Origin of the sequence: Oryzibacillus soli, assembly GCF_051594765.1 — a bacterium.
GTDB lineage: Bacteria > Bacillota > Bacilli > Paenibacillales > NBRC-103111 > Paenibacillus_AR.
This window is the reverse complement of sequence record NZ_JBPPGJ010000004.1, coordinates 1-56,783: the sequence shown is the minus strand read 5'-3', so window position 1 is coordinate 56,783 and position 56,783 is coordinate 1. Positions and strand designations below refer to the sequence as shown.

The window sequence follows — 56,783 nt, the reverse complement described above, 5'->3', positions numbered from 1 at the left end:
GCTCCACCGTGGAGCGGATCCGCGAAGGCTTCCTTGAACCGACGTTGAAGGAGGCTGTGCCGGGGGACCTGGGCTTGGTCCTTCCGTACAACACCATGAAGAGCCTGGTGGAGATGATCGAGGCGCTGGACAAGGTAACTCCCGGCATCGCTGCCGAGCACACCCTGTTCTACGGGGTGGAGGCCAAGTTCTACTCGGCGCGTCCCAAGCTGACCGAAGCGCTGGAGACCGAGATCTCCGGCCTGTTCTGCGGCGGAGACGGGGCGGGCATTACCCGCGGCCTGGCCCAGGCCGGCGCGGCAGGCGTATGGATCGCCCGGAACGTGGTCGGGCGGATGTAAGTGTCAGAGCGGCCGGCTTCGATAGCCGCAGCGTTTAACCTTCCGGCAGGAATGCCGGAAGGTTATTTTTTTGATAGGGCTATGTTAATAAAGAGGATTTTCTTTCAATCACAGCTAGAATGGTTGAAACACTTTGTTCGGTGGATTGGTTGGTTGTGTCCATAATATGGGATTCATAGGGACCCAAATGGTTGAATTGCTCCCACATTTTCTCTACCAATTCTGTGTTGGCGTCTTTATCCAATTTGGAACGGTTGATAGCTCGGTTCATGGTTTCTTCTTTAGTCGCTCTTAAGATAATGTAATGGACTTCATAATGATCCTGTACGGCTTTTTGCCAAGGCTCTAAGAACCAGGGACCGACAATGCCATCTATAATCACATCGAACCCGCCACGTGCAAACCGTTTTGCAGCTTCCAAAAAGGCTTCCATAACAATGACGTTCTGTTCTTGTGATTCCGGTAAAAATGGAGGAATGGCCCCCTTACGAATATAGCCGTAGAAATCATCCGTGTGCATATGTACCGACTTTGAGAAATGAGACTTTTTAGCAACAAGGGAGGCCGTTGTACTTTTCCCAGTCCCTGGCGAGCCGGTTATAATTATCATTCTGCCTTGATTCATACATACTCTCCTTCGATGAGAATTCTCCTATTCCTTACTAACGTATGGCGTCTTCCTTGATATTACCCTAAATGCTTATCGAAGAGCAGTCTATCCTTCCTACGATGTACCCCTCTGTAGATGCGGCGGGGATGCCGGATGTTCATAGGAATGAAGGCCGCTCGTGGCCTTCGATCGCAGGACTGCTATAAAGACATCCGTAAACACGAAAAAATCAACAAAACAACACAAAAGTGAAAATAAAACGAAAATAAACGAAAACATATTGATAATCGACCGATTGTATATGATACTGTATTTATCGAATATGAAATCAAACGGGAGTGGTTAAGCGTGAAGGATTGGTCTCCGATTCCGAATTGTTATGATCCGATGAAGCTGTTGGGCCTGGAGCTTGTAGAGGTATGCGAGGCGGCGGCGGTTGCATCGGCCCGTTGGATCGGGCGCGGCAACAAGCTGGAAGCGGACGGAGCGGCTACGGCCGCCATGCGGATGCTGCTGAACCGGCTGCCGATGAAGGGGACCGTGGTGATCGGCGAAGGGGAGCTGGACGAAGCCCCGATGCTGTACATCGGCGAAGAGCTGGGTACCGGAACCGGGCCATCGGTGGACATTGCGGTGGACCCGCTGGAGGGAACCAGCCTGGTGGCCGACGGACGGGAGAATGCCATCTCGGTTATTGCCATGGCTCCTAAGGGGACCCTCCTTCACGCTCCCGACATGTATATGGAGAAGATCGCCGTCGGTCCCGAAGCCCGCGGCTGCATCGATTTGAATCGCAGCGTTCTGGAGAACGCCATGGCAGTGGCTGCCGCTCTTCGCAAGCCGCTGGAAGACATGACGGTGGCGATTCAGAAGCGGGAGCGCCACGATGCCGCTGTCGCCGCGCTGCGGGAAGCCGGCATCAAAGTAATGACCTTCCAGGAGGGGGATGTGTCTGCAGCGGTAGCGCCTTCCATTCCCGGCTCCGAGGTGGACCTGTTCTACGGCATCGGCGGCGCGCCGGAGGGCGTGGTATCGGCGGTGGCCGTCCGTTGCCTGGGCGGAGATATGCAGGCCAGGCTTCTGCCGCGGGACCGCGTGGAGGCAGACCGCTGCCGCCGGATGGGCCTGGAGGATTACCGCCGCATCCTGCTGCTGGACGATCTGGTGAAGTCCGACGATTGTGTCTTCGCTGCCACGGGCATTACCGACAGTCCCATGCTGCAGGGCGCCCGCAAGCAGGGCGACCAGTGGCTGACCCATTCCATTCTGGCCCTGGGACGCAAGAAGCAGATGTATGTCTTGAAGAACCTGAAGGCGCAGGAAGCGGATGCGGGCGAAGAGGCACCCAAGGCCGTCCGCGAGCCGGCCTATGTTTGATGGACGGCGGTTTTCGTGATATGGTGGAGGATGGAATCTTCCAATCATGACGGAATGCACAGGTGAAGCGAATTGTCCAAAAATATGATGGCCGACGAACGCCGATCGCTATTAATTGAATATTTAACCAAGCACCAGCGCGCTACGGTGAAGGAGCTCTCCGTGGAACTGCAGGTCTCGGAGGCAACCCTTCGGACCGATCTGAACCTGCTGGAGGAGGAAGGCATTCTCCGCCGGATCCATGGCGGAGCCGTCCTTACTGGACAGCCCGTGCCTACGGGCTCCTCCTTCAGCTTCTCGTCGCGGGAGAAGCTCAACATCCGGGAGAAGGCTGCCATCGGCCTGAAGGCCATGGACTATCTTCAGGAGGGCCAGTGCATCTTCATCGACGCCAGCACCACCGCTCTGGAGCTGGCCAAGAGTCTGAAGCGGACCCAGATCAAGCTGACTGTGGTCACCAGCGGGATCTATACGGCTCTGGAGCTGAAGGACAACCCCTATCTGCACGTGATCCTGATCGGCGGCGTGCTCCGCATGGGCTCCGGCGCCGTGGAAGGGCTATTGGGAGGCGAGCTGCTGGAGAAGATCCGGGCCGACATTCTGTTCACCTCTCCCGCCGGATTCAAGCCGGAGAGCGGGCTGATGGATTTTAACATCTACGAGGTGGATCTGAAGCGCCGGATGGTGGAATCGGCCAGCCGGGTCGTGGCTCTGGTGGACAGCACCAAGTTCGGCGTCGGCTCCATTGCCAGCTATGCCGCCACCGACCGGGTGCATGACGTCATTACGGACACGGGGGCTCCCGAGGACATTCTCCGGGAATTGAGAGAACGCGGCATCCGTGTCTGCACGGTTGACCGATGAGGGACAGGGTATGAGAATCGGACTAGGCAGCGATCATTTGGGATATGGACTGAAGGAAGAGCTCCGGGTGTATCTGACGGAGCGGGGATACGAGGTTGTAGATTTCGGCTGCACCGGCACGGACCCGGTGGATTATCCGGATATCGCCTTCCGAGTGGCGGACGGCATCCTGGAGGGGCAATATCCGAGGGCCGTGCTGGTTTGCGGCACGGGCAACGGGATGACCATCGCCGCCAACAAAGTATGCGGGATCCGGGCGGCTCTCTGTCACGATCCCGTCTCGGCGGAGCGGGCGGGGAAGAGCAACGACGCTCACATTCTGACTATGGGCGCGTTGATCATCGAGCCGGAGCGGGCCAAGCAGGTGCTGGACGTCTGGCTGGCGTCCGAGTTCCAGGGCGGTCCTTCCGCCCGCAAGATCGGCAAGATCGCCGAACGTGACGAGAGGCGGCAGGAACGACGGCAGCAGCCTGAATGATTGTAGGATCTGTGAACCCAAGGGAGGGTAGCCCTTGGGTTTTTTGGGCTGGATTGGGGCCGGCGGACATGGCAATCCTTTCTATAGAACTGCAATGGAATAGAGGCCGCCGGGAGGGGAATCCTCCACGGCGGCCTCTTCATGCCCGAGCTTACCGCTCTTCAAGCCTCTGTACGCGGCGCTCCAGACGGTCCACCCGGTTGTCAAGCTGACGCAGCTGACGCTCCTGCTCCCGGTTGGTCCGCTCCAGCTCCCGAACCTCTCGTTCCAGCCGGTTCAGACGCTGATCGAAGTTGCCGACCGGAGGAACCGGCGGGAATGGCGGGAACGGAGACACCGGGGGAACCGGAGGTCTCGGAGGCAAGGCGGCGCCGGTGGGCACCGTTATGATCTGACCGGTTATGAGAGTCCCGGCTTGAAGACCGGGGTTGGCGGCGACAAGAGCCTGCATGGAGATGCCGAAGCGATTGGCGATGGAGAACAAGGTGTCTCCGGGCTGAACGATATAAGTCATGAAAGGGAAAACCTCCTGTAAAGGGTTGGTAAAAAACTCTTCCCGATACTGTATGCAGGAGGGCGGGCTAAGGTCTACGGGCATCCGCCCAAAACAAAAGCCTCCCGGCTCGAAAAGAGCGGGAGGCTGTCTGATCTATCGGTCCAGCTTGACGGTCTTGGTCTGGGCGATGACGCTGTCCTTATTGTCCTTCACGTGTACGGCGATGTCCCAGGTTCCAGGCTTGCTCTGGTCCGCCGGTACAATGGCGGTCAGCTTCTCGTGGGACACGAACTTGGTCTTCAGCGGCTTGCCGTTCAGGGTCACCTCCGACAGCTCCGGCAGGTTGGCGCCATCCAAGGTCAGGGTAACCTCCTTGCCGTTGTCGCCGGAAGGAGTGACGGCCGTCAAGTCCATGACGCCTAGGCCGAGCACGAAGCTCTTGGGCATGATCTGATCCTTGAACTCCGAATATCCGTGCTGATCTCCGAACAGGATGTCATACTGGAGCTTCTCGTAGTTCTGCAAGTCCGGGTCCTGTTCGTTGATGTTCAGCTTGGCGTATTGATCCTTCGGCGGCAGAACGGGAATCTTCTTGTACAGCTGCTTCAGGTAGTCCGTGTAATAGGTGCCCTTCAGGTTGGCCTTCTCCACGATGTACGGCTCGAGGAAGGCGGGGCTCAGGTACATGTCTTCCTTCTGTTCGGGCAAGTAGTTATTCCAGATGACGAATGGAGTCCGGTACATCTTGGTCCAGAAATCGGGGTCATCCTTGCCGGAGATGTATTTGGCATCGATATAGCCCTTGTAATCGTCCCCTAGCGCCGGCATATGGTCGCCGAAGAAGAGGATGATGGTCGGCTCGCCGCTCTGGCTGTAGTGATCCACCAGCTTCAGAAGCATGCGGTCCGCATCGATCAGGCCTTGGGCCAGCGTCTCCAGGAAGCCCTTGGCTTGCCCGTCCACGCCCTCGGCCTTGATGGTGTTCTCCTTAAACTTGCCCGGCCAGAAGTGGAAGTGGTTCTGCATCGTGTTGGCGAAGATCATATCCGGGCCCGGGGTTTGCTTGCTCTCGTTAATGATATTGTTGGCGACCTCATCATCGGCGATGTACGGGCCTTCGAAGACCTGATTGAAGAATTCGATGCTGATGAACTTGGAGAAGCCTAAGTATTCATACACCTTGCGGCTGTTGAAGTACCAGTTGTGGAACGGGCTGATGGCAGTGGAGGTGTAGCCCTGCCGCGCGGCGATGGAAGCGAGAGAATCCACCGGCCGGTTCACGAACTGGTTATAAGCGGTGGAGCCTTGGGGCAGGAAACGCATGGTGTTCCCCGTCAGGACCTCGAATTCCACGTTGGCCGTGCCGCCGCCATATTGCGGGGACAGGATCCATCCGCTGGGGAACTTCTCGGCCAGCTTATGAAAACCGGGGATCGGATCCCGGCTGAACTTGACGCCCGGGATGATGGTCGGATCCCAGAAGGCTTCACTAAGTACGACAATCACATTGGGCTTGACGGCCGGCTCGTTTTCTCCGGCTTTGACGGCATCCGAGGGGCGGTTGACCAGAGCCTCGATGGCTTCCGCATCGTAGCCGGCCACCTTGCTGACCCCGAATTCGTCCAGATTCAAGAGGGTGCTGAGCAGGAGGCCATTGGAGAGAATGTTATCCTTCTGGTTCCACGTCTTCTCCTCGATGCCGAAGACCCCATGCATCATGGCCTTGGGCTGGAAGTAGACGACGGCCACAATCAAGAGGGCGGCCGCTGCGTAGGCAATTCGCTCCCACCCGCGGATGCGCTTGATCATGCCGGGGACCAGGTAGAGCAGGCCAACACTGGTTCCGATGTAGACCAACAGGCCCACAATGGTGCCGACGTCCATGATGTTATTGATATATTGGGTCATGTCGGAGGTTTCTCCGGTTAAGACCAGGTCCCAGGGCAGGAACGGAACGCCGAGAATCTTCATCTTCACCCCGCTGATCAGGGAGAGGATGAAGGCGAGCGTGAATACGATCCAGTATGCCCAGCGCGTACGGCCGGTGACGGCGGTAAAGAGCATCAGGAGTCCCGTCAATAAGACGGTATTGAAGAGATAAGCAGGAATGTGACCGTAGGACCAATGCATCGTCGCGCTGGCCGAGGTGCGGCTTAAAAATTCCATCAGGAATGTCAGCCACGCACCCAGAATAAAAAGGACGTATCTGCCCCGCAAATAACGTCCCGCCGTCTTTGCCCAATTTTTCATTTGTGCCTGCTCTCCCAATTGTTAACGAAGTGTTAATGCATAGTTTCGTTGGTATTATATCATGGGAGATCAGGATGGAAAACGGGAAATTCCACCGTGTGATAGAGAGTTTAAGAGAAATTTAAGGATTGCTGTCCGTTCGTCGGAGATTACCAGGATTGACGTCTTCGAAGCTCCAGAATCTGTGCGGTATGGTGCTCTCCGTGCCAAGCGTAATTCGCAAGAGCGCGGCGCAGGGAGACGTCGGCTTGGGACTCGGGATGGAAGAAGGTGCGGAGGTAATCCTCCTCGGTCATGGTACGGAGCAGCGCCGTCCACCGGTCATGGATCCCCTCCAGCATACGGAGAGAGGCTGCAACCGGGTACGAGCGGGCGTCCGCAAGCTCCGCCCACAGATCCTCGCGGTAAGGCTTGATTACCGGATGGTCCTCGGTCAGCGCCAGCTTGAAGCGAGTCACACTGTTCAGATGGGAATCGGCAAGATGATGCACCACCTGGCGTACGGTCCAGCCTTCGGGACGATAGGGGGTATCCAACTGAGCTTCACCCAGACCGTCCAGCGCTTTGGCAAGGGCCTCCGGAGCGCCTTGGATCGACGCGATCCATTCGTTCTTCCGTTCCTCGCTCCATTCTCCCTCCCAAGTAAAACGTCCCAGCGGAAACTTCAGCTTCTCCAGTTCTTCCGGTTCCATCGTCATCGTTTCTTCCACCCTTTCGCTTTTTGGTATGGAATATCGTACCATAGAAGGTAGCATCAAGGGTAACGATAAAAGCAGATGGCATCCATCGGATATGCCTATGCGGTCTCCCCGGACAAGGTCGGCGAGGGCCGTCAAGGGCACAGACCGGGCACCCGGCGGCAGAGCTTCCGGCAGGACGCGGAGCTGCCGCTGCACAAGGCCTGGGCATAGGCCGCCATGCTGTGGTTGGAAAAGGGATTCGGCCGATTAAAGGGGAGGGGCACGGGACGCCCTCCGTGCTCGTACCGGTAGAACAGCAGGAGGGCGGGGGGCAGTACCGTTACAAGGTCCTTCGGATTGAAGATGCGGAGATGGCTCTTGACCCTGGCATCCAAGGCGGAGGCAAAGTCCGCATTGCCGGGCTTGGGCGAGCCGAAGGTATAGAGATATACGGGAATCCGCCGGGAAGTGGCGGCATCCAGGGCGCACAGGGCCGCTATAGCGCCACCCAGACTGTGGCCCGTCACGTAGAGCGGCTTGCCCGCAGGAATACGCCGGATCAGCTGCTGCACCTGTTCGCGGACGGATGCATACAGCTCCGTGAACCCCCTGTGGGTGAAGCCCGCACCGTTGACATAGGGATAAGCGGTCTGGGCAAAGCTGGCGTCCCGCCGCAGATCCTCCCAGTCCTCGGTTCCCCGGAAGGCCAGGACGTACCGGGCGGCGGATTCCGCGGCGAAGCCCAGACGGGGGGCGCCGGGGCCGTCCAACAGGGCCACCGGGCGGTACCCGGCCGGCAGCCGGATGGCGCCGGACCGGTATTGCTGAATCGCCTGATAGGCGAATACGGACATGAGAAGGCATCTTTCCCGTCCCATGGTGAAGGGCCCCCTTTGCATCAAGTCTCAGAATAATCGAGGACGCTGCTAGACTTCTTGCCGAACGCCTGGCATATGAGCGCTCCGGCAGTCGTAGATCCTCGGGTTTCTCTACCTTATGCAAGGGCAAGGCTCCGTGCTATAATGTCCCATAGATCTTACATAAGGACGGAGGATGCAACAGTGAAAGGAATTTACCGCGCAGCCGCCCCGGCTGCAGCCGCAGCTCTCGCGGGAGGAGGCACCGCTTATGCCAACGGGGAGGACTCTACGGCCGCGTCTGCCGGAATCGCTTGGTACATATGGGTCGTAGCCGTTCTATGCGCGGTGACGGTCATCCTGACGGCGGTGTATTGGATCCGCCGCCACCGGCCGGAAGGGCGCTGGCTGAAGGGCTTGTCCTTATTGGCCGGAACGGGAGCCGTTCTGATGGGCGCTTTTGTCTCCTCGGGCATGTGGCAGGAGGACCACGGAAGCGCTCCGATGAATCTCATCCATATCCATGGGCTGACCTATGACGGAAGCGGAAGCCGGATCATGCTGGCTACCCACGACGGAATCAAATATTATTCGGACGGAGAATGGACATCCGGTGACGGAGAACGGCACGATTACATGGGTTTCGCGCCTTATGACGGCGGCTTCTATAGCAGCGGCCACCCGGTGTCCGGCTCGAAGCTCCAGAATCCGCTGGGTCTCGTGAAGAGCACGGACGAAGGAAAATCGATCCAGATCTTAGCCCTGCACGGACAGGTGGACTTCCATCTGCTTGGGGTTTCATACCGCAATCCGGTAATCTATGCTTATAATCCGGCCCCCAATGAGACGCTGAAGCAGCCCGGCCTGTATGTGACGAAGGATGACGGCAAGTCATGGACCCTCTGTCCGATGACAGGGTTCGCCGGCGAACCGACGGCTCTTGCCGTCCATCCGGAGAATGGCGATATCATTGCCGTGGGCAGCCGGGACGGCTTGTTCCTATCGAAGGATCAGGGCAAGAGCTTCGAGAAGCTGTTGAAGGATACGGGGATCTCCGCTCTGGGCTTCGACCGGGACGGACAGCTGACCGTCGGCGGCTTCAAAGAGAAGCCATCCCTCCTGCAGCTGGACCCCACCACCCGCAAGCTTCAGGAGGTTCCCCTTCCGGAGCTGAAGGAGGATGCCGTGGCGTATACCGGCCACCATCCCTCGAATCCGAAGGAACGCATCATCACCACCTACGATCAGGACGTCTATCTGACGACGGACGGGGGAGAGACATGGATGCGGCTGGCGGATAACGGGAAGACCAAGCCGGAGCCGGAGCTTCTGCCCAAAGCGGAGAAAAAAACCTCTTAGCCCAGCCGAATCCTGCTATAATAGCGGTATTGGAAAAATGTCGAACAATCGGGCGGCATTGGTTCCGCATTGGACCGTTGGAACGGAGGATTGGACGCTATGAGTAAGAATCCGGCCGCAATCACATGGCTGAGACGCGCAGCGCTGCTCGCGCTTCCTGCTTCCGTCCTGCTGGCTGCGCCCTATGGGGCTGCCGGCCAATCTGCGGCCCGCGAGGCGCGGGTTGTGGTGGACGGAAACGTGGAGAGGCTGGAGCAGCCTGCTTTTGTGGAGGATGGCATCTATTACATGCCCGTACGGGCTCTCCTGACCCGGCTGGGCTTCGGGATCAGATACGACGAGTCACGCGGGGTGATCCTGGCCGACCAAGCGGGAAGGCATCTGGAACTGACCCCGGATAGCAGCATCGCCTTGCTGGATGGAGGTCCAATCCATCTGGATTATCCCGTCCGGATGGTCGAAGGAAGCGCCTATTTCCCCTCGGAATCCGTCTTGGAGCTCTTAGGCTTCATCACCGAAACGGATATTCTGCGGGCGAACTATTATGTGAAGTCCACCGTCTGGCAGCGGATCGACGCCGCGCTTGCGGCCGGGCCGGAGGCTTACCGGCTGGAGGGCGAGCGCTCCCTCATGGGCGGACAGGCCCAAGTTTCTCTGTACCTGAAGGACGAGCTGATCTACACGGGCGGCTGGAAGGACGGCGGGCTGAACGGTGCGGGCAAGGTATATGACAAGGGCAGACTCGTCTATGAAGGCGGCTTGAAGGCGAACCGTCCCGAGGGCTGGGGGATCCGCTACGATACGGCCGGCGTCCGGTACGAAGGAGAGTTCCGGTCGGGCCTTCCCCAGGGAAGCGGCCGGCTGATCTCCGGAAGTAAGGTCATCTACGACGGGAACTGGAAGTCGGGCCGGATGGATGGCAGCGGCAAGCAGTACAACGCCACAGGCAAGACCGTCTACGAAGGCGGTATCGTCCGGGGGCTGCGGGAGGGCTACGGCGTAGCCTTTGACGATTCCGGCAAGATGGTCTACGAAGGGAACTGGGCCGCCGGCGTCCGAGCCGGCGAGGGCAAATCCTACGGAACCGACGGGAAAGTGGATTACTCCGGCTTCTGGTATAAGGATGTCCGGCACGGCAGCGGAACGGTGTACCGGTACGGGAAGATCAAGTCCTACGGCCTGGACGGCACCAGCGTAACCAGCGTCAAGGAAATCGAAGCGGTCTACATGACGGAAGCGGAATATGATAGGGGCTTGCGGATCGGCTCAGGCGGTAAGACGTGGGTTTACAGCGGCGAATTCTCCGACAAGGGAGAACCCAGCGGCCAAGGGGAGCTGGGAATCGTGACCGGCACCGTGTTGAGCCAAGCCGGAGTTCTGAGCGACTGGGCCCCGTTCTACAAAGGGGAATTCAAGTACGGGAAAATGTCGGGCACCGGGCAGCTGTACGACACCTCCGGCAAGATCGTCTACAAGGGTCAGGTCTCAGACGGCAAGCGGGAGGGCACCGGTTCTTCGTATAAGGATTATCGGCTCGAATATACCGGCTCCTGGAAGAGCGACAAGAAGCACGGAAGCGGCTGGAGCTTCGTTCCGGATACGGGAAGCACGGCCCAGGACAGCAAGACCTCCTACAAGATGACCGAGGTCGAGTACGTGATGGATCAATTGGCCCGCAGCGGCAACGTATACAAGGTCTATCCGTCCGCCGACAGCACGGGCTTGACCGGTACCGGGACCCAGACCTGGATTACGGATGCCGGGACGGGCGCAGCCCCCACAGGTACGTTCCCCTCCCAGTCGTTCGCGGCGCTGGTCTACAGCGGTGATCTGGTGAACGGACTTCGAGAGGGACAGGGGACCGAATATACGGCTGATGGAGGGACCTACAAGGGGAGCTTCAAGGCCAACATGCGGGAAGGCGCCGGCGTGCTGGCCGGTCCCGAGTATAAGTATGAGGGCCAGTTCAAGAACAACCGGAAGAACGGAACCGGCAAGCTGTATCATAACGGCACGCTGGAATATGCCGGGGAGTTCGAGAACGACCGCAAGCACGGTTCGGGCGTCAGCTATTGGAACAACGGCTCGAAGGAATATGAAGGGGAGTTCAAGTACGGCCTGCGCGACGGGTACGGCATCTTGTATGCCACCGACGGAATCACAGTCCAATACCGGGGGCTCTTCAAGGACGGCGAGAAGGTCGTCTCCAATTAGCTCCGGCGTCGGAGGAGCAGCTTAAGGGCCGGACGGGCTTGCGGGAACGCAGGCGCCGTCCGGCCTTTGTCGAAGAAACGGGTCGCGCCGCGGGCTGGAGGTTATGCTAAGATAGATATCATAGGATGAAAAAGGGGGACTCCGATTGGCCGCCATATGGATCGTCGGGCTTGTTCTGGCGGGTGCTGCCGCCGGATTCGGGCTTCTCCTCTATGTTCAAGCCCGCAAGCTGAAGTCCGGCCAGGACCGGCTGGCCGCCGTATTCGAGCACATTCAGGACGGGATGCTGATCCTCGATGCGGATCTGAACATCCTGGAATCGAACCCGGCCGCGAAACGGATGATGGGCCGCAGGGCGGAATCGGGGCGGTTTCACTTCTGTACGGTCTGCACCGACGAGTCGGGAATGGGGAAGCGCTGCGACTATGATGCCTGCTTCCTGCTCCCTAGCGACGGCCAGTCCCGGGAGATTGCCATTCGAACGCCGGAAGGAGGCATGCGGAGCGTCTCCTTGACGGTGTCCTCCTACCAGGAGCCGGACGGGGGGCTCCGGTATATTTTCCGGCTGGGAGAGCTGGACCGGGAACGCCGCGATGAGCGGGAGCGGATCTCGAAGATGATGACGCACAGCATTCTGCTGGCCCAGGAGCGGGAACGCAAGCGCCTGAGCCGGGAGCTGCATGACGGGATCGGGCAATCGCTCTATGGGGCGCTGATCCAACTGGACGTCCTGACCTCCTCCCTGGAGGAGGGCGAGGAGCATCCTGCGTACGGGCGGATTGAGAAGCTGCAGACGTCTCTGCGCCAAACGATCGAGGATATCCGGCACCTATCGGCCGAGCTCCGGCCTTCCGTTCTGGACGATATGGGGCTCTTGGCGGCACTTCGCCACCATATCCAATCCTTCGGGGAGAAGTTCGGCATCCAGGTCAATTTCACCTATGAAGGCGACAAGCGCCGGCTCCCCGCAGCCTATGAGACGGCGCTGTACCGGATCGCCCAGGAGGCGCTGACGAATGCGGCCAAGTATGCCCAGACGGGGCGAATCGACGTTGCGCTGAAGCAGGGGAACGGTGAGGCGGTGCTGACCGTCCGGGATTACGGCGTTGGCTTCGCCCTGCCGTCGCTTACGGAAAAGCGGGGCGTCGGCCTCTACAGCATGGAAGAAAGGGCGGAGGCGCTGAACGGCGTCTTCCGCTTGGAATCGGAGCCAGGGGCAGGAACGGTGGCAACCGTTGTGCTGCCGCTGCCGGAAGGAGGGGAAGAAGCGTGAAGATACGGATTCTGTTGGTGGACGACCATGCGGTGGTCCGCAGCGGGCTGCAGCTCCTGATCGACGCCCAGCCGGATATGCTGGTGGCGGGAGAGGCGGCGGACGGACTGGAGGCGGTGGCCAAGGCGCTGGAGCTGAAGCCGGATGTGGTGCTGATGGACCTCTCCATGCCGGGAGGGCGGGATGGTCTCCATACCACCGCGGAGCTGATGGGGACGCTGCCGGAGGCCAAGGTGCTGATCCTGACCATGCACGATGATGATCAATATCTGTTCCGGGCGCTCAAGGCCGGAGCCAGCGGATACATTCTGAAGTCCTCCCCGGGTGCGGAGCTTCTGAAGGCGATCCGGCAGGTTCACCAGGGGCAGGCTTACCTGCATCCGGCTGCGGCCAAGAAGGTGATCCAGGGCTATCTGCAGAGCACGACGCCGGGGGAGAAGGAGCCTGCGGACAGCTACGAGCTGCTCTCCGAGCGGGAGAAGGAGATATTGGGGCTGACCGCCAAGGGATACACGAACAAGGAGATGGCCGACATGCTGGCCATCAGCTCCAAGACGGTGGAGAACCACAAGGCTCATATCATGGATAAGCTCGGGCTGTCGACCCGCCGGGATCTCATGCGGTTTGCGATCAAGAGGGGACTGCTGGATTTCGAGGATTAGGGCCGGGGGCCGCTCCCGCCGTCTATAGGGGAAATGCCTTTCCCCATACGAGGGTTCTGCCGGGTGGCGCGGGCTGCCGGCGGACGATACAATGGGAGCAGAATGGAAGAGGAGGATGGCGGGGATGAGCCTACAGATACCGGGCAAGGGTCCTGATGCGGAGCCGCAGGCGACCGTCAGGACGGCGCTCAGCCTATTGAAGGACAAACTGGATGCGGATTACGTGGCGTTGGCCCTGTATGACCGCGAGCAGGAGGAGATCCGCTGGCGGGTGGCCTTCGGCGCGCTTAGCGAACGGTATAAGGCCATCGCCATCCGGATGGGCAAGGGAATAGCCGGTGACGTGCTTCTGACGGGCCGGCCGCTTGCCGTCCATGATTTTCCGGAGGACGTGGCCTCCGATCCGCTGGAGTATCCGATCATGATCATCGAGAAGCTGATCTCCTGCTATGCCGCTCCCGTCGGGGACGGAGGCACCGTATTCGGCACCTTGATGGCGGCAGACCGCAAAGGCAGGATCTTCAGCAAGTCGGACCGGGATACGGTCGATCAGGCGGCCCGAAGCATCGGGAAGCTGTACGCGGCCTCCTACGATCCTGCCGAGATCCGCCGGGAGAAGCCGGCGCCGGATGCTTCGCCGCTCATGAAGTACCTGCACCGGCACGTAAGCCAGCCGGCAGTCTTCTCCGGGGCGGAGATTCTGGACCAGCGCATCACCCGGATTCCGGCGGAGCTGCAGCAGGAGATGACGGAATGGCTGGACCGGCTCCGGGATACGCTTGTCCGCGGAGGAGAGCAGCTTCGGATCAGCGTGGAGCGCAAGGACAGCTCCCGCATGACGCTGGAGGCGGAAGCTCCCGGCAATCTGGGCGGGCCGGAGAACGAGCTGGGCTGGCTGATCGGCCGAGTCGGTGAGCTGCAGGGCAACGTAGAGATGTATAACGAGCCAGGCCGTTTCCGGGTAAGGATCAATCTGCCCGTTGGGCTTATGGCCGTAAATGCGCCTTGGGTGTTTTAACATATAGCTGTTACGCATGTGGTATCCTCCATAACACATCCCCGCTCCCAAACGTGATGCATATCACAAGGAGGGCATCAGGGATGTGTTATTTTTTGTGTATCGAAGTCATTGTGACATCTGTCACTCTCGCGAAGGCGAGCACTATAAGGAGGAGTATGAAGATGACGAACCGTATGTATACAGGCGAAGAAACCGTAGGAGCTCTGGTGGCGGCATTCCCAGGAGCGGCCAATGTATTCAAGAAGCATGCCATTGACTTCTGCTGCGGCGGCAACCGGGCGCTTAACACGGTGATCCGCCAGCAGGGCTTGGACAAGGAGACCGTTCTCGGGGAGCTGAACGAGGCCTGGACCGCCGCTGGAGAGCGCATCGACGGTACGGACTGGCGCGCTGCGCCGTCCCGCGCCATCATCGCCGAGATCGTTACGAAGCACCACGATTATCTGCGTTCGGAGCTGCCGCTGTTGGCTGACTTCACCGCCAAAATTCTTCGGGTCCATGGTCCGCACCATGCGGATTCGCTGGAGCCCCTCTACCGGTACTTCCAAGAGTTCAAGCGGGAGCTGGAGACGCACATGGTCAAGGAGGAGCAGGAGCTGTTCCCGTTGATCCTGGCCCACGAGGAGAACCCGACGGACGAGCTCTACCATCAGGCGGAGAGCAAGCTGGAGGAGCTGGAGCGGGAGCATGAGCACGCGGGCGATCTGCTGAAGAGGATGCGCGAAGTAACCGGTGGCTATACGCTGCCGGAGGGAGCCTGCCGCACCTACCAGCTGACCTTCACCAAGCTGGAGGAGCTGGAGTCGGATATGTTCCGCCATATTCATCTGGAGAATAATATTCTGTTCCTGCGCTACACGGGCCACTGCGGCTGCCACGACTAAGCCGGGGAGCAAGCCGACACCCTTGTCTTCGGAAAAAATGTTAATTGTGACCAAATCGTGAATGCTTTCACAATGGGGAAAATCCTTACGCAATAATGAGGGTTTTCCCCTCTGTCTTTATCGGGCCGGATTTCGGACAATAGAGGCAAAGAGAACGATGCAAAGGGGAATGTACATGGATCGGGCCTTCGCTTCCAGATATGCCAAGATGTACTTTATGTCGGTTATCGTGCTGCTTGCACTCATTTATGTCGGATCCCGTTTCTTCACCCACGTGGACCTGGGACTGTACGGCTATATGGTCGGCACCTTCGTCTTCATCGGAGGCTTTCTCTACCGCTTCATCAGCTGGGCGGAGCGTCCGCCGGCCAAGATTATCATCAAGAAGGGCATCAAGCTCCTGTTCCGCAAGAGCACGCCCAAGACCACCGCGGAGCATATGGTGACCTACCGCTTCATCTGGAACCGGGGCATCTACCGCTGGACGCAGCATATCCTGCTGGGCTGGGGCTGCATCCTGTCGGCCTTCGTCACCTTCCCGCTGGTGTTCAGCTGGATGTACTTTACGATGGACGACAACGGCCGGTACAACGTGATTTTCATGGGCCTGCGGATCATGCAGATGGACGCCGACGGCGTGCTGGCCTATCTCTTCTACAATGCGCTGAACATTACCGCCTTCATGGTCATCGCCGGCTGCTCCATGGCGCTCTACCGCCGGATCAAGAACATGCAGGCCAAGGCGGAGCAAAATTTCATCTATGATTTCATGCCTCTCTATATGCTGCTCTTCATCAGCTTGACGGGTCTGCAGCTGACCTTCCACAACATGGTGCTGCACGGCTGGGGCCATCCGGTGGTGTCCTTGATCCACCAATGGTCGGTTATCATCACGCTCCTGTACCTGCCCTTCGGCAAGCTGGCGCATATCCCGTTCCGTCCGGTCAGCATCCTGGCCCGGAATTACCGGGAGCACTATGCCGAGCAGGCGACGCTGGCCTGCAAGGTATGCGGCACCGGCTTCGTCTCCGCGGAGCAGTCCGCCGACGTGGCGGCCGTTCTCCAGCTGAACGGGATGGAATTCCGGACGCCCGAGGGCCATCATCTCGCCGAGCTGTGCCTGCCCTGCCGCCGGAAGTACCGCATCGCCCGCTTCTCCGGCGTATCGACCCACATGATCCCGCACAAGGAGGCCAACCAGAATGCCAAAGGATAAAGTCTTGGACAAATTCACGAACGACTTCCAGAACAAGCACCATCCGGACGAGAAGCTGGTGCCGACCCACTGCAGCTACTGCGGCATGCAGTGCGGGATGTTCCTGCGGGTGGACACGAAGAAGAATCAGATCATCGGGGTGGAGCCCCGCTACGATTGGCCCGTTACCCGGGGCAAGATGTGTCCGAAGGGAGTTACGGCGTACCAGCAGGTCAACCACAAGGACCGGCTGCTGCAGCCGCTGATCCGGACCAATCCGGCGCTTAAAGGGACGAAGGACGGCTTCCGCACCGCCACCTGGGATGAGGCGCTGGACCTGATTGCGAAGCGCTTCACGGAGCTGCAGGCGGACCATGGCAACAACACCCTGTCCGTCTACAGCGGCGTCTCCATGACCACGGAGAAATGCTACCTGACCGGCAAATTCGCCCGCGTGGCACTGCGCACCAAATACATGGATTACAACGGACGCTTCTGTATGTCCAGCGCGGCAGGAGGCTTCCTGCGGACCTTCGGCGTCGACCGGGGCTCAACCCTGCCCTGGACGGACATCCAGGAGACGGACTGCCTCTTCATTGCGGGAAGCAACACGGCTGAGTGCCATCCGACCTCCATGTTCCGGGTGTGGGAGGTGCAGAACCGGGGCGGTTATCTGATCGTCGTGGACCCTCGCGAGACTCCGCTGGCCCGTCGGGCGGACGTCCATCTGGACCTGAGGCCGGGTACGGACCTGGCCATCGCCAACTGCATGGTGAACCTGCTGGTGCAGAACGGCCATGCGGATCTGGACTTCATCGAGCAGCATACCAACGGCTTCGCGGATACCCTGGAGATCGTGAAGCAGTTCACCCCCGAATATACCAGCGAGATTACCGGCGTGGCGACGGAGAAGCTGATCCGTGCGGCGGAGCTGTACGGCAAGGCTCCCAATGCCATCGTCCTGTTCGCGCGCGGCATCGAGCAGCAGCATAAGGGCGTGGATAACGTATCGGGCTATTGCAACATGGCACTGGTCACCGGCAAAATAGGGCGTCCCAAGTCCGGCGTGGCGACCCTGACAGGCCAGGCCAACGGCCAAGGCGGCCGGGAGCACGGACAGAAGTGCGACCAGCTTCCGGGCTACCGCAAAATCGACAATCCGGCCCACGTAGAGGCCGTCTCCAAGATCTGGGGCATCCAGCCGGGCGAGATGCCGGGCGTTGGCGTATCCGCCCACGAAATGTTCGCGCTGATGAAGGAGAAGACCATCCGCGGCTTATACCTCTTGTGCTCCAACCCGGCGGTATCGGCGCCGAACCAGAACCATGTCCGGGCCTCGCTGAAAGCGCTGGACTTCATGGTCTGCTGCGACTTCTACCTGTCTGAGTCGGCGGAATTCGCCGACGTGGTCCTGCCCGCCACCACCTGGGCGGAGGACGAGGGCACCGTCACCAATCTGGAGGGACGGATCATTAAGATCAACAAGGCACAGGAGCCTCTGGGCCAGTCCAAGCCGGACTGGCAGATTCAGATCGAGCTGGCGGAGCGGATGGGCCGTGGCGATCAGTTCCGCCATCTGAAGACCGCCCGGGACATCAACGATGAGTTCCGCGCGGCCACCAAGGGCGGCTACGCCGACTACTCCGGCGCCACCTGGGAGAAGATCGAAGCCCAGAACGGCGTGTTCTGGCCCTGCCGGAGCGAGGAGGACCAAGGAACGCCGTACATGTTCCTGGAGGGCAAGTTCGGCCACGCCGACGGCCGCGCCAAGATCTTCGCCCTGCCGTACCGTCCCCCGGCGGAGGAGCCCTGCAAGGACTATCCGCTCCGGTTAACCACCGGACGCGTGGTGTACCATTATCTGTCGGGCAACCAGACCCGGCGCATTCCTTTTCTGAAGGATATGTGCCCGGAGGCGTTCGTGGAGGTTCATCCGAATACGGCGGCCCGCTACGGCATCGCCCACGATGAAGTGGTCCGGCTGTATACGCGCCGCGGCGAAGCCCATTACAAGGTGAAAGTCATCGAGGCGATCCGGGAGGATACGGTCTTCGTGCCCTACCACTTCGGACACGAGGATTCCATCAACCTGCTGACCATCGACGCCCTCGACCCCATATCGCGCATGCCGGAGTTCAAAGCCTGCGCCGCGCAGATTGAGAAGGTGAGCCGCTGATGAAGATGAAGCATATTCTCTATATCGAGATGGACAACTGCATCGGCTGCCGCAGCTGCCTGGCGGCGTGCACCCAATGCGGCGGCCACGAGGAGCGGAACCGGAATTACGTGTATGACGTGAACCCGTTCGTCAACCGGCAGACCATTCCGATGATGTGCCTGCACTGCGTCAATCCGCCGTGCGCCCGGAGCTGTCCGGCCCAGGCCATCCAGATCACGCCCGAAGGGGCGGTGCTGTCCGCCCTGGTCGAGAAGTGCGTCGGCTGCCAGAATTGTACGATCGCATGTCCTTATGGGATACCGAAGTTCGATGAAGAGCAGAATTTGATGTATAAATGCGATCTGTGCTACGACCGCACCAAGGAGGATATTCCTCCGATGTGCGCCAGCGTCTGCCCGACCAACACGCTCCAGTGGATCACCGAAGACGAGCTGGCGGCGAAGAAGGCGGACCATCAGCTGGGCCAGTGGCACGCCAGCAAGCCGTACGATCCCTTGGAGACGGAAACCCGGGTTCAGATCAGCCTGCCGGGTATCCTGCAGGGCAAGCAAAAGCTGTATTGATACTCCCAACCCGAGGAGGAATGAGAGATGAGCGGCCAAGAGGAACGGCAGCCGGTCCGGGTGGACCCGAAGGACGACAACTATACCCACAATATTCATAAGCAAAATGAACGAAGCCTCGACCGCCGGGGCTTCATGAAGACGATGGTGGGAGCGGCAGGAGTATTCGCCGTCTCCACTCTGCCCTGGGGCGTCATCGCCGGCAAGGAGCTGGCGGGCCTAGGCGGCAAGAGCCACGCCCGCAAGAAGATCGCCGACGCGGCGGCGCTGAAGGTGGGCGACACGGTGGAGTTCGCCTATCCGGGCGAGCACGAGTCCGCGCTCTTGATCAAGCTGGGCGACAACAAATACGTCGCGTACCAGAATGCCTGCACCCACCTGCGGTGCCCCGTGTTCTATCAGAAGGACAGCAACGAAATGATCTGTCCCTGCCACCACGGCAAGTTCGATCCGTCGAACGGCAAGCCGCTGGCGGGACCGCCGCGCCGGCCGCTTCCGGAGATTGTACTGGCGGTGGAGAGCGGCTCGATCTATGCGACGGGAGTGAAGAAGTATGAAGCGTAGCTGGAGGGGCGTCATCCTCTTGTCCTGCGTGCTGTTCCTGAACATTGTCTGCACGCAGCTGACGGTGAACAATTTTTTCTACGAGCGGTATGAGAATGTGCTGGTGTTCGCAGCGGCGAATCTGCTGCTGTTCCCCGTAGCTTGGTGGATCTATAAGAAAGAGGCGAAACGCTAAGATGAGAACCCAACGCGTACAATTGCCCCTTCAGACGGTCAGCTTGGTGCTCGGTTTTATGGTATGGGTCATGCTGTCTTCCTTGATGCCGTTCATCAAGGAGGACATTGTCATGAACCCCACGCGGATCGCATGGGTGACGGCGGTGCCCGTCCTGTGCGGCTCGCTGCTGCGCATTCTATTCGGCTATTGGACCAACCGCATCGGCGCGCGCATCATGTTCGGCGTGAGCTTCGTGCTGCTGCTGGGTCCGGTGTATTTCTTAAGCCGGGCGGATTCCTTCTGGGATCTGATCGCCGGGGGATTGTGCCTCGGCTTGGCGGGCGGCGTCTTCTCCGTCGGCGTCACCTCTCTGCCGAAGTATTACCCCAAGGAGCGCCATGGCTTCGTCAACGGCATCTACGGCGTAGGCAATCTGGGGACCGCCTTCAGCACCTTCGGCGCACCGGTCCTGGCCGAGCGAATCGGCTGGCAGACCACCGTGGCCTGCTATATGATTCTCTTAGCCGTGATGGCCGGGGCCAATTTCCTGCTGGGTGACCGGGCGGAGCCCAAGGTGGCGACGTCCCTGACCGCCCAGATCAAGGGCGTCTACAAGAATCAGAAGCTGTGGTTCCTGTGCTTGTTCTACTTCATCACCTTCGGCTCCTTCGTGGCCTTCTCCGTCTATCTGCCCAACTTCCTGGTGACCCACTTCGGCTTGACCAAGGTGGATGCGGGACTGCGGACGGCGGGCTTCATCGTTCTGGCCACCTTCATGAGGCCGGTAGGCGGCTGGCTGGCGGACCGGTACGATCCGTTCCGGATCCTGATGCTGGTGTTCACGGGCTTGGCTGCGGCAGCTGTCGTTCTGTCGTTCGCGCCTTCCATGGCGGTCTATTCCGCAGGCTGTCTGACGATAGCCTTGTGCGCCGGGACGGGAAATGGTACGATTTTCAAGTTGGTACCCTTGTATTTTACGAAGCAGGCGGGTATCGCCAACGGCTTGATCTCCGCCCTCGGCGGACTGGGCGGCTTCTTCCCGCCCCTCATGCTGGCCATGCTCTATAACCTGACGGGGCATTATGCCATCGGATTCATGGCCTTGTCCCAGGTAGCCCTGGCCAGCCTCCTGATCGTCGTGTACCTGTATTATCAAGACCGGGTCCGCATGGCGGAAGCGATTATCCGGAGCACCGGGCAGGCAGTCATGGTGACCAGCCGCCAAGGGGTGGTATTAAGCGTCAACCCGGCCTTCACGGAAGTAACCGGCTACAGTGCGGAAGAGATGATCGGCCGGAAGCCCAGCGTGCTGAAGTCCGGCAGGCAGAGCAAGCAGTTCTATGAGGCCATGTGGCGCGATCTCACGCAAGAGGGCTGCTGGCAAGGGGAGATCTGGAACCGGCGGGCCAACGGCGAGATTTACCCGGAATGGCTCACGGTCAGCTCCATCAAGAGCGATACGGGGGAAACCGCCTATTATGTGGCGGTGTTCAGCGATATATCGGAGAAGTACCAGGAGCATGCGGCTGCCGCCCATGACCCGGCCCGAGGGGGGAGCTCCCATGCCGGCGCTTAGCGAATTCGAGCTGGAGATGGTCTTCATCCGGGAAGCCGGAGTAACGGCGGAGTCGCCGGGATTCCCGGCAGAGGTGGAGCGGGAGCTGGACCGGTTGTTCCGGCCGTACGGCCAATGGGGGATGAACCGGAAGGAACAAGGCCCGCTGGAGATGGTCGTCGTCGAGATGAAGGGCATCGGTCCCTGGTGTACGGAGGACGAGATGCTGGACTATATGGAATCGAAGTCGCAGGCTCCCGTATGGGAGAATCTGCAGGGCTACCGGCTCCGTGTGGAGCCCAAGGAGGATGCCGGCTGCTGCAAATGCAAGAGCTGACCGCCCAGAGGCGGTGGAAGGAGGGCGGAGCATGGCTGAACCGGCTGGAATCGATTGGGAACGGGTGCTATTCCGCTACAAGGGGTGGAAAATGAAGCTCCAGATCGAGGACGCCTCTGGAGCCCATCAGACGCAGGTCCGCTACCACACGCTGGAGCGAGTGCTGCTGACGGAGCCCGGCGAGCTCCGGCTGTACCTGAACGAGGTGCAATTTCTGGCCGTTCCCCTCTTCGAAGGGGAGCTGACCGGGCACCGGAGCACGCCGGAGGGCGGGCAGTTCTATTCTAAGGATATGAGCCGGGACCTGGTGTACCGGATCGACTTTTACCCCTGAACGGGGGATTAACGGCAAAGGACGGGATGGCATGGCGCAGGGGCTGACGGACGGCTACGGGAGGACACACGATTATTTGAGGATCTCGGTGACGGACCGCTGCAACCTTCGCTGCGTCTATTGCATGCCGGCCGAAGGAATGGAATTCGAGCCGGACGAGAAGCTCCTGACCTTCGACGAGATGGAAGCGGCCGTGCGGGTCATGGCGGGTATGGGGATCCGGAAGCTCCGTCTGACGGGCGGGGAGCCCTTGACCCGCAAGGGCTTGGAGGAGCTGGTGGCCCGTCTGGCGGCGGTGCCCGGTATTGAGGACATCGCCCTGACCACCAACGGTATCTTCCTGGCCCGCAAGGCCGAGGCGTTGAAGGCGGCCGGGCTGAACCGCGTTAACATCAGCCTGGATTCCCTTCAGGCCGACAGGTTCCGCCAGATCACTCGGGGCGGAGATGTCCGCCGGGTGCTGGAGGCGGTGGAGGAATCGCTCCGCGTCGGATTGGAGCCGGTTAAGTTGAACGTGGTCCTGATGAAGGGGTACAATGAGGAGGAAATCGCCGACTTCCTGCGCTTGACCCTGGATAACCGGGTGACGGTACGCTTCATCGAATATATGCCGATCGGCGGCAGCGGCGACACCTGGCGGAGCCGCTACCTGCCTCTGTCTACCGTGCTGAAGCGCTGTAAGCAGGCCGGATGGATCGCCGAGGCGGAGGGGCAGCCGGGCGGCAACGGGCCTGCGGAGTATTACCGGATCCGGGGAGCCGCCGGCGTCTTCGGTCTGATCCATCCGGTCAGCGACCACTTCTGCAGCTCCTGCAACCGGCTGCGCCTGACGGCGGACGGCTATCTGAAGACCTGTCTGTACTGGTCCGACGAACAGCAGATCCGGCGGTATGCCGGTGACCCGGAGGGCTTGGAGCGGATGATCCGCCGCGCCGTGGCCTTGAAGCCGAAGAACCACGAGATGGCGCTTGATCTGCAGAGCAGGCTGGAGAACGGCGGGACTCCTACGGCGCGCACCATGTCCCAGATCGGCGGATGATGCCGGCTTCCGGTCGGGAGGATCCTTAAAGCGTGGCGCCAGGTGACGCGGGAAGAGAGAGGCGGGGAAGGGAGAACCAAGAGCATGAAGTTCAATCGTGAGATCATCCCGGCGGGCGAGGCCCAGAGCCGGGTTATGCAGCATGTACGGCCCGGAGCGGCGGAGCTGGTGCGCTTGGAGGATGCCTGGGGAAGGCGTCTGGCGGAGGACTTGACAGCCGCCCATCCGGTGCCCCATTTCCGCCGTTCCGGCATGGACGGATTCGCTCTGCGCTCCGTTGAGACGGCGGGAGCGTCTGTGGAGACGCCGGTCCGCTTGAAGGTCGCCGCCACCATTCCGTGCGGCGAGGTTATGCGGGAGCCGCTGCTTCCGGGCCAAGCCGCGCGTATTATGACCGGCGCGGCCGTGCCGGACGAAGCGGATGCCGTCATTATGTTCGAGCAGACGGATAGCGTGGTGGAAGACGGAGTTGCTTATGTAAGCGTACATAAAGAAATGCGCCCGGGTGCCAATGTGTCCGAGGTCGGCTTGGAGATGCGGCAGGGTGAGCTCCTGTTGGAGGCCGGGCGGATTATCGGAGCCGGCGAATCCGCACTCCTGGCCATGTTCGGGCATTCGCAGGTCCGGGTAGCCGTCCGCCCCCGGGTGGCCGTATTCGCCACTGGAACCGAGCTGCTCCGTGTCGACGAGCCTCTGGTTCCCGGGCGGATCCGCAACAGCAACGGCTACATGCTGGCGGCCCAGGTCCGGGAGGCGGGAGCCGTTCCGTTCATCATGGAAGCCATACCCGATGATGTGGAGCTGGCTAAGAAAGCCATTCTCCGCGCCATGGACGAGTACGATGCGGTGGTCACCACCGGCGGGGTATCCGTCGGGGATTACGATATCTTGTACGACCTGACCCAGCAATGGGACGGGGAGCTCTTATTCAACAAGGTGGCTATGAGACCCGGCAGCCCGACCACGGCAGGGGTCCGTAACGGCAAGCTGCTCTTTGCGCTGTCCGGCAATCCGGGAGCCTGCTTCGTGGGCTTCGAGCTGTTCGTCCGGCCTGCACTCTATGCGATGCAGGGAGTCCGGCAGCCCTTGCCGGCGGAGCATCAAGCCGTATTGTCGGTGGATTATGCCAAGGGGGACAAATTCACGAAGTATCTGCGCGGCGTCCGGACGGTAGCGGAGGATGGCACCGTATACGTCGCTCCGGTGGGAATTGACGCCTCCAGCATCACCGTATCCATCCGGGATTCCGATTGCCTGATCGTCATTCCCTTCGGAGAGAACGGAGTCCAAAAGGGTGAGACGGTCCGGGTAATCCCCTTGGGAGCATGGGGAGGGACCGGAGCATGAGAACGAACGGCCCCGTAGTCGTCCAAGTCGTCGGCTGGAAGAACGCCGGCAAGACGACCCTGGTCTGCAAGCTGGTGGAGGCTTTGTCAGCCCAAGCGCTGGAGGTAGGCACCGTCAAGCACGACGCCCATCGGTTCGAGATCGATCACGAGGGCAAGGATACCTGGCGCCACCGTCAGGCGGGAGCACGCCGGGTCGCCATCTCCTCCGAACAGGAGGGGCGCACCTGCTATATCGAAGAGCGCTACACGCCGCTGCCGGACATGCTGGAGCGGATGCAGGATATGGATTATGTCGTGGTGGAGGGCTTCAAGTCAGAGGGCTACCCGAAGATCGTCATCATCAGGTCCCAGGAGCAGCTGGAGCTGTTGGACCGGGTGGCGCCGGTCTGGGCGGTAGCCAGCTGGCTGCCGCCGGGCTCCATCTCGCCGGAGGCGTCCTACGGGGCGCCGGTATTCGATGTGAACGATCTGGACGGGCTTCTCGGCCGGGTCTTGGAATTGTGGAGTTAATGCGGTCGGATCGGGGGTGCCCGGTCCGGCTTTTTTTGTTGGGGGAGAAAAATCTCAAAGGGCCTATTGCGCAATCCAGTACTTCGTGTTACTATGTAGTAGTAGTCAGTGATGCTTCATACCAGTCGTACAGAATAGCGAGGGGTGATCCTGTTGGAGAATCTGACGGAAATGCTCAAAGGGGTCCTGGAAGGCTGCGTCCTCGAAATCATCAGCGGCCAAGAAACGTACGGCTATGAAATCACGCGGCAGCTGAATGCTCTTGGCTTCCCGGATGTGGTGGAGGGTACGGTGTATACGATCCTGATCCGGCTTGAAAAAAGCAAGCTGGTCGAGATCACCAAAAAGCCCTCCGACATGGGGCCGCCGCGAAAGTTCTTCGCTCTCAATGACGCAGGACGCGAGGAGCTCAGAAGGTTCTGGGAAAAGTGGGAATTCGTCTCGTCGAAAATCAATCAATTAAAGGAGGAGCGCTAACGATGCTGGATGCGATTATGAAACGGATCATCGGCGATCTGGAAGAGAAGCGGGCTTATAAACAATTGATGAAGAGGGTTGACGCCCTGCCGAAGGACTACCGCTATGCCTTCCGCAAGATTCAGCATTACATGTACAGCGTCGGTCCCGTTGGCGGTGACCTTACGGTATTTACCGATCTGACGATGTTTACGAGCTTGGTGGAATGGTTCGAAGCAAGCGCCGCAGAGGGCCGGCAGGTTCTGGATGTCATCGGGCAGGACGTCGGCAAGTTCAGCGATGAATTCATGCGCGCATCGGTCTTCCATCCGGATACACGGCGAGAGCAGCTTAATCAAGAGATCATGAACAGATTCAATAAGGAGGATCACTAATATGATGGAGCTTATCAAAAAACTGATCGGGGATAAGAAAGAGTACAAGGAGCAGATGGCAAGGGCCGAAGCGCTGCCGAAGGACTATCGGTTCGTCTTTGAGAAGATCCACGGCTACATCTGGAGCTTCGCAAGCGGAGACGGCTCCGACATGCTGAAGACCCAGAATGAATTGATCGAGCTGTTCGAAGCCAACGCGGCGGTAGGCAAGCACGTTCTCGATGTGACGGGCGAGGATGTTGCCGGGTTCTGTGACGAGTTTATGCGCGATACGAGAAAGTGGACCGACAGCTATCGCCAGAAATTAAACCGCAGCTTGAAGGACAAATTCGGAGGGGGGCGTGATTCAAAATGAAAGAACTTGCCATTCGGGTGAAGGACTTGAAAAAAAACTACAAAGACGCTGAAGTTCTGAAGGGTGTCCATTTCGAGGTGGAAAAGGGAAGCATCTTCGCCCTGCTCGGCTCCAACGGTGCAGGCAAGACCACAACGGTCAAGATCTTAACCACGCTGCTCCGACCGGACAGCGGATCGGCCGTCGTCAACGGCTTCGACGTCGCGGCTAAGCCTGATGCGGTCCGGCAGTCCATCAGTCTAACCGGGCAGTTTGCCGCCGTGGACGAAATTTTGACCGGCCGGGAAAACCTGATCCTGATTGCCAAGCTGCGGCACCTCTCGAATCCGCGTCAGGCTGCGGACGATCTGTTGAAACGCTTCAGCTTAACCGACGCCGCTGACCGCAGGGTGTCCACTTATTCGGGCGGCATGCGCCGCAGGCTGGACATTGCCATGAGTTTAGTCGGCAAGCCGCAGCTTATCTTCCTCGACGAGCCGACCACCGGGCTTGATCCCGAAGGACGCATCGAGGTGTGGAAGACGGTGAAGGAGCTGGTTAAGGGCGGCACGACCGTATTCCTGACCACTCAGTATCTGGAGGAAGCGGAGCAGTTGGCCGACCGGATCGCCATCCTGCACGAGGGCCGGATCATTGCAGGGGGTACCCTCGAAGACCTGAAGAAGCGTTTCCCGCCGGCTAAGGTAGAGTATGTTGAAAAACAGCCGACCCTAGAGGATATCTTCCTTGCTATCGTCGGTAAAAAGGAGGATAACTAATATGGAAACGACAGGAAAACATTTCTTCAGCGATATGGCCGTTATGCTCGGACGTTCCATGCGCCATATCTTCCGCAGTATGGACACCATCATTTCCGTCACCATCACCCCTATCGCCATGATGCTGCTGTTCGTGTATGTGCTCGGCGGCGCGATTCAGACCGGCACGGATCATTATGTAAATTATCTCTTGCCCGGCATTCTGCTGATTGCGATCGCAAGCGGCATATCCTACACGGCCTACCGTCTGTTCATGGATATGCAGCGCGGAATCTTCGAACGGTTTCACTCCATGCCGATAGCCCGCTCGGCCCCGTTGTGGGGCCATGTGATGACCTCGCTGGTGTCCAACGCCATATCCCTTGTTGTCATTATTCTGGTGGCACTAATCATGGGCTTCCGCTCATCGGCCGGTGTGCTGTCTTGGCTAGCAGTCGCCGGAATCCTCGCCCTGTTCACGCTGGCCCTGACCTGGATCGCCGTCATTGCCGGGTTGTCCGCCAAATCGGTGGACGGCGCAGGGGCCTTCTCCTACGCGCTGATCTTCCTTCCCTTCATCAGCTCTGCGTTCGTGCCGACCGAATCGATGCCGTCCGTCGTCCGTGCTTTTGCCAATAACCAGCCGGTGACTTCCATCGTGGAAGCGATCCGAGCACTGCTGGCGGAGCAGCCTGTCGGTAATGATATCTGGATTGCGCTGGCTTGGTGCATAGGGATCCTGATCATCGCTTATGGGTTTGCGATGCGCGTTTACAAGAGAAGAGCGGCTTGATGGGAACCCGGATGACGATAAGCGTGCCCGACATTACTGTGATGGCCATATGAGCCGATAACCGTGAGGAAACTCACCGTTGTCGGCTCTTTTTTTTGTGAACGCTCTATGGCGCAGCCGAAAAAGGATGGCGGGTTGAATCAACTGTTGGTAAAATAAGGGATGCGAAAAGCGGGAAAGGGAGGAATCGTATGGAATCGGCCGAGCTGAGCTACAGGGTCAAGCACCCCAGAGCGGTCTTCAATTTAGTCCTGTTTGGATTTTGGGTGATAATATGGAGCTTCAAGGTTGCGGACTGGGCGGGCGAGGGCGGCATGAACGGGTTTTTCACGGCAGGGGCCGCCTTGTTGGACCTCCTGCTGGTGATCTCCATGATATTGATCGTACGGCGGATGACGAAACCGTTGACCTTGAAGCTGGAGCCGGACGCCATCGTAGGCACGGACGGCCGCCGATATGCCGCGGATGTGCTGGATCGGATTATCGTTCATGGTTCGCGAATCGGATGCAGGGTCAAGGGGAGACGGACCATTCCGACGGCTTTGTATTTTCGATTTTTGCCGGACGAAGAGCCTGCCGCGCTGCGGGATTTGACCGATTGGGCGGAACGGAACGGATTCAAGCTGGAGCGGCGGTTTTTCCAATCCTGGTATTGACACCAACAGATCAGTAGGGCAAGGAGCGAAGCGGATATGGGAAGATATGATATCGTCAGTCTGGATCTATTCCAGACTCTGGTGGATGTGGACAGCCGGCAGGAGCACGTCTGGGGTCCCATCTTAAAGGAGACGTATTCAAAAGAAGCTGCGGCAAGGCACGGGGAGATGAGGCTGCGGAAGTTTTTTGCCCATTGGGAACGGGCTAGAGATTCCCGGGAATTCGTGCTGATGCGGCCGGTATTCCGGGACAGTCTTGCGGAGCATTTCCTGGAGAACGGCATTACCTTCGACTGCGAAGAGGCGTTGGAGCTTCTGATCCAGGAGCATACGAATTCGCAGCCCTATGAAGAAACGGAAGACTTCCTCGACCGGGTTACCCGGGAATACAAGGTCTGTATCCTGAGCGATGCAGATGATGATATGGTTCCTGACATTAACAAGCGCTACAGGATCGACCTATTCACTTCGGAGCGCCTTCGGTCCTACAAGAATGACCGGAATAACACCATGTTCCATGCCATGCTGGACACGTATCAGGTGGAGCCCAGCCGGGTCATTCACATCGGCGACTCGGTCTCGGACGTGGCGGGCGCCCACAGAGCGGGCGTCGTTTCGTGCTGGATCAACCGGCACGGCAGGGAATGGAGCCATCCGGTCCGGCCGGACTTCGAGATCGCCAATCTGAATGAACTGTGGCCGATTCTCCAGGAATCGGACCGGGTGAAGTGAAATTCCAACTGACGGTCTTCATTTATTCCAGCATTCGTGTGAAATACATGTTATAATAGGTAACATTGAATTGCAATGGAATATAATAGGGTTACAGACAGCATGTTAACGTGGAGAGGGTGCTTGGATATGGGGTCCAATATCAGGAAGGTGGCTATTGTAGGCACGGGACTGGTCGGGTCCAGCTGTGCGTATGCGATGATCAACCAATCGGTCTGCGAGGAGCTGATGCTCGTGAACCGAAGTCCGGAGCAGGCCTTGGCCCAGGCATTGGATCTGTCTCACTGTATGGATTTCACGTACTCCCGGACGAAGGTTTATGCCGGGGATTTCGACCGCTGCGGGGACATGGACGTGGTGATCCTGGCGGCCGGAGGGAATCCGACCAAGCTTCAGAGCCGGCTGGATGTGATGGAATCGTCGGTGGACATGGTCAGGGACGTCGTCCCGAAGATCATGCAGAGCGGCTTTAACGGAATCTTCGTGGTTGCAAGCAACCCGGTCGATATCGTCACGTATGCGGTATGGAAGCTGTCCGGACTGCCGCGGAGCCGGGTCGTGGGAACGGGAACCTCCATCGATTCTTCGCGCTTGAAGACGCTGCTGTCCGAGGTGTTCCCGGTGGAGCCCAAGAGCGTGCAAGGGTACGTGCTCGGTGAACACGGCGAGTCCCAGTTCGTGGCCTGGTCCCATGTTACCGTCGGGGGCAAGCCGATCCGGCATATCATCCGACAGAACCCTGGCCGGTTCGGACACTTGGATCTGGACGACATTGCCGACCGCACCAGGCTGGCCGGCTGGGAGATCTACAAGCGCAAGGGCTCCACGTACTTCGGCATCGGCAACGCACTGGCCTTCATTACGCGCTCCGTATTGAACGATGACCACAAGATCATCGCCGTCTCCGCCGTTCTCGAAGGGGAATACGGGGAGAAGGATGTCTGCGTGGGGGTACCGGCCATCATCAGCCGGGACGGCGTTCAGGAGGTCGTGGAGCTGAATCTGGACGAATCGGAGCTGGAGAAATTCCGGAGCTCCTGCGCCGTCATCCGCAGCTGCCTGACTTCGGCGAAGCTGGTGGAGAGTGAGCCGGAAGGGCTGCCGCTTCCTGCGGATGCGGTGTCGGAGGATAACGGCCTGTCCGTCCGGGAATCGGGGGACTATTCGATCTAGAAGGAACCGCAGCAACAGGATTGGAGGAGGACATGAACCTACATACGTTATGGAAGCTATTCGTCGCCTTCGGTACGGCCACGCTGTTAGGCTACGGGGGAGGGCCTTCTATCATCCCGCTGTATGAGCATCAGGTGGTGGCCCGGTACCAGTGGCTCGATACCGAGGATTTCGGGCGGTCCTTGGCCTTCGCCAACGCTTTGCCGGGCCCCATCGCAACGAAGCTGGCCGCTTACATCGGCTTTAAGGTAGCCGGCTGGTCCGGGGCCGCCGTTGCGCTGGCAGCGGTGGTGCTGCCGACGGCTCTCTTGATGATCGCTTTGTCCGGCATCATGCTGAAGCTGCAGAATAACCAGGTCGTCCGGGGGATGATCCGGGGAATACAGCCTGTCATCTTCGTCATGCTGGCCATGCTGGCCTACGATTTCGTCAAATATGCGGTTCAGCCTGCAGCGGGACCGATGCCCTTTTTGCCGTTCCTGATTGCGGCGGTCTTCTTCATCATGGTGCATTATTATAACGTCAATGCCGTCTGGGGAATTGTCATGTCCTTGGCAGTCGGCGCCCTCTTCATGCGGGGAGGATAAGGTAGAGTATAGGACTCAGGCCCCGGCGGATTCCCGCCGGGGCCTTTTTTTGATGGCTTCAGAAGTGTTAGAGATGGAATAGACGCAGCGCTTTTGGAACATAATCTAAACACGAGACGAGGTTTTCCGTGCCATCGTACCAACGACTTAGAACGCGGACAGCGACTGGTACCGACGGTCCTTCGGGACACAAATCTAAAAAAAACACAAAAACACCTAAAACTCATAGCATTATCAAAGCCTCCGGAATCGCTTACAATTACCACATGAAAGCACTTACACACTCACACAACTAGAAAAAAGGAGGAACAAGCAAGTGAAGATCCTAAAGAAAATTGCATTGGCGATCGACTCCATATTCGAAAACTTCGCCCTGACCGCAATTGTAGCCATGGCGCTTATCGTAACGATGCAGGTCATCACCCGGAAGTTGTTCAACTTCGTCTTCTTCTGGTCCGAAGAAGTGACGCTGCTCTTGATGGTGTGGTTCTCGTTCATGGGAATCGCCATCGGGTTCCGGGAGAAGCTCCACCTGGCAATGGACAGCTTCACCAATCTGTTCGGGAAGAAATTCAACAAGGTTCTGGACAAGATCATTCTGGCGTGCGTATTCGCCTTCGGTCTGTATCTGGTCAAGAACGGCTGGGATTTCACCGTATTGATGTCCGGTTCGACCCTGGCAGCCACCAAGCTGCCGAACAGCGTTCAGTACGCGGTCATGCCTCTGTCGGGCGTCATGATCTGCGTCTACTCGCTTCTGCAATTCATCGGCATTGAGACCATAAGGCATGAGAACATCGACGAGGAGGTGCCGAAATGAACCAAGACATAGCCATTCTGATTCTGGCGATTTCGTTCTTTGGCCTGCTGCTCTTGCGTTTCCCCATCTCCATCAGCTTGGCCGGCTCCACCCTGGTCACCATCATGTATCTGGATCTTCCGTGGGTTGTCGTCGGACAGCGGATGATCCAAGGCATCAACTCCTTCCCGCTGCTGGCTATCCCCTTCTTCATCTTAGCGGGGCAGATCATGAGTGAGGGCGGTATGGCCATAAGGCTTGTCAACTTCGCCCAGCTATTCGTCGGATCGGTACGAGGCGGTCTCGCACTCGTAAACTGCGTAGCCTGTATGCTGTTCGGTAACATCTCCGGCTCTGCTGCGGCAGACGTATCGTCCATCGGCTCCGTTCTGATTCCAGCCATGAAGAAAAAAGGCTACGACGCGGATTACGCCGTAGCGGTTACCACCTCGGCATCCATCCAGGGCGTTATCTTCCCGCCCAGCCATAACCTGGTCCTGTTCTCCGTTGCTGCGGGCGGCATGTCCGTATCCAACCTGTTCATGGCCGGTATCGTTCCGGGCCTGGTTCTGATGTTCACCCTGATGATCATCTCTTACTTCATCGCCGCCAAGCGGAATTATCCGAAGGGCGACCCGATTACCTTGAAGATGGTTCCGAAGATCGTCCGTGACGGCTTCTTGTCTCTGATGACCGGTGTTATCATCTTGGGAGGCATCCTGTCCGGCTGGTTTACAGCCACCGAGTCCGGCGCCACCGCCTGTGTGTATGCGTTCATCTTGACCTTCTTCGTCTACAAGGACGTTCCTTTGAGCCGGTTTATCGTGGTAGTCAAGCGTACGTTCCGTACGGTGGCAATGGTCTTGTTCCTGATCGCCGCATCCGATGCCTTCGGTTGGATCCTGGCTTATCTGAAAGTACCGTCCATGTTGACCGACGCCTTCTTGAGCGTATCCACCAATCCGTATATCATCTTGTTCATGATCAACATTCTCTTGCTTCTGATCGGCTTCCCGATGGACATGGCGCCGATGATCCTGATCATGACTCCGATCCTGCTGCCTGTAGCTACCGCACTTGGCGTAGATCCGATCCACTTCGCCATTATCATGATTCTGAACTGCGGCATCGGGCTTATAACACCGCCAGTCGGTACGGTCCTATTTATAGGATGCGCCCTAGGCAAGGTTCCCGTCAGTCAAGCCACCAAGGCCTCGTGGCCCTTCTTCGCAGCCATGTGCGTCGCCTTGCTGCTAGTTACCTACATTCCGCAAATATCACTATGGCTGCCGGGGGTAGTGAACGGATACGGAGTGCCTTAAGACCGCATACTACAGCATAGAGCTTCAATGACCTGAAACAATCCTGCAGGCTTTGGCAACGCTTCAAGCATAATGGGAGCGTACAAATAAAACTAATACAAAGGGGTATAGCCGAATGAACAAAAGGATGCTTACTGGGGTAGTAGCCACCGTTCTGGTAACGGGAACGATTCTTGCAGGTTGCGGCGACAAGAATAACGCCGGCGGTAATACCGCCGCTTCTCCGGGAGCCGGAGAGAAGAAAGCTACCTTGACCTTCCGTCTTGCCGAGTCCCACCCGCCGGATTATCCGACTACCCTCGGGGATAAGAAATTCGCCGAGCTGGTTGGCCAGAAGTCCAACGGACGCATCAAGATCGAGGTATTCCCTTCCGCCCAGCTGGGTGAAGAGAAAGCCGTTATCGAGCAAGTGCAATTGGGCGCTATCGAATTCACCCGTGTAAGTACCGGCCCTATGGCCGAATTCAACAAGGCCCTCGGCGTATTCAGCTTGCCGTACATCTTCAACAGCGAAGAGCACGAGTGGAAATTCCTGAACAGCCCGGACGGACAAAAGCTGCTGGACGGCTTGAGCGCCTCCAAGTTCATGGGTCTGGCCTACTATGATTCCGGTGCCCGTAACTTCTATACCCGTAAACCGGTGAAATCCATCACCGATCTGAAGGGCATGAAGATTCGCGTTATCCAGAATAAGGTTAACATTGACTTGATGTCTGCACTGGGAGCAAGCGCCACTCCGATGCCTTACGGCGACGTATTCAACGGTCTGCAGACCGGCATCATCGACGGTGCAGAGAACAACTGGCCGTCCTACTTCACCTCCAAGCACTACGAGCAAGCCAAAAACTTCATTGTAGATGCCCACCAGCGCGTTCCGGAGGTTCTGATGGCCTCGAAGGTCACTTGGGATAAGCTCTCCGATGAAGACAAGAAGATCGTGAAGGAAGCCGCTCAAGAATCCGTCGCTTACCAGCGTGAGCAGTGGAAGAAGTTCGAGAAGGAATCCGAAGAGAAAGTGAAGGCAGCCGGTTCCACCATCACCTACGTAACGGATCTGAAGCCTTGGCAGGATGCTGTTAAGCCGATGATTGAGAAGTACCGTGCGGAATACAAGGATGTTCTGGAAGCCATCGAAAAAACGAAGTAAGACGTAAGGGAGGCCCTGATGCCTCCCTTTTCTTGCTTCTATGCGGGCCGCCCGGAAATGCTATAATAATAGGAAGACTTCGAATGGAAGGGGGGTGCGGCCATGGGTTGGAACGGACTGCAGCGTTACTTTATGCAGAAGATTTTCCTGCGGAACCGTCCGCTGGTGACCCGGCTGCTGGTATCTTCCGCTATCCTGGTCATCATCCCGATGCTCATGATCGGCATTATCTCATACCACCGGTCCTCCACCGTACTGGAGAATGAGACGAGACAGTACAGCTGGCAGATTATCGAGCAGGTCAAGTCCCATGTGGAGCATTACGTCCGGGATATCGAGATCATCTCTCTCAAAATCATCAATCACCCCGATATGGTCCGGCTGATAAAGATGAATCCCCTTGATGAGGCAGGGCTTGCGGCAATCCGCCAACCGGTTTCCCAGCTGCTGCAGAACTCGGCCTATTCCCGTTCGGACATCTCGAATATCAGCTTGTTCATGAATGACGGACTGATGGTGGATCTCCGCGGCGATTACAGCACCAAGCCGATGGCTCAGCTGAAGGACGAATACTGGTACAAGTCGGCGCCCGCCAATGGGGAGCCGATGCTGGTAAGCCGGGTGACCCAGTGGAGGGGCGGAAGCGAGCCGGTCATCTCCATTGTGAAGAGGCTGGTCAGCCCGCATACGCTGAGCCCTATCGGCATGCTGGTCATCGATGTGAATTATAAGCGGTTTCAAGAAATTGCGGATCTCGTCACCATCGGGAAGACCGGCTATATGGTGATTATGGATTCCCAAGGGCATTATGTCTATCATCCCGATCTGTCCCAGCTGGGGACGAAAGCGCAGCTCGAGGGCATGGATGCCATGCAAAAAAACGGCCACGGCTCCTTCGTGACGTCCAGCCCCGTCAGCGACTTCCTGACTTACAGTCACTCGACCTTTCTCGGATGGACGCTGGTCACTTCCATTCCATACCTGGAGATGACCGCGGGAGCCGATTATATCGGACGGACCATCATCTACTGCATCGCGGTGACCTTGGGTATTGCTTATCTGTTCGGCATCGGCCTGGCCTCCAGCATCATCGGACCGGTCCGGCAGCTGCAGCGGCTCATGAAGAGCGTGGAGCTGGGGGATTTCAAGAAGAAGGCGGTCGTGTCGTCCCGTGACGAGCTCGGCATGCTGGCTCACGGCTTCAACAAAATGGTGGGCAATCTGAGCGAGCTTCTGGACCAGATCTACTTCTCGAAGCTGCGGGAGACGGAGATGACCCTGCAGCAGAAGGAGACGGAGCTGAAGATGCTCCAGGCCCAGGTCAATCCCCACTTTCTCTACAATTCCCTTGAAACAATACGCGGCATGGCCTTGGACCGGGGGATGGACGATATCTCCGATATGGCGTCTTCCCTCGCCCGGCTGCTCCGCTATAATCTGAAGAGCACCTCGCCCTACGTCACGTTGAAGGATGAATTGGAGATCTGCGAGATGTACCTCCGGATCCAGAAGTTCCGGTTCGAGGATAAGCTGGAGTACGAGTTTGATGTACCGGAGCTCTACCGCAGCGAGAAGATCGCCAAATTCTCCATCCAGCCCATCGTGGAGAACTGCGTGGTGCATGGCTACGAGGCCGGCAGCGGGATGACCCGGATCAGGATTTCGGCGCAGGTTCAAGCCGACCGGCTGTACGTGAACGTGGAGGATTCGGGTGCCGGCATCCCTCAGGAACAGCTGATCCACATCCGCGAGAATCTATTGGACGGGGGACCGGAGACGGCTGGCAACCATATCGGGCTGCGCAACGTGCATCGGAGAATTGCCCATCTCTTCGGCGAGTCGTATGGGATCTCGGTGGATAGCATTCTAGGCAAGGGTACCCGCGTCTCCCTGTGTCTGCCGCGATCCCAGGCGGAGCGCAGGGACAAGATGGTGGAATACGGAGAGGAGGCGCCATATGCCTGATATCTTGATGGTGGACGATGAACGATGGGTGCGAACCTCGCTCAAAAAAGTGATCGAACGAAGCGGGCTGCCGTTCCGGGTGGTCCAGGAATGCTCCAATGGGCTGGAGGCCTTGGATTGGCTGGAGAATCATACGGTGGATGTGGTCATGACGGATGTGAAGATGCCCGTGATGGACGGCATTACCATGGTCAGGCAGCTGAAGGAGCGGAACCTGTCGCCGGAGCTGGTGATGGTCAGCGGCTACGACGACTTCCAATTCGTGCAGTTTGCCCTGCGCGCCCAGGTGGTGGATTACCTCCTGAAGCCGGTGGAGGTGGAGGATATGGGCCGGTGCCTGGCCTCGATCAGCGAACGTTTGGCCAAGGCCCAGGCTCAGGCCCTAGCCGCAGTGCCGGCCGAGGAGCCGGAGGAAACGGGACCAGAGTCTCCGATCCAGACGGCTATCCGGCATATCCGTTCGGTGCTTCCCGGGGAGGTTACGCTCCAGGATGTGGCCGCCAAGGTGCACCTGAATCCTTCGTATCTCTCCCAGCTGTTCAAGCAGCAGATGGGAATCAATTTCGTTGATTATGTCCTGGAGCAGCGGATGGATAAGGCGAAGCAGCTCTTGTCCCAGACCACGCTCCGGATCTCCGAGATTGCCGAGAGGGTCGGCTACTCGGATATTGCCTACTTCAGCAGCACCTACAAGCGGGTAACCGGACAGACGCCTTCCGAATTCCGGAAGAGCAGAACGTAAGCATCCAATCAGTCTTCCTTCAGGGGAAGGCTATTTTTTTTGCTCCAAAGGAAATTGTGTTAGATATAGTGACGCAAATCAGTTGCATGGTGAAGGTTTTGCCACTAAAATGATAGTTAATCTTACGTGAAGATTACATGGAAGACCTGGCTGGTTCCAAATCCGATGGTGCGGAGGTGCACGATGCATTTTACTGTAGAGCAAGCGCTGTCTGTCTACCCGCTGTCCGAAGGTAAGCTCATCGCAGGATCATCCGGCTTGAAGCGGGTGGTTCGGGCAATCAATGTGATGGATGCACCGGATATCGCCGACTGGATCAAGGAAGGAGAGATGGTCTTCACTACGGCCTACCTGTTCAAGGACCGTCCGCAGGATGCCTTGGAGCTGATCCGGAAGCTGGCCAGGCGGCGTTCGGCGGGGCTTGGGATCAAGCTGGGCCGCTTCTGGCAGGAGGTGCCGGCGGAGGTGGCGGAGCTGGCCGACCGGCTTGAATTTCCGGTGATTGCCCTGCCTTACGCCTTCACCTTCTCGGACCAGATGAACGGCCTGTTCCACGCGGAGATGAAGCGGGCGACCGGGGCCATGCAGGATGTGATGGAGAAGCAGGTTCGGCTGATGCGGTTCGCCTTGCAGTCCGAGCATTCCTCCGCACTCCTGTTCGACAAGGTATCCGAGGTGGTGGGGGTGCGGATGGCGGTTGTGACATCCGGTGGCCGGCTGATCTACAAGGGTGTGGACCTGGATGAGGGGGAGCTTCTCCAAGGCTGGCCATGGAGTGCCGTCCAAAGCCGCTTCCGGTTCGGCGGAGGTCAGGCGCTCCGCGTTCCTCTGCACCGAAGGGAACAGTGTGCGGGATTCGCCGTGTTCCTTCACCCCGGTGCTTATCTGAATGCTCCGGAGGAGGGGCTCTACGTCCAGGCGGCTGAATTGATCGCTTTCCACCTGAATAGACATGAGGAGGATCCGTTCCTGCAATCCGCATTCAAGGATATGGCCCTCTTGATCCGCAGGCATCTGAAGGGCGGGCTACCGGCGGATGCTCTGGAGGATTACGGAGGGAAGAACGGGGTGGAGCTGCTGGGGAATCCCTACCGCTGTATCCTGACGGATGTCCCGCATGATCCGGCCGGCCCGCGGGGGCGAATGGAGAAGCTGGAGCGGGTCAAGCTGGAATTGGCGGCCCTGCCGACGCTGAAGGAGAGGGGCGGCATTCATACGGTGCTGGAGGAAGGAGTCTTAAGTCTTCTGCCCGATGATCCGGCAGAGGGCGAAGGACGCCTGGAGGAGCTGCTTCGAATGGGGCTGTCAGGACTGGGCAAGAGCTCCCCAACGGCGGGCTGCCGGTCGGCCGTCAGCGTCCGGAAGCAGGGGGTTGGCGGGCTTAAGGAAGCGTTCCGGGAATGCGGGGAAACCCTCCGTTTATCCCGGGAATGGGGTATTGGGGACCGGGTGGTTTCGTTCGGGCAGCTGGATCTGGCTCTTGTATTCGAGCAGGTGCCGCGGGAGCGGATGGAGATCTACTGCACGCGCTGGCTGGGCCGGCTTCTGGAGGAGAAGCCGGACTACGCGCAGGAGATGCTCCGGACGCTGGAGACCTATCTGGACTGCGACGGGCAGTTGAATGAAACGGCCAAGCGGCTGTTTATCCACCGGAACACCGTGACCTACCGGATCGATAAGCTGGGAGAGCTCCTGCAGGTGGATTTTAAGAAGGTGGGCGATCTGATGAGGCTGAAGCTGGCCTTTTTGTTCCGGCGCATGCTGATCGGGGGATCGGAAGGGGCGGACCGGGCCGTGTAAAGGGGCGGTACCGTGATGCGAGACAACGGAGATTCGGGAGGGATGCGGGATGGCAACGAAGCTGATACGCAATGCGCTGATCCTTACGATGAATGCAGAGGATGAGATTGTGGAGGGCGACATTCTGATAGAGGGCAACCGGATTGCCAGAATCGGCACCGATATCCGGGACCGGGTGGATGAAGTGATCGAGGCGGGCGGGAAGGTGGTGCTTCCCGGATTCGTCCAGACCCATATTCATCTGTGCCAGACTCTGTTCCGGGGGCGGGCGGATGATATGGCCCTGATCGATTGGCTGCGCAAGCGGATATGGCCCTTGGAGGCGGCTCACGACAATGACTCGGTCTATTTCTCCGCCTTGTTGGGGTTGGGGGAGCTGATCCGCAGCGGAACCACCACGATCCTGGACATGGAGACGGTCCATCATACGGAATCCGCCTTCCTGGCCATCCAAGCCAGCGGGATGCGTGCCTTGTCGGGTAAGGTCATGATGGACCATGGCACGGAGGTTCCGGCGGCGCTGCAAGAGAAGACGGAGGAATCGCTCGCGGAGAGCGTACGGCTTCTGGAGCGCTGGAATGGGGCGGCCGGAGGCAGGATCTCTTACGCCTTTTGTCCCCGCTTCGTGGTCTCGTGCACGGAGGAGCTGCTGATCGGGGTCCGGGACTTGTCGGCTAAGTACGGCGTTATGGTGCACACCCACGCCTCGGAGAATGAGACGGAGATTGCGCTGGTGGAGGCGGAACGGGGGATGCGCAATGTGGTGTATCTGGACCACATCGGACTGGCGCGGCCCAATCTGATCCTGGCTCACAGCATCTGGCTCGACGAGGAGGAGAAGCGGATCATCCGGGAGCGGGGCGTGAAGGTGACCCACTGTCCGGGCTCCAACCTGAAGCTGTCCTCCGGCATCGCTTCCGTTCCGGGCCTCTTGGCGGACGGGGTGCCGGTGGGCATCGGCGCCGACGGAGCTCCCTGCAACAATAATCTGGACATGTACCAGGAGATGCGGCTGACCGCTCTTATCCACAAGGTGCAGCATGGGCCCACCGCCATGGATGCCAGAACCGTCCTTCGGATGGCCACCATGGGCGGCGCCAGGGTGCTGGGGCTGGAGGACTCCATCGGCAGCGTCGAGGTGGGGAAGCTGGCGGACCTGCAGCTTCTGGATCTGAATGACTTCCATGTCTACCCCTCCTTCGATGCCGACCTATACTCCCGCGTGGTCTACGCTGCGACCCGGGGGGATGTGGACACGGTCCTAATCGACGGAGAAACGGTCATGAGGGATAAGAGGGTTCGGACCATCGACAAGGATTATGTGCTCCGGGAATCGGACCGTGCGTTGAAGCGCCTGCTGACCCGGATCTAGTGGCGGCCGGCAATCGGGCAACCGGGAGGTGAAGTCATGAAGGTGGCGGGTCTGTATCTGGCCGCGGGGAAGGGCTCCCGCATGGGCAAGAGAAAGCAGGATCTGGCATGGACGGGAGCTCTACGCATGGGCGGCGCCGGGTTGGAGGCGATGATGGAGCTCGGGCTCGGGGCTGTAGCGGTTGTAGTGCGGACGGATGATCCGCTGCACTGGCTCCCCCTTGAACCGAGGAGAGTGGCTGTGCAAGCATACGATCGAGAGGCGCCGGCGGCGCCTTGGGTGATCGTCCCCTGCGAGGAGGCGGAGCAAGGACTGTCCCATTCGTTACGGAGGGGGCTACAAGCGCTGGAGGCTTGGGCGCCCGACGCTGTGCTCGTTCAGCTGGCCGATCAGCCCTTCGTTACGGCGGAGTGGCTGTGCGGGCTGCTGTCGATGTATCGGAGCCGGCCGGGTCTGCAGTACGCCGCGAGCGGCATTGGAGAAGCGGCTACTCCTCCCGCGGTATTGTCGTGGCGGATGTGCGCCGATGCCATGAAGCTGTTGACCGGAGACCGGGGGGCGGGGGTGCTGATCGCCTCAGGCCGCTATGCGGGCCGGGTGGCGGTTCCTGCGGATCCGGGAATGCTGTTCGATGTGGATACGCCGGAGGATCTGGCGGCTGCACGCGTACGGGCAGGAGCGATGGGGAGTATTCCAGGGGTGGAATGAAGCGGAAAATCGGAGTATTGTCAGTATAACTAACACAAACCAGACGATTTTTATGCGAGATGCATAAATTTCGTCTATTTTTTTGTCAATGAACACAAAACGGTGTTATAATAATTGACGTAAACATAACATTTTCATATAGTGATTCTAAGATTTTTTGGAGAATAAACCAAACCTGACAAGGAGGCGTCGGTATGGAGGGCATTCATGAACTGTTTCAAAGGTGGCATGCGGGGGATCAGGAGCGGTATGCAGTGGCCACTCTGCTTGCGGTTAAGGGTCATTCCTACCGGAAGCCCGGCGCCCTCATGCTGTTCGGAAGCGACGGTCCTGCAGCCGGAGTCTTAAGTCCGGGCTGTCTGGAGGCGGACCTGGCGGAGCATGCGCGAGCGGTGATCGAGAGCGGCCACGCGGCCACGGTTACCTACGATTTGGATGAAACGGAGGATCCCGTATGGGGGGAGCCGGCATTCTGCGGAGGCTCGGTCACGGTGCTGCTGGAGCCGCTGGAGGGGGAGCTGAAGGAGGCGCTGCTCCAGCTCCGGTATTGGATCGACCAGGGCAAGGAGGTCGTCTTCAACCGTATTCTGGATCACCGGGGCCGGGTGCAGGCGTACCGGCTCATTGAAGAGGGCGGGACCAGCAAACGGTTCGGCCGGGTGGTTCGCTCGTATTGGACCTGGTCGGCCCGATACGGTCCCAAGCCTCGGATCCTTCTCTTCGGAGGAGGGCCGGAACGGCTTCCCGTAGCGGAGCTGGCGGTTCAATCGGGCTTCCAGGCTGTCTTGGCCGATTGGCGGGAACGAAGCGGCGGCCCGGAGCAGGAAGCGGCCGATATCAGCCGGGTCCTTGCTCCCGTAACGGAGCTGATCGATGCGGTAAAGCCGGGACCGCGGGACCGGGTTCTGCTGTTAAGTCATCATTATCAGCATGACCGAAGCCTGCTGGAGCAGCTTGTTGCCCTGCCGGTCCGATATATTGGGATCCTGGGATCCCGGATGCGGGTGTCCAGGCTGCTGGAGAATCTGGCTGCACCGGAGGATCCCCGGATCCATGGGCCGGTCGGCTTGGCCATCGGGGCGGAGGGTCCCATGCAGATCGCAGTCAGCATCGTCGCGGAGCTCATCGCCGATGCGGCATCGGAAGCGCGCAGCGGGACTGCAGGCGGGATCCGGGACGGCCGGCAGACGCGCAGGAGCGTCGGGGACCGGCAGATGCTTCGAAGCTGTCCGGTGAAGGACGTGAAATAGGACGAAGGGGAATCTGCAGGAGGTGGAGCAGCATGGCGATGGAATCGGAACGGTTGTCCGCCGGGGGGAAGAAGACGGTGCTCTGGCGGCCGAATACCCTGGAGGAAGCGTGGCAATGCAAGCGCCGGTTCGGGGAGGCAGCCTTGTATGTGGCCGGAGGAACCTGGCTGCGGACCCGTTGGGAGGCGGAGCTTGCTCCGATGCCGGAGCATGTGGTCAGCCTGGAGAGCATTGCGGCTCTTCGATCTCTGCATCTTCAGCGGGACGGTCATCTGACAGTGGGCTCGGCTGTTCGGATGGCGGAGCTCCTGAAGCACGAGGCGGTGCGGTTTGCCAGTCCGCTTCTGCGGATGGCTGCTGCCAAGATCGCCGCTCCCTCGGTAAGGAATCAGGCGACGGTCGGGGGAAACGTGATGACGGGGACCGGAGATCTGCTGCCGGCGCTTCTGGCCTCGGATGCCGTGCTTATGGTGTACGACGGCAGAAGGACGGACCGGATACCGGTCTCGGATTGGCTCTCCCTATCCTTTCGTCCCGCGGAGCTGCTGCTGGTTGGCATGAAGCTGCCTGCCCTGCCGGCTTCTGCAGTTCCCTTCTTCCACAAGATCGGAAGAAGAGAGCGGTTCTCCCCGGCGGTGCTGACGGTGTCCGGCTGGTTCCAGACCGGGGAGGGAGGACGGATCGACGAGGTGAGGCTGGCGGCGGGCGGCGGTTCCATGCGGCCGCTGCGGCTCAAGCGGTCGGAGGAGGTGGCCCGCTGGAGTCATCCGGACCAGGCGGCCCCGGGTGTTTACCTGGCGGTAGAAGCGGAGATGCCGGATTTCAGCGATGATTATGCGCCGGCGGTCTACCGCAAGCGGACGGCGGCCAATCTGACGGCGGCGGAGCTGTACCGGCTGGGGCGAAGAGGAGGTGACGGCCATGAGGATGGATCGTGATACCCATAAGGACCGATGGATGATTCGGCCCGACGGGAAGGACAAGGTGACCGGCAAGCTCCGGTACCTGACGGACTTGAGCGTGCCCGGTATGCTCTATGGAAGAGTGCTCCGCAGCCGGCATCCCCATGCTCTGATCCTGGCGGTGGATACGCGGGAGGCAAAGGCGGTGCCGGGGGTGCTGGCGGTGCTGACGGCCAAGGACGTGCCGGGCTGGAACCGTTTCGGCATCTCCAAGCCGGACCAGCCGGTCTTCTGCGACACCCGGGTCCGCAACGTCGGAGACGCCGTAGCGGCGGTGGCGGCGGAGTCGCCAGAAGCGGCGGAAGCCGCCCTCCGGCTGATCCGGGTGGACTACGAGCCTCTCCCCGGCGTCCACGACCCGGAGAAGGCGTTGGAGGCGGATGCGGTGAAGCTGCATCCGGAGGGGAATCTCCTTCACTCCACGTCCGTCTCGAAGGGGGAAGTGGAGTCGGCCTGGGCCTCCTGCGTCCATATCGTGGAGGAAACCTATTATACCCCCCGGCAGCTTCATCTCTATATGGAAACAGAGGGCGGACTCTTCGTTCCCGAGGAGAACGGCAGACTTACGGTGTACTCGCCCACACAGCACGGGTACAAGGACCGGATGCAGCTGGCCCGGATTCTGGCCGTGCCCGAGCCCTCCATCCGGGTGGTGTCGAGCCCCATCGGCGGCTCCTTCGGCGGTAAGGATGAGCTGAACATTCAACCTTACGGCGCTCTGCTGGCCTTGGCCACGGGGCGTCCGGTGAAGATTCACAACAGCCGGCGGGAATCCATGCGGACCAGCATCAAGCGGCACCCGATGAAGATCCGGATGAGAACAGGGGCAGATGCGGAGGGGCGGCTCATCGCCCATGAGGTCCATATTCTGGCCGATACGGGGGCCTATGCCACCTTGGGGCGGGAGGTGCTCCAATTCGCAACGGAGCATGCGGCGGGGGCTTACCGCATTCCCCACGTGGAGATCCGGGGGCGCAGCGCCTATACCAACAACGGGGTGGCCGGCGAGTACCGGGGCTTCGGCGGCAACCAGGTGATCTTCGCCGTCGAAGGGCAGATGGACCGCCTTGCGGAGAAGCTGGGAATGGACCCGTGGGAATTCCGGCGGCTCAATCTTCGGCACCGGGACGATCCGGGGCCCTTGGGGCAGATCATCGTACCGACGGACGGAGCGCTACAGGTGTGGGAGAAGGCGGCGGCCTCGCCGCTGATGAAGCTCCGGGGCATGCCGGAGCGGGGGGAACTGCCGTGGCTGCGCCGAGGCGTGGGGGCAGCCGTGGTCATGCACGGCGGCGGCCTGGGCCATGGGATCCCGGATCCCGCCGGTGGGCGGCTCTCCCTGACCCGGGACGGCCGCATCGAAGCCGCCTTCGGCTTCGAGGAGTTCGGTCAAGGGATCCTGTCCGTGCTGACGCTGCTCGTGAAGGAGCGGTTCGGCTGCAGCGCGGAGGACATCCAGATCGCCATCGGCGATACGGACGCCGTCCCTCATACGGGCTCCGCCACCGCTTCCCGGGCGACGGCCATGGCCTGGCAGGCGCTGCAGAAGCTGGCGCCGGACTTCGAAGATAAGGTGCTGGGAGCGGCGGCCAAGCGGACGGGAAGGCCGTCCTCCTCCATGCGGCTGGGACCAGGCGGGATCTGGCTGAAGGAGGTGCGGGAGGAGGGTGCGGACGAGATGGGGCCGGTGATGACCTACGCCGCCTTAAGCGGCTGGCTGGGGGAGCCCGTGGTCTCGGAGACCACCTTCGCCTTTCCCGTCACGCCGACGCCGGATCCGGTGCCGGGCTCCCATTTTCTCTACACGTACGGCTCTGTGGTGGTAGAGGTGGAGGTGAACCTCCTGACCGGCAAGGTCCAGGTGCTGCGGACCGATCATGCGGTGGCGGCGGGTCCGGTGGTGAATCCCATGGGCTTCCTCGGACAGATCGAAGGCGGCAGCATCATGGCACTAGGCTTTACCTTGACCGAGGACGTCGTGATGCAGGAAGGGGAGTATGTTCGCGGACAGCTGGACACTTATATGATTCCGACTGTGGCGGATATCCCGGAGGTGGTGCGGGTCGAAGCGGTGGAAGAGCTGCCCGAAGGGGATGCTTTTGGTCCCCGGGGCGTCGGGGAGATCGGGACCGTGGCGCTTGCCCCGGCAGTGGCGGCCGCGATCCGGGATGCCTGCGGCCAATGGGTGGAGCGCCTGCCGGTGAAGCCGGAGCGGTTGGCGGCAAGCTGGATGGAAGTCATGGAAAAGGGAGTGACGGTATGATGATCGAAACCGGATTCCGGTTGGCCTGTACGATCAACGGCATAGAGGTGAAGCGGACTGTGGGGCCCATGACCCGGGTGCTGGACCTTCTCCGGTCGGATCTGGGTCTGACGGGAACCAAGCCGGGCTGCGAGGCGGGCCGCTGCGGCGCTTGTATGGTGCTGGTGGACGGGGAGCCGATGAACGCCTGCCTGCTCATGGCCTATCAGATTGACGGCAAGAGCATCGTCACCTCGGAGGGTGTGGCGGAGGAAGAGCTTCATCCGATCCAGACGGCGCTTCTCGAGGAGGGCGGGCTGCAATGCGGCTATTGCACGCCGGGGATGGTGGTCAGCCTGAAGGGCTTGTTCGACCGGGAGGCGGCGCCCACCCGCGAAGAGATTCTGGAGGCGTTAAGCGGCAACTTATGCCGGTGCACCGGCTATGAAGGGATCCTGAGAGCCGCGGTCCGGCTGGCGACGGGGTGCAAGGTGGAATAGACGGAGGAAACGACCGGAGTCCGCAGACAGGCTCGAGATGCGCGATGACCACAGAGAGAAGGAACGTCCCTAGCGTTCCAACCATAGGGAGGAAACCTGCATATGAGAAAAGGGTTGCTGTTGTTGGTTGCATTCGCGCTTGTTCTTGTTACGGCCTGTTCCAGCGATGCAGGCTCCTCCGGAACGTCTTCTCCCGCAGCCACGGCTGCGGCTCTCAGCCCGGCGGCTTCGCCGCAAGCGGGGATCGGGAAGCCGAGAGTCGCTTTCGTCTATCTCGGGGTACCCGGGGACGGCGGCTGGACCTTCGAGCATGACAAGGGCCGCTTGATGATGGAGAAGGAGCTGGGGATCAAGGCCACCTTCGTGGAGAATGTCCCCGAGGGTCCCGACGCCGAACGCGTCTTTACGGAGCTGGCGGAGAAGAACGATGTGGTCATCGGCACGAGCTTCGGCTACATGGACTATATGGTGAACGTGGCGAAGAAGTTCCCCAAGGTGAAGTTCCTCCACGCCACCGGCTACAAGACGGCCGCCAATCTGGCAACCTACATGGGCCGCGAATACCAGAGCGCCTACCTGGTCGGCATGGCGGCCGGCAGGATGACCAAGAACAACAAGCTGGGCTATGTGGGGGCCTATCCGATTCCGGAAGTCATCTATACGATCAACGCCTTCACGCTGGGCGCCCAAAGCGTCAATCCCAACGCAGAGGTCAGCGTGGTATGGAGCAATACCTGGTACGATCCGGCGACGGAGCGCCAGGCGGCCATCAGTCTGCTGGATAAGGGCGTCGACGTTCTGGCGGCCTACCAGGATTCCCCGGCCAGCATTCAAGCGGCGGCGGAACGGAGCGTCTGGGGAATCGGCAACGACTCCGACATGAGCCGCTTCGCGCCGGACTTCTATATCTCGAACCCGATGTGGAACTGGGGACCGTACTACGTGAAGACCGTAAAGGCCGTCATGGACGGCACCTGGAAATCGGAGAGCTATTGGGGACCCATGAAGGACGGCATTACCGACATCGCACCCTTCGGCAAAAACGTGCCCCAGGACGTCAAGGACTTGGTGCAGAAGAAGAAGGATGAGATTTTGGGCGGCTCCTTCGAGGTCTTCAAGGGCCCGATCTCCAATCAGGACGGCAAGGAAGTGGTGCCAGCCGGCCAGACGATGAAGGACGAGGACATCCTGAACATGACCTGGTTCGTCAAGGGCATTAAGGGGACGATCCCGAAATGAGGACCTTGGTGGAGGATCCCGCGCTCTCGGGCCGGTGGCACCCGGCGGCGAGAAGCGCAGACGTCGGAACGGAGCCCGTACCCGTTACTGTCCTCGGCGTGAAGCTTGTTCTGTTCCGCAGCTCCCAAGGGGTGCACGCCTTCCGCGATCTGTGCGTGCACCGGGGAGTCCCCCTCTCCCTGGGCCGGGTGGAGGGAGAGGAGCTCGTATGCGCGTACCACGGCTGGCGGTACGATACGTGCGGCGCCTGCGTATGGATTCCGGCGCTGCCGGAAGGGCAGGCCATTCCGTCCAAGGCCAGGACGGCCGCATACGGGTGTATGGAACGGGAAGGGCTGGTCTGGGTCTGTATCGGGGAGCCCGAGGCTCCGGAGCCGGAGCTGTCCGGTCTGATCGACCGGGAGCTGCTGTCCATCCTGATGGGCCCATATCCGGTTCAGGCATCGGCCCCCCGGGTGATCGAGAATTTCCTCGATGTCTCCCATTTGATGTTCGTTCACGAGGGGCTGTTGGGTGACAGCGCCCATGCTGAGATCGGCGAATACCAGATGACGTCCGGGGCGGACGGGATTCTCCGGTCCGACGAGATCGAGATCTACCAGCCGGACCCGGACGGAAGAGGTCTAGGCGTCACAAACCGCTATATATATGAAATCATAAGCCCCCTCTTCGTCAGGCTGACGAAGCGCACGGCCGGCACCGATGAGGTGTTCCACCTGTTCCTGATGGTGAACCCGGATTCAGAGACCGCCTGCACCGCCTATATGCTCCAGCTCCGGAATTATGCTCCGGAGGTGCCGGACCAGGTCTTCATCGATTTCCAGGACCGGCTCCTGGAGCAGGACAAACGGATCGTGGAGAACCAGAAGCCGGAGCTGCTTCCGTTGGATCTCCAGGCGGAGCTGCACCTGAAGTGCGACCGGGTCAGCATCGCGTACCGCAAATATTTGTTGGATGCGGGCGTCACGTTCGGCACCGAGTGAGGGAGAAGGAGGAGCCCGTATGAAACGAAGCATCGGACCATTCAAAAGAGAGCCCTTGGCTGACGTCCTGCCGGAGCTTCTGGCAACAGCAAGGGGAGAGCGGCCGGCCACGCTGGTGGTGAAGAACGGCAACCTGGTCAATGTCTGCTCCGGGGAGGTTCTCCCGGGCATGTCCGTGGCGGTCTGCGGCTCCCGGATCGCCTATGTGGGCAAGGACGTCAGCCGTTATATCGGAGGAGAGACGGTCGTCATCGATGCGGCCGGTCGGTATGTCACGCCTGGACTGCTCGATGGTCATTGCCATATCGAGAGCGCCCAGATGACGGCCGGTCCCTTCGCAAGAGCCGTATTGCCTCACGGGACGACGGGAGGCTTCTTCGATCCCCACGAGATCGTCAACGTGCTGGGGTTGGATGGGCTCCGGCTTCTCCTGGAGGAGGCGCGGGGGACGCCGCTGGCGGCATACCTGCAGGTGCCCTCCTGCGTGCCGTCCACCGGTCCCGAGCTGGAGACCTCCGGAGCATCCATCGGACCGGCGGAGGTGGCGGAGGCCTTCACCTGGGGGCCGGACGTCATAGCGTTGGGCGAGGTGATGAATTTCCCGGGCGTCGTATACGGCGACGGCAAGATGATCGGGGAGATCCAAGCCACCCTCCGCGCAGGCAAAATCGTAGACGGCCACTTCACCTGGCCGGCCTCCGATTGGCGGCTGCCAGTCTATGCGGCCGCCGGCATCACCGGCGATCACGAGTGCGTGACCCCGGAGGATGTAGTGGAGCGCGTGCGGCTCGGCATGTACGCGAAGCTGCGGGAGGCCTCCGCCTGGCAGGATGTGGCCCGGACGATCCGGGCCCACACGGAGCTCGGCATCGCCGCCCGGCGGATCCTCCTGGTGACGGACGACCGAAGCTCCGTCTCTATCCTGGAGGAGGGGCACATGGATCATGTTCTCCGGGTAGCGATCCGTCAAGGGCTCAACCCGGTGACGGCATTCCAGATGGCGACGCTCAATACGGCGGAGCGCTTCGGAGTGTCGCAGGATGTGGGCTCCGTCACCCCCGGCCGCTATGCGGATCTGCTGATCCTGGACGGACCGCTCGCGGACGTGAAGCCGGCTGTGACCATCGCGGCGGGGCGGGTGGCGGCCGAGAACGGGCGGATGACGGCGGAGTGGGAGCCTTACGTATTCCCGGCCGCGGCCAAAGCCACGGTGAAGCTGGCGCCGGACTTCTCGGAGAAGGACTTCGCCGTTGCGGCCCCCATCTCTTCCGGCATGGCTACAGCCCGTGCCATCCAGGTGCTGGAGAACCATGCGGAGACCCGGGAAGCCTTCGTCAGGATCCCCGTTGAGAACGGTTCGGCCAAGATCGCTCCGGCCTCGGGCTTGTGCAAGATGGCCGTGGTCGAACGGCATCATGGAAGCGGAGCCCGCTCGGTGGGCTTCGTCACCGGCCTCGGCTTCCGTCAGCCGGCGGCCATCGCCATGACCGTAGCCCATGACAGCCACAATCTGCTGGTCATCGGCAGCGACGACGGCCGGATGGCCGAAGCGGCCAACGCGGTGGTCCGCGCCCAAGGCGGCATCGCGGTGTCGCTGGCGGACGGCTCGCTGACGCTTCTTCCGCTGCCTGTGGCGGGGCTGATGTCCGATTCGCCTCCGGAGGAGGTGGCCGCCGGTTACAAGGCGGTGGGTGATGCTCTTGCAGAGGCGGGCTGTAAGCTGAATGCGGCGCTGATGACCATCTCGCTGCTGGCGCTGGTCGTCATTCCCGAGCTCCGGCTGTCGGATCAGGGACTGGTCAAGATTTCGCCGGAGGGCATCCGCAAGGTGCCGCTCTTCGTAGAGGAGGAAGCGGAATGGGCCGATGGACGCTGCGTGAGCTGAACGGCTGGGACCGGGAGGAATTCGCGGCCCGACTGGGAGGCCTCTTCGAGCACTCCCCCTGGGTGGCCGAGGAGGCCTGGCTGAGCCGCCCCTTCTCCAGTGCGGAGGAGCTTCACGGCGCCATGCTTCAGGTGGTGGACGAAGCCGGCGGGGAGGCGCAGCTGACACTGCTTCGGGCCCATCCGGATCTGGGCGCCCGGATTGCCATGACGGACGACTCCCGAAAGGAGCAGTCCGGCGCAGGGCTGGACCGGCTGGATCGCCGTGAGTACAGGTATCTGTTAGCTTTGAACCGGCTGTACAAGGCCAAGTTCGGCTTCCCCTTCATCATCGCGGTGAAAGGGAAGAGCAAGGAGGACATCATCGCCTCCATGAGGGAGCGCTGCCGCAGCGGACGGGAAGCCGAGCTGGCGCGGGCGCTTCAGGAGGTAGGCCGTATCACCCGGTTCCGGCTGGAGGATGCGGTGTCGCCAGATTAACGGAGGCAGCCGAGGCCTATGCCGGAAGAGCGGCCTGCCGGGGAGGAATGGAGGAAGTCGGATGGGAGGCTGCATCACCACACACGCGTTGGACTTATCCAAGGGTAAGCCGGCCGCCGGCTTAAAGGCGGAGCTTTGGTTCGCTGGCCCGGGGGGAGAGGCGGACGGCACCCTGTGGCAACGGCTGGCAACCGTTACCCTGAACCGGGACGGCAGGGCGGAAGCCCCGCTGGCCTCCGGGCTTGCGGCAGGGGTGTATGAGCTGCGCTTCGGCGCAGGCGATTATTTCGGCTCGGAAGCAAGCGGCTTTCTGGGAACGGTGCCCGTCCGATTTACGGTGACCGATCCGGAGAGCCATTATCATATTCCTCTCCTGGTATCGCCGGGAGGCTACAGCACTTATAGGGGAAGCTGAACGGAAGGAAGACCCTTGGAGCGGGCTTCGGCCCTTTCAAGGCTGCCATGACGCTGTCCATGGGAGGACATCGCTATTTCAGGATAGGGGTGGAAGCATGGGATGGAGCTTGGATCGGATCGTGAAGAACGGAAGAGTGTTGATAGCGGATGACATGATGGAGTGGGACATCGGCATCAAGGATGGGCGGATTGCCCGTCTGGCGCCCTCGATTCCGGCGTCGGAGGCGAAGGAGAGGCCGGTTGACGCGGGCGGCTGCTGGGTGCTACCCGGGGTGGTGGACGCCCACGTCCACTTGAATGAGCCCGGAATGGGACATTGGGAGGGCTTCGCCGCCGGCTCGTCAGCTCTGGCAGCGGGCGGGGTGACGACGTACATCGATATGCCGCTGAACGGACTGCCGCCCACCGTGGATCTCCGGGCGCTGGAGCTGAAGCTGAAGGCGGCGTCGGAAGCGGGTTCGGCCGTCGACTATGCCCTGTGGGGCGGCTTGGTGCCCGGCAATCTGGACCGGCTGGAGGAGCTCCACCGGGCGGGGGTGGCCGGGTTTAAGGCTTTCCTGTCTGCGCCCGGCGGAGAGGGCGAGGAGGCCTTCCGCGAGGTGGACGACGTGACGCTCTTCGAAGGCATGGCCCGGATCGCCAAGCTGGGCGGGGTGCTGGCGCTCCACGCGGAGAGCGAGTCCATCACCTCCAGATTGGGCTCCCGGGCGGTGGCGGAAGGCCGGCTGTCCGCCCGCGATTTCGCCGCCTCCCGTCCGGTGCTGGCCGAGGTGGAGGCCGTGGGCAGAGCCCTGCTCTTCGCCGAGATGACCGGATGTGCCGTCCACTTCGTCCACATCAGCTCGGCCTCCGCGGTGGAACGGATCCACAAGGCCCGCGAGCACGGACTGAACGTATCGGTGGAGACGTGCCCCCACTATCTGGCCTTGAAAGAGGAGGATATGGAGGAGCTGGGACCCGTCGCCAAGTGTGCGCCTCCTCTGCGTTCGGAGCGGGAGCAGGAGAAGCTGTGGGACGCGGTCCGCAAAGGCCGGATCGATCTCATCGCATCGGATCACTCCCCCTGTCCGACGGAGCTGAAGACAGTGGGCGAAGGCGGGTTCTTCGGCGCTTGGGGAGGCATCTCCGGGGCGCAGAGCACGCTGGAGCTGATGGTGACGGAGGGGACCCTGAAGCGGGGCATCCCGCTGTCCCGAATCAGCAGGATGCTATCCTATGCGCCGGCCCGGCGGTTCGGCCTCTATCCCCGCAAGGGGGCGATTGCCGTAGGCGCAGACGCGGATCTGGTGCTGCTGGACCCGAACCGCAGCTATACGCTGCAGCCGGAGCATCTCTTGTACCGCCACCGGCACAGCCCTTATATCGGCTATACCTTCGGCGCCCGGGTGACGGCTACCCTGTGCCGGGGGGTTATGGTTTACGAGTTGGACCGGGGGATCTTGGCTCCGGGAAAGGGGACGTGGCTCCGCCACGGTGGCCCCGCACATACGACAGGAAGGGTGGATGCAGGATGAATCCGAAGGAGATCCGGCGGGGTGCAGCGCCCGTACGGGACCGGTATGTACTGGCCGGCACCGCGCACCGCAGATGGAACCGCGAGGAATTGGCCAAGGACGCAGAAGCGTGGATTGCGTGGCTGGCACAATACGGGGGAGAAGAAGGAGGCGGGGTGACTCGTCTCCTGTACGATAAGGCTTGGCAGAGCGCCCGTGCGGCCTTGGCCGACCGGATGGGGGAGATGGGCTTCTCGGTCCGGGCCGACCGGACCGGCAATACCTTCGGCAGGCTGGAAGGCACAAGCGGGAACCCGGGCGCCATCGGGGTTGGCTCCCACTTCGATACGGTCCGCAGCGGCGGCCGGTATGATGGAGCTTACGGCATCGTGGCCGGCCTGATGGCGGCGGATCTGCTCCGCCGATTGTACGGCCCGCCCGTACGCAGCATCGAAGTGGCCGCCTTCTGCGAAGAGGAGGGAAGCCGCTTCCCGTTGGCGTACTGGGGCTCCGGCTCTCTGACCGGAGCGCGGACGCATGCGGATATCGCCGCGCTGAAGGACCCGGAAGGCATCCGCTTCCCGGAAGCGATGGCCGCCGCCGGCTTCGGCCGGGAGGATCAGCCCGAGCCCTGCGGGACGGATTGGACCCATTATCTGGAGGTCCATATCGAACAGGGGCCGGTGCTGGAGGCCGAAGGCTTGTCCATCGGCATCGCCGAAGTCATCGTCGGACAGAAGCGGTTCGCCTTCACCGTCCGAGGCAGCGCCAACCATGCGGGTACGACCCCGATGGGACAGCGCTCCGACGCCTTGGCGGGAGCGGCGGCCATGGCCGTGGCGCTGGAGGACATGGCGCTCTTGAACGGCGAGCCCTTGGTCGCAACGGTCGGACGGATGGAGGTCTACCCCAATACGCCCAACGTGGTGCCGGGCGAGGTCCGGTTCACCGCCGACGTCCGGCATTCGGACGGAGAAGCCTTGGAGGCCTTCTGCGACCGGATGGAGGAGCGGTTTCGCCGCATTGCGGAAGCCCGGGGACTGTCCCTGGAGTCGTCGCTGTGGGTGAATACCGCGCCGGTGCCCTTGGACGCCGTGCTGGCGGCCAAGGTGGAGCGGTCGGCCCTGGCCTGCGGCATGAAGTACCGCCGCATGCCCAGCGGAGCCGGCCACGATGCCCAGATGATCCAGGCCGTATGCCCGTCGGCTCTGGTGTTCGTACCGAGCCGGGGCGGCATCAGCCATTCGCCCGAGGAATACACGGCACCCGAGCATCTCGCAGAGGGCGTGCTGGTCCTGACCGATCTTCTGTACAAGCTGGCGTACGAGGTGAGGACCACATGAGACGGATTCCCGACTGGTCGCCGCCCTTGCGCACCATCATGACCCCGGGACCGGTGGAGGTGGACCCGCGAGTCCTGCGGGCCTTATCCTATCCGATCCTGGGGCAGTTCGATCCCGCGTTCACCGGCTTGATGAATGAAACGATGGAGCTGCTCCGGGAGCTGTTCGAGACCGGTAACCGGTGGGCCTTCCCCATCGACGGGACCTCACGGTCGGGCATTGAGGCGGTGCTCTGCAGCACCATCGAGCCCGGAGATAAGGTTCTGGTGCCGATCTTCGGCCGGTTCGGCTACCTTCTCCAAGAAATCGCAGAGCGATGCGGTGCGGATACCGTCGTGCTGGAGAAGGAGTGGGGGACGGTCTTCGATCCGGAGGAGGTCATCCGGGCCATCCGGAAGGAGCGCCCCCGGATCGTGGCCATCGTCCACGGAGAGACGTCTACGGGCCGGATGCAGCCCTTGGAGGAGATCGGACGGGCATGCCGGGAGCTGGATGTGCTCCTCATCGTGGATGCGGTGGCCACCATCGGCGGCGTGCCGGTCCGGACGGAGGACTGGATGCTGGACGCCGTCATCGGCGGCACGCAAAAATGCCTCTCCGTTCCTTCGGGCCTGGCCCCCGTCACCTACAACAGCCGCGTGGAGGAGAAGGTCCTCCGCCGCAAGAAGATCGAGCGGGGCATCGCTCCTCCGGGAACCGTATGGGAGCCGGCAGGGATTCCGGTGCGAAGCAACTACTTCGATCTCGGCATGCTGCAGGACTATTGGAGTCCCGCGCGCTTGAACCATCATACGGAGGCCACCTCCATGCTCTACGCGCTCCGGGAGGGGCTCCGGATCGTGCTGGAGGAGGGGCTGACGGAACGGTTCGCCCGGCACCGTCTCCAGGAGCGGGCGCTTATGGCGGGGCTACAGGCTATGGGGCTGCCGCTGTACGGCGATCCGTCCTGCAAGCTGCCGGTGGTCACGTGCGTGGAGATCCCGGACGGAATCCCCGACGAGCCGGTCCGGGGCATGCTGCTGGAGCACTTCGATATGGAGATCGCCGGCTCCTTCGGACCGTTGAAGGGCCGGATCTGGCGGATCGGCACCATGGGCTTCAGCGCCCGGAAGTCCAATGTCCTCCGCTTCCTCGGCGCTTTCGAAGCCGTGCTGCTCCATCAGGGCCTGAAGCTCCCGGCCGGAGAGGGTGTCCAAGCGGCGCTTGGCGTCTACGGCACACCGGGGTGATGCGCTCTTCGTCCTACTATTCTTTTATATCCAAACGGCAGGCCGGGTAAGTTCCGGGATGCCGTTTTGGCGTTCCGGGGCCGATCCATTTAACATGGCGTTCCGATTGTGGTATAACGGAATAGATGCTTTCCCTATCGAACGTATAAAAATATCCTGCTTATCTCCGATTATGAACAGGAGAGTTCAGCCATGACGACGGCGCAGCAGCTAGGCACCATGCTCATTCCTTTATTTGCGGGCATTATGGTTATTTTTTTGAGAATGAGGGCATCCGGCAAGCCCACGAACCTTCGGAAGATCATCATTCCTCCCATCGGCATGTCGACGGGCTTCATGATGTTCGTAGCGCCGCAGACCCGAATACCTTGGACCTGGGGCCTCACGGCCTTCCTGGCGGGAGCGGTGCTTTTCTCCTACCCGCTGATCCGCAGCACGCGATTAGAGCTGACGGACGGCATCGTTTACCTCCAGCGCTCCAAAGCGTTCCTCTGGATCATCATCGGCATGCTGGCGATCCGGATCGCCCTGCACGATTGGGTGGAGCAGCATATCACCGTCGTGCAGACCGGTGCCGTCTTTTACCTCCTGGCGTTCGGGATGATTCTGGTGTGGCGTGCCGCCATGCTGAAGGCGTTCCTGAATCTGACCGGAGGACGCATCAAAGGATAAGATCTACTTGTGTCAGGAGGAATACCGGATGAAGCTCAGTATCTTGGATCATACCCAGATCAGCGAGGGGCGCTCCGTGGCGGATGCGCTCTCCGAATCGCTGCAGCTGGCGCAGGAAGCCGAACGGCTGGGCTACCGCCGGTTCTGGATGTCCGAGCACCACGGCTCCAAGGCTCTGGCATCCTCCAGCCCGGAGGTGCTGGCGGCCCACATTGCGGCAGGCACATCGACGATCCGCGTCGGTACCGGCGGGGTGATGCTGCCTCATTACAGTGCATACAAGGCTGCGGAAAACTTCCGCCTGCTGGAGGCCCTCCATCCCGGACGTATCGACATGGGACTGGGGCGGGCTCCGGGAGGCATGCCTCTTGCCAGCCGGGCTCTGCAGGAAGGCAAAGCCTCCTCCGTACACGAATATCCTAGGCAAGTGGCGGACTTGATCGGATATCTTCGGGACAGCTTGCCCGAGGGACACCGTTTCTCAGGACTGACGGCGGCTCCGATCGTCCCGACCGTGCCGGAGATGTGGCTACTGGGCTCCAGCGGGGAGAGTGCTAGGCTTGCCGCGGAGCTGGGGGTCTCCTTCGCGTTCGCCGAGTTTTTCGGATCTCCAGGAGGGGAGGCGGCCATTCGTCATTACAAGGAGCGGTTCCGCCCTTCCGCCATACAGCAGGAGCCCCGGTCGATGATTGCCGTTCTGGCCATCTGCGCCGATACCCGGGAAGAAGCGGAGCACCTCGCCTCCTCCCAGGAGCTGTTCTTTCTCCGGCTGACCCGGGGTCAGGAGCTGCCTTGGATCCCGTCGGTCGAGACGGCGCTCTCGTATCCCTATACCCCTTTCGAACAGTCCGAGCTGGAGGAGAAGCGGAGACACCGCAACGTCGGGACGCCGGAAGAGGTAAAGGCGAAGCTGGAGGCGCTCAGCGCCCGCTATGATGCCGACGAATTAATGGTGGTGGTGCCGGTGCATGACTTTGAAGCAAGGCTGCGGTCCATCCGCCTGTTGGCGGAAGTGTTCGGAATGGGTTGAAACGGTTTGAAGCCGGTCCGGTTGGACCGGCTTTTTTGTATAAGAAAACCCCCAGTTCGACTGGGGGTTCAGGAAGCTTATAGCTATGAGTAGTCAATCCTTTGAACTCGATGATAAAATTTTAGCCGGTCTGCCAACCGCTAAAAAGTATCGAAGGAGAACAAAGGATGGA

Annotated in this window: 57 protein-coding genes (1 of these 57 running past the window's edge); 52 read left to right on the top strand and 5 right to left on the bottom strand. The window is 60.4% G+C overall.

Features of this window, described 5'->3' with window-relative positions; all coding sequences use genetic code 11:
* On the top strand, positions 1-341 hold the 3' end of the coding sequence (locus ACSEXW_RS06285; protein ID WP_438445262.1) for an NAD(P)/FAD-dependent oxidoreductase. Its footprint begins 1,090 nt before the window's first position; the window shows 341 of its 1,431 coding nt (coding positions 1,091-1,431); its start codon lies beyond the left edge, outside the window; it ends in the stop codon at positions 339-341.
* A 79-nt stretch (positions 342-420) separates the two neighbouring features.
* Here ACSEXW_RS06285 and ACSEXW_RS06280 read toward each other — a convergent pair whose 3' ends face one another.
* A complete protein-coding gene (locus ACSEXW_RS06280) occupies positions 421-966 on the bottom strand; it encodes a P-loop nucleotide/nucleoside kinase family protein (RefSeq protein WP_438445261.1) in 546 nt (181 codons plus the stop codon).
* A gap of 333 nt (positions 967-1,299) precedes the next feature.
* Here ACSEXW_RS06280 and glpX point away from each other — a divergent pair, with 333 nt between their 5' ends.
* From glpX to ACSEXW_RS06265, 3 genes are all read left to right on the top strand, one after another.
* Complete coding sequence (glpX, locus tag ACSEXW_RS06275) at positions 1,300-2,328, top strand: class II fructose-bisphosphatase (RefSeq protein ID WP_438445260.1); 1,029 nt, start codon at positions 1,300-1,302, stop codon at positions 2,326-2,328.
* 72 nt (positions 2,329-2,400) lie between these two features.
* Positions 2,401-3,192: a DeoR/GlpR family DNA-binding transcription regulator gene (locus ACSEXW_RS06270; protein ID WP_438445259.1), complete on the top strand. Its 792-nt coding sequence runs from the start codon at positions 2,401-2,403 to the stop codon at positions 3,190-3,192.
* A gap of 10 nt (positions 3,193-3,202) precedes the next feature.
* The gene (locus tag ACSEXW_RS06265; RefSeq protein ID WP_438445258.1) at positions 3,203-3,670 is read left to right on the top strand and encodes an RpiB/LacA/LacB family sugar-phosphate isomerase; all 468 of its coding nucleotides are present in this window, start codon (positions 3,203-3,205) and stop codon (positions 3,668-3,670) included.
* 151 nt (positions 3,671-3,821) lie between these two features.
* Here the strand turns inward: ACSEXW_RS06265 and ACSEXW_RS06260 are convergent, their stop codons facing one another.
* From ACSEXW_RS06260 to ACSEXW_RS06245, 4 genes are all read right to left on the bottom strand, one after another.
* The gene (locus tag ACSEXW_RS06260) at positions 3,822-4,184 is read right to left on the bottom strand and encodes a LysM peptidoglycan-binding domain-containing protein (RefSeq protein WP_438445257.1); all 363 of its coding nucleotides are present in this window, start codon (positions 4,182-4,184) and stop codon (positions 3,822-3,824) included.
* A 135-nt stretch (positions 4,185-4,319) separates the two neighbouring features.
* A complete protein-coding gene (locus ACSEXW_RS06255) occupies positions 4,320-6,416 on the bottom strand; it encodes an LTA synthase family protein (protein ID WP_438445256.1) in 2,097 nt (698 codons plus the stop codon).
* Positions 6,417-6,565: 149 nt separating this feature from the next.
* Positions 6,566-7,114, bottom strand: coding sequence for a YfiT family bacillithiol transferase (locus ACSEXW_RS06250; RefSeq protein WP_438445255.1), 549 nt, complete (start codon positions 7,112-7,114; stop codon positions 6,566-6,568).
* A 134-nt stretch (positions 7,115-7,248) separates the two neighbouring features.
* Positions 7,249-7,974 (bottom strand): lipase family protein, encoded by a 726-nt coding sequence (locus ACSEXW_RS06245; RefSeq protein ID WP_438445254.1) that lies wholly within the window; start codon positions 7,972-7,974, stop codon positions 7,249-7,251.
* 183 nt (positions 7,975-8,157) lie between these two features.
* On the opposite strand from ACSEXW_RS06245, the gene ACSEXW_RS06240 reads away from it, so the two are divergent.
* From ACSEXW_RS06240 to ACSEXW_RS06005, 48 genes are all read left to right on the top strand, one after another.
* Positions 8,158-9,312 carry a F510_1955 family glycosylhydrolase gene (locus tag ACSEXW_RS06240; RefSeq protein WP_438445253.1) on the top strand — a complete coding sequence of 385 codons (1,155 nt, stop codon included), beginning with the start codon at positions 8,158-8,160 and terminating at the stop codon, positions 9,310-9,312.
* Positions 9,313-9,411: 99 nt separating this feature from the next.
* The gene (locus tag ACSEXW_RS06235; RefSeq protein ID WP_438445252.1) at positions 9,412-11,526 is read left to right on the top strand and encodes a stalk domain-containing protein; all 2,115 of its coding nucleotides are present in this window, start codon (positions 9,412-9,414) and stop codon (positions 11,524-11,526) included.
* A 145-nt stretch (positions 11,527-11,671) separates the two neighbouring features.
* The gene (locus ACSEXW_RS06230; protein WP_438445251.1) at positions 11,672-12,799 is read left to right on the top strand and encodes an ATP-binding protein; all 1,128 of its coding nucleotides are present in this window, start codon (positions 11,672-11,674) and stop codon (positions 12,797-12,799) included.
* Complete coding sequence (locus ACSEXW_RS06225; RefSeq protein ID WP_438445250.1) at positions 12,796-13,461, top strand: response regulator transcription factor; 666 nt, start codon at positions 12,796-12,798, stop codon at positions 13,459-13,461. The genes ACSEXW_RS06230 and ACSEXW_RS06225 overlap by 4 nt, the downstream gene beginning before the upstream one ends.
* Before the next feature lie 124 nt (positions 13,462-13,585).
* Positions 13,586-14,479, top strand: coding sequence for a GAF domain-containing protein (locus tag ACSEXW_RS06220; protein WP_438445249.1), 894 nt, complete (start codon positions 13,586-13,588; stop codon positions 14,477-14,479).
* Positions 14,480-14,643: 164 nt separating this feature from the next.
* Complete coding sequence (gene ric, locus ACSEXW_RS06215; protein WP_438445248.1) at positions 14,644-15,366, top strand: iron-sulfur cluster repair di-iron protein; 723 nt, start codon at positions 14,644-14,646, stop codon at positions 15,364-15,366.
* A 175-nt stretch (positions 15,367-15,541) separates the two neighbouring features.
* On the top strand, positions 15,542-16,582 hold the full coding sequence (locus ACSEXW_RS06210) for a hypothetical protein (RefSeq protein ID WP_438445247.1): 1,041 nt from the start codon (positions 15,542-15,544) through the stop codon (positions 16,580-16,582).
* On the top strand, positions 16,569-18,737 hold the full coding sequence (locus ACSEXW_RS06205) for a molybdopterin oxidoreductase family protein (protein ID WP_438445246.1): 2,169 nt from the start codon (positions 16,569-16,571) through the stop codon (positions 18,735-18,737). The genes ACSEXW_RS06210 and ACSEXW_RS06205 overlap by 14 nt, the downstream gene beginning before the upstream one ends.
* Positions 18,738-18,742: 5 nt before the next feature.
* Positions 18,743-19,303 carry a 4Fe-4S dicluster domain-containing protein gene (locus ACSEXW_RS06200; protein WP_438445503.1) on the top strand — a complete coding sequence of 187 codons (561 nt, stop codon included), beginning with the start codon at positions 18,743-18,745 and terminating at the stop codon, positions 19,301-19,303.
* A 27-nt stretch (positions 19,304-19,330) separates the two neighbouring features.
* Positions 19,331-19,867, top strand: a complete 537-nt coding sequence (locus ACSEXW_RS06195; protein ID WP_438445245.1) for a Rieske 2Fe-2S domain-containing protein — start codon at positions 19,331-19,333, stop codon at positions 19,865-19,867.
* The gene (locus tag ACSEXW_RS06190) at positions 19,857-20,042 is read left to right on the top strand and encodes a hypothetical protein (RefSeq protein WP_438445244.1); all 186 of its coding nucleotides are present in this window, start codon (positions 19,857-19,859) and stop codon (positions 20,040-20,042) included. Before ACSEXW_RS06195 ends, ACSEXW_RS06190 begins: the two co-directional genes overlap by 11 nt.
* A 1-nt stretch (position 20,043) precedes the next feature.
* Positions 20,044-21,600, top strand: coding sequence for a nitrate/nitrite transporter (locus tag ACSEXW_RS06185; protein ID WP_438445243.1), 1,557 nt, complete (start codon positions 20,044-20,046; stop codon positions 21,598-21,600).
* Complete coding sequence (locus ACSEXW_RS06180) at positions 21,587-21,916, top strand: hypothetical protein (RefSeq protein ID WP_438445242.1); 330 nt, start codon at positions 21,587-21,589, stop codon at positions 21,914-21,916. Before ACSEXW_RS06185 ends, ACSEXW_RS06180 begins: the two co-directional genes overlap by 14 nt.
* 31 nt (positions 21,917-21,947) lie before the next feature.
* Positions 21,948-22,250 (top strand): hypothetical protein, encoded by a 303-nt coding sequence (locus ACSEXW_RS06175; RefSeq protein WP_438445241.1) that lies wholly within the window; start codon positions 21,948-21,950, stop codon positions 22,248-22,250.
* A gap of 31 nt (positions 22,251-22,281) precedes the next feature.
* Positions 22,282-23,289 (top strand): GTP 3',8-cyclase MoaA, encoded by a 1,008-nt coding sequence (gene moaA / locus ACSEXW_RS06170; protein ID WP_438445240.1) that lies wholly within the window; start codon positions 22,282-22,284, stop codon positions 23,287-23,289.
* An 84-nt stretch (positions 23,290-23,373) separates the two neighbouring features.
* The gene (locus tag ACSEXW_RS06165; protein WP_438445239.1) at positions 23,374-24,636 is read left to right on the top strand and encodes a molybdopterin molybdotransferase MoeA; all 1,263 of its coding nucleotides are present in this window, start codon (positions 23,374-23,376) and stop codon (positions 24,634-24,636) included.
* Complete coding sequence (gene mobB / locus ACSEXW_RS06160; protein WP_438445238.1) at positions 24,633-25,148, top strand: molybdopterin-guanine dinucleotide biosynthesis protein B; 516 nt, start codon at positions 24,633-24,635, stop codon at positions 25,146-25,148. The genes ACSEXW_RS06165 and mobB overlap by 4 nt, the downstream gene beginning before the upstream one ends.
* Positions 25,149-25,319: 171 nt before the next feature.
* A complete protein-coding gene (locus ACSEXW_RS06155) occupies positions 25,320-25,625 on the top strand; it encodes a PadR family transcriptional regulator (RefSeq protein WP_438445502.1) in 306 nt (101 codons plus the stop codon).
* Between the two features lie 2 nt (positions 25,626-25,627).
* A complete protein-coding gene (locus ACSEXW_RS06150) occupies positions 25,628-25,999 on the top strand; it encodes a DUF1048 domain-containing protein (RefSeq protein ID WP_438445237.1) in 372 nt (123 codons plus the stop codon).
* A 1-nt stretch (position 26,000) separates the two neighbouring features.
* On the top strand, positions 26,001-26,354 hold the full coding sequence (locus ACSEXW_RS06145) for a DUF1048 domain-containing protein (protein ID WP_438445236.1): 354 nt from the start codon (positions 26,001-26,003) through the stop codon (positions 26,352-26,354).
* Entirely contained in the window at positions 26,351-27,112 is a 762-nt protein-coding gene (locus ACSEXW_RS06140) for an ABC transporter ATP-binding protein (protein ID WP_438445235.1), read from the top strand. Before ACSEXW_RS06145 ends, ACSEXW_RS06140 begins: the two co-directional genes overlap by 4 nt.
* A 1-nt stretch (position 27,113) precedes the next feature.
* Positions 27,114-27,884, top strand: coding sequence for an ABC transporter permease (locus ACSEXW_RS06135; protein WP_438445234.1), 771 nt, complete (start codon positions 27,114-27,116; stop codon positions 27,882-27,884).
* A 191-nt stretch (positions 27,885-28,075) separates the two neighbouring features.
* Complete coding sequence (locus ACSEXW_RS06130; protein WP_438445233.1) at positions 28,076-28,540, top strand: hypothetical protein; 465 nt, start codon at positions 28,076-28,078, stop codon at positions 28,538-28,540.
* Between the two features lie 36 nt (positions 28,541-28,576).
* A complete protein-coding gene (locus tag ACSEXW_RS06125) occupies positions 28,577-29,272 on the top strand; it encodes an HAD family hydrolase (RefSeq protein WP_438445232.1) in 696 nt (231 codons plus the stop codon).
* A 129-nt stretch (positions 29,273-29,401) separates the two neighbouring features.
* Entirely contained in the window at positions 29,402-30,445 is a 1,044-nt protein-coding gene (locus ACSEXW_RS06120; RefSeq protein WP_438445231.1) for an L-lactate dehydrogenase, read from the top strand.
* A 32-nt stretch (positions 30,446-30,477) separates the two neighbouring features.
* Positions 30,478-31,032, top strand: a complete 555-nt coding sequence (locus tag ACSEXW_RS06115; protein ID WP_438445230.1) for a chromate transporter — start codon at positions 30,478-30,480, stop codon at positions 31,030-31,032.
* Between the two features lie 316 nt (positions 31,033-31,348).
* Positions 31,349-31,852 (top strand): TRAP transporter small permease, encoded by a 504-nt coding sequence (locus ACSEXW_RS06110; protein WP_438445229.1) that lies wholly within the window; start codon positions 31,349-31,351, stop codon positions 31,850-31,852.
* Complete coding sequence (locus ACSEXW_RS06105; RefSeq protein WP_438445228.1) at positions 31,849-33,153, top strand: TRAP transporter large permease; 1,305 nt, start codon at positions 31,849-31,851, stop codon at positions 33,151-33,153. Before ACSEXW_RS06110 ends, ACSEXW_RS06105 begins: the two co-directional genes overlap by 4 nt.
* 115 nt (positions 33,154-33,268) lie before the next feature.
* On the top strand, positions 33,269-34,300 hold the full coding sequence (locus ACSEXW_RS06100) for a TRAP transporter substrate-binding protein (RefSeq protein WP_438445227.1): 1,032 nt from the start codon (positions 33,269-33,271) through the stop codon (positions 34,298-34,300).
* 102 nt (positions 34,301-34,402) lie between these two features.
* Positions 34,403-36,265, top strand: coding sequence for a cache domain-containing sensor histidine kinase (locus ACSEXW_RS06095; protein ID WP_438445226.1), 1,863 nt, complete (start codon positions 34,403-34,405; stop codon positions 36,263-36,265).
* Complete coding sequence (locus ACSEXW_RS06090) at positions 36,258-37,007, top strand: response regulator transcription factor (RefSeq protein ID WP_438445225.1); 750 nt, start codon at positions 36,258-36,260, stop codon at positions 37,005-37,007. The genes ACSEXW_RS06095 and ACSEXW_RS06090 overlap by 8 nt, the downstream gene beginning before the upstream one ends.
* A gap of 183 nt (positions 37,008-37,190) precedes the next feature.
* Positions 37,191-38,807 carry a PucR family transcriptional regulator gene (locus tag ACSEXW_RS06085; RefSeq protein ID WP_438445224.1) on the top strand — a complete coding sequence of 539 codons (1,617 nt, stop codon included), beginning with the start codon at positions 37,191-37,193 and terminating at the stop codon, positions 38,805-38,807.
* Between the two features lie 49 nt (positions 38,808-38,856).
* A complete protein-coding gene (locus tag ACSEXW_RS06080; protein WP_438445223.1) occupies positions 38,857-40,179 on the top strand; it encodes a 5'-deoxyadenosine deaminase in 1,323 nt (440 codons plus the stop codon).
* 36 nt (positions 40,180-40,215) lie between these two features.
* Positions 40,216-40,887: a nucleotidyltransferase family protein gene (locus tag ACSEXW_RS06075; RefSeq protein WP_438445222.1), complete on the top strand. Its 672-nt coding sequence runs from the start codon at positions 40,216-40,218 to the stop codon at positions 40,885-40,887.
* A 194-nt stretch (positions 40,888-41,081) separates the two neighbouring features.
* The gene (locus tag ACSEXW_RS06070) at positions 41,082-42,137 is read left to right on the top strand and encodes an XdhC family protein (RefSeq protein WP_438445221.1); all 1,056 of its coding nucleotides are present in this window, start codon (positions 41,082-41,084) and stop codon (positions 42,135-42,137) included.
* A 32-nt stretch (positions 42,138-42,169) separates the two neighbouring features.
* Positions 42,170-43,075: an FAD binding domain-containing protein gene (locus ACSEXW_RS06065; RefSeq protein ID WP_438445220.1), complete on the top strand. Its 906-nt coding sequence runs from the start codon at positions 42,170-42,172 to the stop codon at positions 43,073-43,075.
* Entirely contained in the window at positions 43,059-45,362 is a 2,304-nt protein-coding gene (gene pucD, locus ACSEXW_RS06060; protein WP_438445219.1) for a xanthine dehydrogenase subunit D, read from the top strand. The genes ACSEXW_RS06065 and pucD overlap by 17 nt, the downstream gene beginning before the upstream one ends.
* Entirely contained in the window at positions 45,362-45,841 is a 480-nt protein-coding gene (locus tag ACSEXW_RS06055) for a (2Fe-2S)-binding protein (RefSeq protein WP_438445501.1), read from the top strand. Before pucD ends, ACSEXW_RS06055 begins: the two co-directional genes overlap by 1 nt.
* Positions 45,842-45,943: 102 nt before the next feature.
* On the top strand, positions 45,944-47,080 hold the full coding sequence (locus ACSEXW_RS06050) for a BMP family ABC transporter substrate-binding protein (protein WP_438445218.1): 1,137 nt from the start codon (positions 45,944-45,946) through the stop codon (positions 47,078-47,080).
* Complete coding sequence (locus ACSEXW_RS06045; RefSeq protein WP_438445217.1) at positions 47,077-48,063, top strand: aromatic ring-hydroxylating dioxygenase subunit alpha; 987 nt, start codon at positions 47,077-47,079, stop codon at positions 48,061-48,063. The genes ACSEXW_RS06050 and ACSEXW_RS06045 overlap by 4 nt, the downstream gene beginning before the upstream one ends.
* 19 nt (positions 48,064-48,082) lie before the next feature.
* The gene (locus tag ACSEXW_RS06040) at positions 48,083-49,948 is read left to right on the top strand and encodes an adenine deaminase (RefSeq protein ID WP_438445216.1); all 1,866 of its coding nucleotides are present in this window, start codon (positions 48,083-48,085) and stop codon (positions 49,946-49,948) included.
* Positions 49,921-50,427, top strand: coding sequence for a 2-oxo-4-hydroxy-4-carboxy-5-ureidoimidazoline decarboxylase (gene uraD, locus ACSEXW_RS06035; RefSeq protein ID WP_438445215.1), 507 nt, complete (start codon positions 49,921-49,923; stop codon positions 50,425-50,427). The genes ACSEXW_RS06040 and uraD overlap by 28 nt, the downstream gene beginning before the upstream one ends.
* A gap of 61 nt (positions 50,428-50,488) precedes the next feature.
* Complete coding sequence (gene uraH, locus ACSEXW_RS06030; RefSeq protein WP_438445214.1) at positions 50,489-50,842, top strand: hydroxyisourate hydrolase; 354 nt, start codon at positions 50,489-50,491, stop codon at positions 50,840-50,842.
* A gap of 97 nt (positions 50,843-50,939) precedes the next feature.
* Positions 50,940-52,358, top strand: coding sequence for an allantoinase AllB (gene allB / locus ACSEXW_RS06025; RefSeq protein WP_438445213.1), 1,419 nt, complete (start codon positions 50,940-50,942; stop codon positions 52,356-52,358).
* Positions 52,355-53,680, top strand: a complete 1,326-nt coding sequence (locus ACSEXW_RS06020; protein WP_438445212.1) for a Zn-dependent hydrolase — start codon at positions 52,355-52,357, stop codon at positions 53,678-53,680. Before allB ends, ACSEXW_RS06020 begins: the two co-directional genes overlap by 4 nt.
* Entirely contained in the window at positions 53,677-54,909 is a 1,233-nt protein-coding gene (locus ACSEXW_RS06015; protein WP_438445211.1) for a pyridoxal-phosphate-dependent aminotransferase family protein, read from the top strand. Before ACSEXW_RS06020 ends, ACSEXW_RS06015 begins: the two co-directional genes overlap by 4 nt.
* 192 nt (positions 54,910-55,101) lie before the next feature.
* A complete protein-coding gene (locus ACSEXW_RS06010) occupies positions 55,102-55,581 on the top strand; it encodes a CcdC family protein (RefSeq protein ID WP_438445210.1) in 480 nt (159 codons plus the stop codon).
* Between the two features lie 28 nt (positions 55,582-55,609).
* Complete coding sequence (locus ACSEXW_RS06005; RefSeq protein WP_438445209.1) at positions 55,610-56,611, top strand: LLM class flavin-dependent oxidoreductase; 1,002 nt, start codon at positions 55,610-55,612, stop codon at positions 56,609-56,611.
* Positions 56,612-56,783 lie beyond the last annotated feature (172 nt).

Bases quoted from the DNA above. Each gene is read 5' to 3' on its own strand.
- ACSEXW_RS06150 (WP_438445237.1), top strand. From the start codon at position 25,628: ATGCTGGATGCGATTATGAAACGGATCATCGGCGATCTGGAAGAGAAG.
- ACSEXW_RS06080 (WP_438445223.1), top strand. From the start codon at position 38,857: ATGGCAACGAAGCTGATACGCAATGCGCTGATCCTTACGATGAATGCA.
- ACSEXW_RS06055 (WP_438445501.1), top strand. From the start codon at position 45,362: ATGATCGAAACCGGATTCCGGTTGGCCTGTACGATCAACGGCATAGAG.
- ACSEXW_RS06260 (WP_438445257.1), bottom strand. From the start codon at position 4,184: ATGACTTATATCGTTCAGCCCGGAGACACCTTGTTCTCCATCGCCAAT.
- ACSEXW_RS06255 (WP_438445256.1), bottom strand. From the start codon at position 6,416: ATGAAAAATTGGGCAAAGACGGCGGGACGTTATTTGCGGGGCAGATAC.
- ACSEXW_RS06015 (WP_438445211.1), top strand. From the start codon at position 53,677: ATGAGACGGATTCCCGACTGGTCGCCGCCCTTGCGCACCATCATGACC.
- ACSEXW_RS06115 (WP_438445230.1), top strand. From the start codon at position 30,478: ATGAACCTACATACGTTATGGAAGCTATTCGTCGCCTTCGGTACGGCC.
- ACSEXW_RS06135 (WP_438445234.1), top strand. From the start codon at position 27,114: ATGGAAACGACAGGAAAACATTTCTTCAGCGATATGGCCGTTATGCTC.
- ACSEXW_RS06155 (WP_438445502.1), top strand. From the start codon at position 25,320: ATGCTCAAAGGGGTCCTGGAAGGCTGCGTCCTCGAAATCATCAGCGGC.
- ACSEXW_RS06220 (WP_438445249.1), top strand. From the start codon at position 13,586: ATGAGCCTACAGATACCGGGCAAGGGTCCTGATGCGGAGCCGCAGGCG.
- ACSEXW_RS06190 (WP_438445244.1), top strand. From the start codon at position 19,857: ATGAAGCGTAGCTGGAGGGGCGTCATCCTCTTGTCCTGCGTGCTGTTC.
- ACSEXW_RS06040 (WP_438445216.1), top strand. From the start codon at position 48,083: ATGAAACGAAGCATCGGACCATTCAAAAGAGAGCCCTTGGCTGACGTC.
- ACSEXW_RS06070 (WP_438445221.1), top strand. From the start codon at position 41,082: ATGGAGGGCATTCATGAACTGTTTCAAAGGTGGCATGCGGGGGATCAG.
- ACSEXW_RS06075 (WP_438445222.1), top strand. From the start codon at position 40,216: ATGAAGGTGGCGGGTCTGTATCTGGCCGCGGGGAAGGGCTCCCGCATG.
- ACSEXW_RS06065 (WP_438445220.1), top strand. From the start codon at position 42,170: ATGGCGATGGAATCGGAACGGTTGTCCGCCGGGGGGAAGAAGACGGTG.
- ACSEXW_RS06185 (WP_438445243.1), top strand. From the start codon at position 20,044: ATGAGAACCCAACGCGTACAATTGCCCCTTCAGACGGTCAGCTTGGTG.
- uraH (WP_438445214.1), top strand. From the start codon at position 50,489: ATGGGAGGCTGCATCACCACACACGCGTTGGACTTATCCAAGGGTAAG.
- allB (WP_438445213.1), top strand. From the start codon at position 50,940: ATGGGATGGAGCTTGGATCGGATCGTGAAGAACGGAAGAGTGTTGATA.
- ACSEXW_RS06200 (WP_438445503.1), top strand. From the start codon at position 18,743: ATGAAGCATATTCTCTATATCGAGATGGACAACTGCATCGGCTGCCGC.
- ACSEXW_RS06180 (WP_438445242.1), top strand. From the start codon at position 21,587: ATGCCGGCGCTTAGCGAATTCGAGCTGGAGATGGTCTTCATCCGGGAA.
- ACSEXW_RS06005 (WP_438445209.1), top strand. From the start codon at position 55,610: ATGAAGCTCAGTATCTTGGATCATACCCAGATCAGCGAGGGGCGCTCC.
- ACSEXW_RS06205 (WP_438445246.1), top strand. From the start codon at position 16,569: ATGCCAAAGGATAAAGTCTTGGACAAATTCACGAACGACTTCCAGAAC.
- ric (WP_438445248.1), top strand. From the start codon at position 14,644: ATGACGAACCGTATGTATACAGGCGAAGAAACCGTAGGAGCTCTGGTG.
- ACSEXW_RS06195 (WP_438445245.1), top strand. From the start codon at position 19,331: ATGAGCGGCCAAGAGGAACGGCAGCCGGTCCGGGTGGACCCGAAGGAC.
- ACSEXW_RS06235 (WP_438445252.1), top strand. From the start codon at position 9,412: ATGAGTAAGAATCCGGCCGCAATCACATGGCTGAGACGCGCAGCGCTG.
- mobB (WP_438445238.1), top strand. From the start codon at position 24,633: ATGAGAACGAACGGCCCCGTAGTCGTCCAAGTCGTCGGCTGGAAGAAC.
- ACSEXW_RS06120 (WP_438445231.1), top strand. From the start codon at position 29,402: ATGGGGTCCAATATCAGGAAGGTGGCTATTGTAGGCACGGGACTGGTC.
- ACSEXW_RS06245 (WP_438445254.1), bottom strand. From the start codon at position 7,974: ATGGGACGGGAAAGATGCCTTCTCATGTCCGTATTCGCCTATCAGGCG.
- ACSEXW_RS06095 (WP_438445226.1), top strand. From the start codon at position 34,403: ATGGGTTGGAACGGACTGCAGCGTTACTTTATGCAGAAGATTTTCCTG.
- ACSEXW_RS06210 (WP_438445247.1), top strand. From the start codon at position 15,542: ATGGATCGGGCCTTCGCTTCCAGATATGCCAAGATGTACTTTATGTCG.
- ACSEXW_RS06090 (WP_438445225.1), top strand. From the start codon at position 36,258: ATGCCTGATATCTTGATGGTGGACGATGAACGATGGGTGCGAACCTCG.
- ACSEXW_RS06145 (WP_438445236.1), top strand. From the start codon at position 26,001: ATGATGGAGCTTATCAAAAAACTGATCGGGGATAAGAAAGAGTACAAG.
- ACSEXW_RS06010 (WP_438445210.1), top strand. From the start codon at position 55,102: ATGACGACGGCGCAGCAGCTAGGCACCATGCTCATTCCTTTATTTGCG.
- uraD (WP_438445215.1), top strand. From the start codon at position 49,921: ATGGGCCGATGGACGCTGCGTGAGCTGAACGGCTGGGACCGGGAGGAA.
- ACSEXW_RS06020 (WP_438445212.1), top strand. From the start codon at position 52,355: ATGAATCCGAAGGAGATCCGGCGGGGTGCAGCGCCCGTACGGGACCGG.
- ACSEXW_RS06280 (WP_438445261.1), bottom strand. From the start codon at position 966: ATGAATCAAGGCAGAATGATAATTATAACCGGCTCGCCAGGGACTGGG.
- ACSEXW_RS06265 (WP_438445258.1), top strand. From the start codon at position 3,203: ATGAGAATCGGACTAGGCAGCGATCATTTGGGATATGGACTGAAGGAA.
- ACSEXW_RS06125 (WP_438445232.1), top strand. From the start codon at position 28,577: ATGGGAAGATATGATATCGTCAGTCTGGATCTATTCCAGACTCTGGTG.
- moaA (WP_438445240.1), top strand. From the start codon at position 22,282: ATGGCGCAGGGGCTGACGGACGGCTACGGGAGGACACACGATTATTTG.
- pucD (WP_438445219.1), top strand. From the start codon at position 43,059: ATGAGGATGGATCGTGATACCCATAAGGACCGATGGATGATTCGGCCC.
- ACSEXW_RS06140 (WP_438445235.1), top strand. From the start codon at position 26,351: ATGAAAGAACTTGCCATTCGGGTGAAGGACTTGAAAAAAAACTACAAA.
- ACSEXW_RS06085 (WP_438445224.1), top strand. From the start codon at position 37,191: ATGCATTTTACTGTAGAGCAAGCGCTGTCTGTCTACCCGCTGTCCGAA.
- ACSEXW_RS06175 (WP_438445241.1), top strand. From the start codon at position 21,948: ATGGCTGAACCGGCTGGAATCGATTGGGAACGGGTGCTATTCCGCTAC.
- ACSEXW_RS06100 (WP_438445227.1), top strand. From the start codon at position 33,269: ATGAACAAAAGGATGCTTACTGGGGTAGTAGCCACCGTTCTGGTAACG.
- ACSEXW_RS06250 (WP_438445255.1), bottom strand. From the start codon at position 7,114: ATGACGATGGAACCGGAAGAACTGGAGAAGCTGAAGTTTCCGCTGGGA.
- ACSEXW_RS06050 (WP_438445218.1), top strand. From the start codon at position 45,944: ATGAGAAAAGGGTTGCTGTTGTTGGTTGCATTCGCGCTTGTTCTTGTT.
- ACSEXW_RS06105 (WP_438445228.1), top strand. From the start codon at position 31,849: ATGAACCAAGACATAGCCATTCTGATTCTGGCGATTTCGTTCTTTGGC.
- ACSEXW_RS06130 (WP_438445233.1), top strand. From the start codon at position 28,076: ATGGAATCGGCCGAGCTGAGCTACAGGGTCAAGCACCCCAGAGCGGTC.
- ACSEXW_RS06045 (WP_438445217.1), top strand. From the start codon at position 47,077: ATGAGGACCTTGGTGGAGGATCCCGCGCTCTCGGGCCGGTGGCACCCG.
- ACSEXW_RS06165 (WP_438445239.1), top strand. From the start codon at position 23,374: ATGAAGTTCAATCGTGAGATCATCCCGGCGGGCGAGGCCCAGAGCCGG.